Source organism: Catenibacterium sp. RTP21428st1_D7_RTP21428_210409, from assembly GCF_040227455.1.
GTDB lineage: Bacteria > Bacillota_I > Bacilli_A > Erysipelotrichales > Coprobacillaceae > Catenibacterium > Catenibacterium mitsuoka_A.
This window is the reverse complement of record NZ_JBEHVX010000010.1, coordinates 1-44,981: the sequence shown is the minus strand read 5'-3', so window position 1 is coordinate 44,981 and position 44,981 is coordinate 1. Positions and strand designations below refer to the sequence as shown.

General features: G+C 34.8%; 37 protein-coding genes, 1 pseudogene and 1 other annotated feature. Of the genes and pseudogenes, 2 read left to right on the top strand and 36 right to left on the bottom strand.

Translation table 11 applies throughout. The features are described from left to right. Positions 1–418: 418 nt before the first annotated feature. Both guaA and ABUA27_RS02945 read right to left on the bottom strand, forming a co-directional pair. Complete coding sequence (gene guaA / locus ABUA27_RS02950; protein ID WP_287968499.1) at positions 419–1,963, bottom strand: glutamine-hydrolyzing GMP synthase; 1,545 nt, start codon at positions 1,961–1,963, stop codon at positions 419–421. Between the two features lie 24 nt (positions 1,964–1,987). Next, the gene (locus ABUA27_RS02945) at positions 1,988–3,256 is read right to left on the bottom strand and encodes an adenylosuccinate synthase (RefSeq protein ID WP_287846570.1); all 1,269 of its coding nucleotides are present in this window, start codon (positions 3,254–3,256) and stop codon (positions 1,988–1,990) included. 136 nt (positions 3,257–3,392) lie between these two features. Here ABUA27_RS02945 and ABUA27_RS02940 point away from each other — a divergent pair, with 136 nt between their 5' ends. Next, entirely contained in the window at positions 3,393–3,956 is a 564-nt protein-coding gene (locus ABUA27_RS02940; protein WP_129980719.1) for an alpha/beta hydrolase, read from the top strand. Here ABUA27_RS02940 and ABUA27_RS02935 read toward each other — a convergent pair. The 33 genes and pseudogenes from ABUA27_RS02935 to ABUA27_RS02775 all read right to left on the bottom strand — a co-directional run bounded on the left by ABUA27_RS02935 (position 3,945) and on the right by ABUA27_RS02775 (position 42,251). Next, positions 3,945–4,994 carry a molybdopterin-binding protein gene (locus tag ABUA27_RS02935; protein ID WP_129980718.1) on the bottom strand — a complete coding sequence of 350 codons (1,050 nt, stop codon included), beginning with the start codon at positions 4,992–4,994 and terminating at the stop codon, positions 3,945–3,947. The genes ABUA27_RS02940 and ABUA27_RS02935 overlap by 12 nt on opposite strands. Then, positions 4,991–5,470 (bottom strand): GNAT family N-acetyltransferase, encoded by a 480-nt coding sequence (locus ABUA27_RS02930; RefSeq protein ID WP_129980717.1) that lies wholly within the window; start codon positions 5,468–5,470, stop codon positions 4,991–4,993. The genes ABUA27_RS02935 and ABUA27_RS02930 overlap by 4 nt, the downstream gene beginning before the upstream one ends. Before the next feature lie 78 nt (positions 5,471–5,548). Further along, on the bottom strand, positions 5,549–7,384 hold the full coding sequence (locus ABUA27_RS02925; protein WP_349820201.1) for an ABC transporter ATP-binding protein: 1,836 nt from the start codon (positions 7,382–7,384) through the stop codon (positions 5,549–5,551). After that, positions 7,377–10,082, bottom strand: a complete 2,706-nt coding sequence (locus tag ABUA27_RS02920; protein WP_349820200.1) for an ATP-binding cassette domain-containing protein — start codon at positions 10,080–10,082, stop codon at positions 7,377–7,379. Before ABUA27_RS02920 ends, ABUA27_RS02925 begins: the two co-directional genes overlap by 8 nt. Then, positions 10,075–10,527, bottom strand: coding sequence for a MarR family winged helix-turn-helix transcriptional regulator (locus ABUA27_RS02915; RefSeq protein ID WP_288834275.1), 453 nt, complete (start codon positions 10,525–10,527; stop codon positions 10,075–10,077). Before ABUA27_RS02915 ends, ABUA27_RS02920 begins: the two co-directional genes overlap by 8 nt. A gap of 86 nt (positions 10,528–10,613) precedes the next feature. Continuing rightward, positions 10,614–11,852: a glutamate-5-semialdehyde dehydrogenase gene (locus tag ABUA27_RS02910; protein WP_349820199.1), complete on the bottom strand. Its 1,239-nt coding sequence runs from the start codon at positions 11,850–11,852 to the stop codon at positions 10,614–10,616. Then, a complete protein-coding gene (gene proB / locus ABUA27_RS02905; protein WP_288834278.1) occupies positions 11,852–12,976 on the bottom strand; it encodes a glutamate 5-kinase in 1,125 nt (374 codons plus the stop codon). Before proB ends, ABUA27_RS02910 begins: the two co-directional genes overlap by 1 nt. A gap of 119 nt (positions 12,977–13,095) precedes the next feature. Then, complete coding sequence (thrS, locus tag ABUA27_RS02900) at positions 13,096–14,853, bottom strand: threonine--tRNA ligase (RefSeq protein ID WP_287845327.1); 1,758 nt, start codon at positions 14,851–14,853, stop codon at positions 13,096–13,098. Between the two features lie 307 nt (positions 14,854–15,160). Further along, complete coding sequence (gene pyk / locus ABUA27_RS02895; RefSeq protein WP_129980710.1) at positions 15,161–16,591, bottom strand: pyruvate kinase; 1,431 nt, start codon at positions 16,589–16,591, stop codon at positions 15,161–15,163. 68 nt (positions 16,592–16,659) lie between these two features. Continuing rightward, a complete protein-coding gene (gene pfkA, locus ABUA27_RS02890; protein WP_006504907.1) occupies positions 16,660–17,619 on the bottom strand; it encodes a 6-phosphofructokinase in 960 nt (319 codons plus the stop codon). Positions 17,620–17,714: 95 nt separating this feature from the next. Continuing rightward, a complete protein-coding gene (locus tag ABUA27_RS02885) occupies positions 17,715–18,611 on the bottom strand; it encodes a hypothetical protein (RefSeq protein ID WP_129980709.1) in 897 nt (298 codons plus the stop codon). Further along, a complete protein-coding gene (locus ABUA27_RS02880; RefSeq protein WP_287845331.1) occupies positions 18,608–19,846 on the bottom strand; it encodes a DnaD domain protein in 1,239 nt (412 codons plus the stop codon). Before ABUA27_RS02880 ends, ABUA27_RS02885 begins: the two co-directional genes overlap by 4 nt. Before the next feature lies 1 nt (position 19,847). After that, entirely contained in the window at positions 19,848–20,420 is a 573-nt protein-coding gene (gene coaE / locus ABUA27_RS02875) for a dephospho-CoA kinase (RefSeq protein ID WP_129980707.1), read from the bottom strand. Further along, positions 20,408–21,361: a Gfo/Idh/MocA family protein gene (locus ABUA27_RS02870; RefSeq protein WP_287845333.1), complete on the bottom strand. Its 954-nt coding sequence runs from the start codon at positions 21,359–21,361 to the stop codon at positions 20,408–20,410. Before ABUA27_RS02870 ends, coaE begins: the two co-directional genes overlap by 13 nt. Positions 21,362–21,363: 2 nt before the next feature. Beyond that, on the bottom strand, positions 21,364–22,176 hold the full coding sequence (mutM, locus tag ABUA27_RS02865; RefSeq protein WP_287845335.1) for a DNA-formamidopyrimidine glycosylase: 813 nt from the start codon (positions 22,174–22,176) through the stop codon (positions 21,364–21,366). After that, entirely contained in the window at positions 22,176–24,779 is a 2,604-nt protein-coding gene (gene polA / locus ABUA27_RS02860) for a DNA polymerase I (protein WP_288834285.1), read from the bottom strand. Before polA ends, mutM begins: the two co-directional genes overlap by 1 nt. Position 24,780: 1 nt before the next feature. Beyond that, positions 24,781–27,846, bottom strand: coding sequence for a DNA polymerase III subunit alpha (gene dnaE / locus ABUA27_RS02855; protein WP_129980703.1), 3,066 nt, complete (start codon positions 27,844–27,846; stop codon positions 24,781–24,783). Positions 27,847–27,924: 78 nt separating this feature from the next. After that, positions 27,925–28,644, bottom strand: coding sequence for a lysophospholipid acyltransferase family protein (locus ABUA27_RS02850; protein ID WP_129980702.1), 720 nt, complete (start codon positions 28,642–28,644; stop codon positions 27,925–27,927). Then, the gene (locus ABUA27_RS02845; RefSeq protein WP_129980701.1) at positions 28,641–29,105 is read right to left on the bottom strand and encodes a dihydrofolate reductase; all 465 of its coding nucleotides are present in this window, start codon (positions 29,103–29,105) and stop codon (positions 28,641–28,643) included. The genes ABUA27_RS02850 and ABUA27_RS02845 overlap by 4 nt, the downstream gene beginning before the upstream one ends. Next, complete coding sequence (locus tag ABUA27_RS02840; protein WP_129980700.1) at positions 29,102–29,980, bottom strand: thymidylate synthase; 879 nt, start codon at positions 29,978–29,980, stop codon at positions 29,102–29,104. Before ABUA27_RS02840 ends, ABUA27_RS02845 begins: the two co-directional genes overlap by 4 nt. A 101-nt stretch (positions 29,981–30,081) precedes the next feature. Then, entirely contained in the window at positions 30,082–30,771 is a 690-nt protein-coding gene (locus ABUA27_RS02835) for a hydrolase (RefSeq protein ID WP_192923982.1), read from the bottom strand. Positions 30,772–30,854: 83 nt separating this feature from the next. Further along, on the bottom strand, positions 30,855–32,174 hold the full coding sequence (locus ABUA27_RS02830; RefSeq protein ID WP_129980699.1) for an NCS2 family permease: 1,320 nt from the start codon (positions 32,172–32,174) through the stop codon (positions 30,855–30,857). 71 nt (positions 32,175–32,245) lie between these two features. Continuing rightward, positions 32,246–32,755, bottom strand: a complete 510-nt coding sequence (locus tag ABUA27_RS02825) for a shikimate kinase (RefSeq protein WP_287845344.1) — start codon at positions 32,753–32,755, stop codon at positions 32,246–32,248. After that, positions 32,752–33,867 carry a chorismate mutase gene (locus ABUA27_RS02820; protein WP_349820198.1) on the bottom strand — a complete coding sequence of 372 codons (1,116 nt, stop codon included), beginning with the start codon at positions 33,865–33,867 and terminating at the stop codon, positions 32,752–32,754. Before ABUA27_RS02820 ends, ABUA27_RS02825 begins: the two co-directional genes overlap by 4 nt. Beyond that, entirely contained in the window at positions 33,864–34,940 is a 1,077-nt protein-coding gene (gene aroC, locus ABUA27_RS02815; protein ID WP_349820197.1) for a chorismate synthase, read from the bottom strand. The genes ABUA27_RS02820 and aroC overlap by 4 nt, the downstream gene beginning before the upstream one ends. Then, positions 34,930–36,201 carry a 3-phosphoshikimate 1-carboxyvinyltransferase gene (gene aroA / locus ABUA27_RS02810; protein ID WP_287845348.1) on the bottom strand — a complete coding sequence of 424 codons (1,272 nt, stop codon included), beginning with the start codon at positions 36,199–36,201 and terminating at the stop codon, positions 34,930–34,932. The genes aroC and aroA overlap by 11 nt, the downstream gene beginning before the upstream one ends. After that, positions 36,201–37,259 carry a 3-dehydroquinate synthase gene (gene aroB / locus ABUA27_RS02805; protein WP_287845350.1) on the bottom strand — a complete coding sequence of 353 codons (1,059 nt, stop codon included), beginning with the start codon at positions 37,257–37,259 and terminating at the stop codon, positions 36,201–36,203. Before aroB ends, aroA begins: the two co-directional genes overlap by 1 nt. Before the next feature lies 1 nt (position 37,260). Further along, positions 37,261–38,277 (bottom strand): 3-deoxy-7-phosphoheptulonate synthase, encoded by a 1,017-nt coding sequence (gene aroF, locus ABUA27_RS02800; RefSeq protein ID WP_187011929.1) that lies wholly within the window; start codon positions 38,275–38,277, stop codon positions 37,261–37,263. Positions 38,278–38,327: 50 nt separating this feature from the next. Then, positions 38,328–38,562: a binding site (T-box leader), on the bottom strand. 111 nt (positions 38,563–38,673) lie between these two features. Continuing rightward, positions 38,674–39,153 carry a hypothetical protein gene (locus ABUA27_RS02795; RefSeq protein WP_349820196.1) on the bottom strand — a complete coding sequence of 160 codons (480 nt, stop codon included), beginning with the start codon at positions 39,151–39,153 and terminating at the stop codon, positions 38,674–38,676. Beyond that, positions 39,140–39,988: a Cna B-type domain-containing protein gene (locus ABUA27_RS02790; RefSeq protein WP_349820195.1), complete on the bottom strand. Its 849-nt coding sequence runs from the start codon at positions 39,986–39,988 to the stop codon at positions 39,140–39,142. Before ABUA27_RS02790 ends, ABUA27_RS02795 begins: the two co-directional genes overlap by 14 nt. 748 nt (positions 39,989–40,736) lie before the next feature. Beyond that, entirely contained in the window at positions 40,737–40,847 is a 111-nt protein-coding gene (locus ABUA27_RS02785; protein ID WP_349820194.1) for a hypothetical protein, read from the bottom strand. A 6-nt stretch (positions 40,848–40,853) separates the two neighbouring features. Continuing rightward, a pseudogene (locus tag ABUA27_RS02780) lies at positions 40,854–42,089 on the bottom strand (alpha-amylase); the annotation flags it as partial. Between the two features lie 24 nt (positions 42,090–42,113). Next, a complete protein-coding gene (locus ABUA27_RS02775; protein ID WP_238634425.1) occupies positions 42,114–42,251 on the bottom strand; it encodes a hypothetical protein in 138 nt (45 codons plus the stop codon). 161 nt (positions 42,252–42,412) lie between these two features. Here ABUA27_RS02775 and ABUA27_RS02770 point away from each other — a divergent pair, with 161 nt between their 5' ends. Next, positions 42,413–43,201 (top strand): hypothetical protein, encoded by a 789-nt coding sequence (locus tag ABUA27_RS02770; protein WP_349820193.1) that lies wholly within the window; start codon positions 42,413–42,415, stop codon positions 43,199–43,201. A 284-nt stretch (positions 43,202–43,485) separates the two neighbouring features. Here the strand turns inward: ABUA27_RS02770 and ABUA27_RS02765 are convergent, their stop codons facing one another. Beyond that, positions 43,486–44,811 carry an aspartate kinase gene (locus tag ABUA27_RS02765; RefSeq protein ID WP_129981158.1) on the bottom strand — a complete coding sequence of 442 codons (1,326 nt, stop codon included), beginning with the start codon at positions 44,809–44,811 and terminating at the stop codon, positions 43,486–43,488. Between the last annotated feature and the right edge of the window lie 170 nt (positions 44,812–44,981).

Sequence of the window (44,981 nt, the reverse complement as noted above, 5' to 3'; positions counted from 1 at the left end):
AAAAGACAATATAAGAATGTAGGAAAACCTACATTCTTATATTGTCCTAAACCTACATTTTTATATTGACTTTTGCAATCAACTTACTCTTTAATGATTTAAGAGTAGATACAGATCTATTTCTATTATGCGATTTATACGACTATGTATTTTATCTTTCAAGAAACACAGAATTTAAGAGAAAAGTTGCTTGATTCTCAATATATTGATACTAATAAAAGTATATCCTGTAATGTTATAAAGAAGATGTAAAACCCTTTATTAAGGATTCTAGTGTTCTAGATATCTGGTCAAAGGACTTTTTTATCACAATTACTGATTGATTAAATGATGAATAGTTCTTATCTCTGGAATAGTAATATACTATTTCAATTTTTATATTTAAAAAAGAAGCGATATTCTCGCTTCTTCCAATGGTTTATTCAAACTCAATAGTTCCAGGTGGCTTAGAAGTAATATCATACATTACTCTATTCACACCACGTACTTCATTGATGATTCTATTCATAGTCTTATTTAATACTTCATAAGGGATTTCAGCTGCTTCTGCAGTCATGAAATCAACAGTATTAACAGCTCTTAAGGCAACAGCATAGTCATAAGTTCTTTCATCACCCATAACACCTACTGACTGCATATTAGTTAATGCTGCAAAATACTGACCGATAGAACGATCTAATCCAGCCTTCGCAATTTCTTCTCTATAAATCGCATCTGCATCCTGTACCATACGTACCTTTTCTGCAGTGACTTCACCAATAATTCTAATACCAAGACCTGGTCCTGGGAATGGCTGTCTGAATACTAAATATTCTGGAATACCAAGTTCAAGACCAACTTTTCTTACTTCATCCTTGAATAAGTCTCTTAATGGTTCAATGATTTCTTTGAAATCTACACAATCAGGTAATCCACCAACATTATGGTGAGACTTGATGACTGCAGATTCTCCTCCAAGACCGCTTTCTACAACGTCTGGATAAATAGTACCCTGTACTAAGAAATCAACGGCACCAATCTTCTTTGCTTCTTCTTCAAAGACTCTGATGAATTCTTCACCGATGATTTTTCTCTTGCTTTCAGGTTCAGTTACACCCTTAAGCTTAGAATAGTATCTTTCCTGTGCATTGACTCTGATGAAGTTTAAGTCATAGCTGCCATCTTTACCAAATACAGCTTCAACTTCATCACCTTCGTTTTTACGAAGTAAACCATGGTCTACAAATACACAAGTTAACTGATTTCCAATAGCCTTAGATAATAAAACTGCTGCAACAGAAGAGTCAACACCTCCAGATAAAGCACATAATACTTTACCATCGCCAACTTTTTCTCTGATTGCTTTAATAGATTCTTCTACGAAAGAATCCATCTTCCAGTCACCAGAACATCCACATACATCGATTACGAAGTTTCTTAACATCTTCTTACCTTCTGCTGTATGTAATACTTCTGGATGGAACTGAATACCATAAAGGTTCTTTTCTCTGTTTTCACATGCTGCAACTGGACATTCATCAGAATGTGCTACAGATTTGAAACCAGGAGCTAAAGCTGAAATATAGTCATTATGACTCATCCAGCATACTGTCTTTTCAGATACATTTGAGAATAATGGTGAAGTTGTATCAACAACGATTTCAGTCTTTCCATATTCTCTAGTAGGTGCAGCTTCTACATTACCACCTAATACATACTGCATTAGCTGAGCACCATAACATAAGCCAAGCACTGGAACACCACATTCGAAAAGTTCTTTTTCGCATGTTGCAGCTCCTTCTTCATAGCAGCTATTAGGACCACCAGTTAAGATGATTCCCTTAGGGTTGAGTTCTTTGATTTTCTGCATAGCAACCTTATAAGAATAGATTTCACAATATACGTTGCTTTCACGAACTCTACGCGCTACGAGCTGATTGTATTGGCCACCAAAATCAATAACCAGTACTAATTCTCTCTTCATAAGTTCTCCTTTACTATTTATTTATTAAAATACTTCCTTAAGCACAATTGTCTGAGTACGATCAGGTCCAACTGAGAACATAATCACTGGGCAGTGAATAAGTTCTTCAATCTTCTTGATATAGTTCTGAGCATTAACAGGAAGTTCTTCAAATGAAGTGACATTTGTGATATCTTCCTTCCAGCCTGGTAATTCTACATAAACTGGTTCTACTCTTGCTAATTCTTCAATTGTAGAAGGTAAACCATGGATTTCTTTACCATCTAACATGTAAGCAGTACAAATCTTAATAGTATCTAAACCACTTAATACATCTAACAACATTAATGAACATCCAGTTAATGAAGCCATTCTTCTTGACTGGTTAACGACAACTGCATCGAACCATCCAATTCTTCTAGGTCTCTTAGTTACTGTACCAAATTCATGACCTGCATTTCTGATATAATCACCTAATTCACCTTCAATTTCAGTAGGGAAAGCACCAGAACCAACACGAGTAGTATAAGACTTAATAACACCTACTACATCAGTTAAATAAAGAGGACCAATGCTTGCACCAGATGATACACCATTAGCACCTGGGTGAGAACTTGTTACATATGGATAAGTACCATAATCAATATCAAGCATAGTACCCTGGGCACCTTCAAATAAGATCTTCTTCTTTGCCTGGAATGCTTCATCTAATAAAATACCAGTATCACAAACCATAGGTTTGATTACTTTAGCATATTCCTTATATTCTTCAAAGATTTCTTCTGCAGTACACTGTAACCCAGGATACTGTTTCTTCTTGAATGCTAATGTTTCTTCAAGTCTCTTCTTAAATAATGGTTCATTAATGAATTCACCAACACGAATACCGATGCGGTCATATTTATCTACATAAGTAGGTCCAATACCTTTCTTAGTTGTACCGATACTTGCAGCACCACGCATTTCTTCTTCTAATTCGTCAATGTCAATATGATAAGGTAAAGTGACATGTGCACGATCTGAGATGTGCATCTTATCAGTCTTGATACCTGCATCATTTAAATACTTCATTTCTTCAAGTAAAGCTTTAGGATTGATAACCATTCCGTTACCTAATACAACTTCACCAGTTGTAAAGATTCCGCTAGGAATAAGTCTTAAGGCAAATTTCTGGCCATTAAATTTAATAGTATGACCTGCATTATTACCTCCAGAATATCTCACTACTACATCTGCCTGCTGTGCAAGATAATCTGTAACCTTTCCTTTTCCTTCGTCGCCCCACTGGCTTCCAACAACAACGACTCCTGCCATTTATGTTCATCCTTTCTTTCATTAAAATACAACTATATTATAGAGGATAAAGAACATTATGTAAAACATAAAACTATCGTTAAATCAATGAAATTATGTGAATAAGTGCTATAATCAAATCACACGAGGTGATTTGATGAAAAAACTAGCAGTTCTATTTCCTGGAATTGGTTATCATTGTGATAAACCACTCCTCTACTACTCTAAAAAATGTTTATCAGCCTATGGCTATGAGATCATTGAAGTGAACTATAAACACTTTCCTCATATGAAAGATAAAGATGAATTAATTAAGCAGGCTGAAGATATTGGTTATGCGCAGACTGAAGAAATTCTTAAAAATATTCCATTTTCCACTTATGATGAAATCTTATTTGTATCAAAAAGTATTGGTACTGCCATTAGTGCACGTTTTAATGAAGAACATCATGTGAATGCGTATTCTATTTATTTCACACCACTTGTTGCAACTTTCAAGTATAGCTTAAATGGTATTGCCTTCCATGGTACAAATGATTCATGGGCCAAAACGAATCTCATTCAATGTGCATGTGATGAAGCGCATATTCCACTTATTCTCTATCGTGATGCAAATCACTCATTAGAGTGCGGAGATGTGCTTGTTGATATTTCTAATCTTCATGACATCTTTCTTCATGTCATAGAAGCGATTCAAACAGTTTATCCACTACATGGGTAAACTGTTTTTTAAATAACGATAAAGATAAAGCTGTAGTTTGCTTGTCAAACGATTCATTGAGAGATGATAATCCTTCAACATCCCATCTGTAAATCCTTTATCGTTATTCACATGGATAGTGACCTGATCACCTAAAGAGACATGCTCCACCTTAGAATAAATAACTAAGTCAGCATCCTCTTTCACATAAGGCTTAAACCATGCAGGGACATCTATATCCCCTATGAATTGAATAGGGACCATGATGTCTTTGAGGGCTTTTTCTATAGAACCTCCTGGAATCAGATAACCTTTTAATAGTGTTTCTATTTCATTCCTCATTGGGGTCATATGTTGATAAGCTTCTTCTTTTGTTTTGGCTTTAGTCGCTATGCGTACTCTCACATAGCCTTCTCCTGCATACATTGCAAGAGTGACATCTGTCTGTTTATATTGGGTTTCTGTCAGTTTTTCATCAATCATACTTTCCCCAATACCCATCACTAGAAAGTCTTCTGTATAGATCTGTTCCTGGCGATATTGTTCGAGAAAAGGTTTTAAAGAATGTTCTACGACATAATTGAATTCCTTAGGTGGACCAGGAAGGTTGATGATCATTTTTTCATCTTTGCTCATTACACAGCCATTAGCTGTTCCTATATCATTCTCTAATATATAAGCATTTTCTGGGAAATAAGCCTGTTTAAAGTTGTTGTCAGAAACAACATCGAGGCCTGTCACAAAGCGACATTTTTCATCCACCTTACGAGCTTCTTCTTCGTTATAGACAAGTTCTAGTCCTAGATATTCTGCTGAGAGTTCCTTCGTTAAATCATCCTGCGTTGGACCAAGTCCTGCAGTAGTGATGACACAATCCGCCCCTCTTTTAAATGCAATATCGAGACATTCTAATAAACGTTGTGGATTATCACCTACAGTCGTCTGATGATAAATATCAAATCCTAATTCTTTACACATCTTAAAGAGTACCGGAGCTTCTGTGTTGATGATTTCACCAAGAAGAAGTTCAGTTCCTACATTAATCACTTCTACATTCATATCTCCATATACATATCATTCCATTTTGCTTCTCCATGCGTAGAAGAAGAGACACCTAGATGCTTATAGCCAAAACTTTCATAAAAGCCAATCAAGTGATCTTTACAAGTAAGGAAGATTCCTTTTTTATTTCGCTCCTTCGCAAGAGTGATATAACCATTCATAAGCGTATGCGCTAAGCCTTGATGCTGATAATCAGGATGTACATCTAAGCCAAAGACTGTCATATAATCACCACTAGGATCATGTAATGAAGCATCTTCATAGAATGCATCTGGTAAGCCTTTAATATTCGATGTATTCCCATTAATAAAGCCAATAACATCTTTGTCTTCTAATACAAGAAAGTTCTCTGAGAAGGCATTAAAGCGTTCTTTAAACTGCTCATAAGTCGCTGCTTCAGCTTCAGGAAAACAAAGAGACTCTATATGAGAGATAGCTTCTATATCACCTATAACTGCTTGTCTTAATCTCATGACATGTTCTCCTCCTTTCAAAATATTTTTTGTATCTTATACAAAAAAGACTTGATAGTCAAGTGACTATCAAGCTTTTTACTGTCCATTTTCAAATTGTGAACGATAAAGTGTTGCATAGAAACCATTTTCTTTAAGTAATCCTTCATGATTACCGATTTCTACAATATCACCATCACGCATAACAATGATTGTATCTGCATCTCTAATAGTAGAAAGACGATGCGCAATAACAAATGATGTTCTATTCTTCATTAACTCATCCATTCCCTGCTGAATTAATACTTCTGTTCTTGTATCAACTGAAGATGTAGCTTCATCAAGAATCAAAATCTTAGGATCCTTCAAGAAAGCACGGGCAATAGTCAATAACTGCTTCTGACCTGCACTGATATTAGAAGATTCTTCATTGATCATAGTGTTATAGCCATCAGATAATGTATGAATAAAGTGATCTACATGCGCATTCACGCATGCTTTTTTTACTTCTTCATCAGTGGCATCTAATCGACCATATTTCAAGTTATCCATGATAGTACCATTAAATAACCATGTATCCTGTAATACCATGCCAAATAATGAACGAAGATCACTACGTTTCATTTGCTTGATATCTTCACCATCAATCATGATAGAACCACCATTGAGTTCATAGAAACGCATCAACAATTTAATAATAGTTGTTTTACCTGCACCAGTCGGACCAACAATGGCTACCTTCTGACCTGCATGAACATGGAGTGAAAAGTCATTGATGATGATCTTATCTGGATTATAACCAAAGTGAACATCCGCAAAAGTGACAGCACCCTTCATATTCTGTACTTCTTCAGTTGTAAGAGTGGCTGAGTCTTCTGTAAGTTCTTCTTCCTCTAAGAATTCAAAGACACGTTCTGCCGCTGCACCCGTACTTTGTAACAAGTTAGCCGCCTGAGCAATCTGTGAGATTGGCTGGTTGAACTGTCTAACATACTGGATAAATGCCTGGATATCACCAATAGTAATTGTTTTAGAACCTGCTAGAATACCACCGATAATACAAACACCTACATAACCGATATTACCGATAAAGTTACTAATTGGCATCATAAGTGATCCAAAAAATTGTGATTTCCATGCAGATGTATAAAGTGATTCATTGTATTGTTCAAACTGTTCTACAGATTTTTCTTCACCATTAAACGCTTTGACTACCTGATGTCCACCATACATTTCTTCAATATGACCATTGACATCACCAAGTGAGTTCTGCTGCTGAGTGAAGTATTTCTGTGAATGCTTCATGACTAAACGCATCAAGGTCATTGATACAGGTAATACAATAACTGCAATTAAAGTCATCTGCCAGCTGATTGTAAGCATCATAATAAAGATACCTACAAGAGTAACTACATTAGAAATAAGTGTAGACAAAGACTGGTTAAGTGACTGAGCGATTGTATCAATATCATTAGTGACACGAGAAAGAATATCACCACTTGTATGCTTATCAAAATAAGAAAGTGGTAAACGGTTCATCTTTTCAGAAATATCTTTTCTAAGTGAGAAGGCTGCATCCTGTGATACACCAGAGATAATCCAGCTCATAATATAACTAAATAGAGAACTAGCTGCATATAATACGACAAGAATCAATAAGATCTTGACGATATAATTAAAATCAATACCACCAGTATTGGCTACTTTCGCCATGATACCTTCTGATAATTTATCTGTTGCTTTTGCAAGAACCTTAGGACCTATAATATTAAAAACAGTAGAACATACCGCGAATACCATAACCATACAAATTTTAAAATGATATGGTTTTAAGTATGCGAGTAACTTCTTTAATGTACCACCTAAATCCTTAGCTTTTTCATTATTACCACGGCCTCTGCCCATACCCATTGGAGCGCGACGATTTTTATTCATTGTCCAATTCCTCCTTTGATAACTGAGATAAGGCGATTTCCTGATAAACAGAACATGTTTTCATTAATTGTTCATGTGTGCCTTTTCCTACAATCTTACCTTCATCAAGTACGATGATCTGATCAGCATGCATGATAGATGCAATACGCTGTCCAACGATTAAGACAGTGTTATGAGTCTTGGCAGTCATTTCTCCTAGACGTTTTCTAAGTGTTGCATCAGTCTTGAAGTCAAGTGCTGAGAAGCTGTCATCAAAGATAAGAATTTCAGGATTTTTCGCAAGTGCTCTTGCAATTGCGAGACGCTGTTTCTGTCCACCTGATACGTTTGTACCACCCTGAGAAATAGGCTCTTTAACACCTAATGGTTTTGTTTCAATGAATTCTTTTGCCTGCGCAACATCAATCACTTCAGCCAATTCTTCATCAGATAAATCAGGGGCACCATATTTAATATTTGATTCAATTGTACCTGAGAATAATAATCCCTTCTGAGGTACTACACCAATACGGTCTCTTAAATCATGCATAGAAACATGTCTTACATCCACACCATCTACCATCACTTCACCTTCAGTGACATCGTAAAAACGAGGAATAAGGTTAATAAGCGTTGATTTACCTGAACCTGTTGAACCAATAAAGGCTGTTGTTTCACCAGGACGGGCTGTAAAGTCAATATCAGTTAAGACTGGTTCATCAGCACCAGGATACTTAAATGATACATGTTTGAATTCTATTAAACCTTTCTTCTCTTCATCAAAAGAAGTGATCTGTTCTGGGTTTTCAATTGTAGGTTCAGTATTTAATACTTCAGCTACACGGTTTGCGGCTACACTTGCACGAGGTAACATAACTGCAATCATTGCGACCATTAAGAAACTCATAACGATAATCATGGCATACTGTAAGAAGGCCATCATTTCACCAATCGCAATATTACCTAAATCAACTTGCTTTGCGCCAAAGTAGATAATAAGTAAAGTCATACCCTGCATAATAAACATCATGATAGGCATTAATGAAACCATCACTCTATTAACAAATAAATTTGTCCCCGTTAAATCCTTGTTTGCCTGATCAAAACGTTTTTCAGATTCTTCTTCATTTCCAAATGCACGAATAACAAGAATACCTGATAAGTTTTCTCTCATAGCTAAGTTTAATTTATCAATTAATTGTTGGATAATCTTGAATTTAGGCATTGCGATAGAGAAAGTCACACCAAGTACTCCAAATATAATAATGACAACTAGGAAGATCATCCATGTCATGGATGGTGAGTTCTTGACAGCTTTCATAATACCACCAATACCATTAATCGGCGCAAGCATACACATTCTTACGATTATCACAAGAACCATCTGGATCTGAACGATATCGTTTGTACTACGAGTAATTAAAGAGGCTGTAGAGAACTTATTGAATTCAGTATTAGAGAAGCTTTCAACCTTCTTAAATACAGCTAAACGTAAGTCTCTTGCCACTGATGCACCAAGTTTTGATGCTAAGAATGCAACACAGATAGAAGCCACAGCACCAAGTAAGGCAATAGCTAACATCTGAATACCTTTATGAGCAATATACTGGTTTTGTACTTTATTGACATCAGCGCCAAGCTTCTTATATTCCGCTTTAACACCTTCACCAGCTGCAATCTTCATTGTAGATTCACCCATAGTCTTCATCTGCTTATCGACGCTTTCAAACATCTTATTACGTTCATCTTCACCCATTGAACCAATGAAATAATAAATATCTCCATTGTTTAAATGTGTTTCCATGGCATTAATCTGTGCTTTTGCGTCATCTAGTTTCTTCTTAGATTCATCTAATTGAGGTTTTGCAGAAGTGACTTTTTCTTTAGCCTGATCAAGCTGTTTCTTGATTGTTGAAGACTGGCTTTTCATTTGCGCCATCTGAGCTTCTGAGGCATTGAGTTTTTCATAACCAGCAACTGCCTGAGAAATACCGGCTAATTGAGCCTGAAGCTTTGTTTTTGCGTCACCCTCAGGTAATGCATTATATTGTGCAGTTAAAGTGTTCTGCATTTCTTTGGCTTTTTCATATGAACCAAATTGAGTGTTTAGTGCATTTAATGCACTATCATATTGCTTAATAGCAGTCTGCATCTGTTCATACTGCTTCACACCCTGATTGTATTTAGCCATGCCAGCATTATACTGTTCTAAACCTTTATTATAGCCATCTAAGCCTTTTTGATACCCTTCCTTAGCAGAATTAATAGCTGAATCAATCTTTGTTTCAAATGACTCATACTGCTTTGTACCAGGTTTCATTTTATTCATAGAATAAACAATCAACATTGGCTTAGTTAATACTTTATTGAGTTTTTCTTCATCTACATCTTTCTTCAAGATATATAAAGTCTGATTTTTTGCTTTCTTGAATGTCTTATAATAAGACTTGTCCACATCTTTTGCGAGAGTCTTCTTATACGCATTTTCTAATACTTTTTGATTTTTTGAAGATACAAATAATAATAAATGATTATAAGTTTCTTCACTTAATACAGGAGATACAGCTGAATCAAACCCTCCTGCCTGAATACCGCTAGATACGATATCAGACATATAATCAGGAAGTGTTAATTCAGTATAGGCCTGTCCAAATATACAAACGATGGCTAATACAAATAATAGCCAATATTTTTTAAAATATTTCTTTAGCTTAAGCATCGTCTTCCTCCTTTAATTCATCTTCCATATTCTTAATAATCATATCAATCATATGTAATACGGCATCATGATCTTCTTTTGTAAGTCCTCTGCTGCATACTTCTTCCATATGCCTCATCTTATCCTTACAGATTTCTAAATATTCTTCGCCCAATTTACTTAAACGCACTGTAGAATGACGTTTATCTTGAGGATTCTGTTCACGAATAATATAGCCTGCTTCTTCTAGACGCTTGATTCTTACTGAAAGTGTTGCATCAGAAATATGAAGACATTGTGCCACTTCTTTTTGAGAATGACCATGTTCTTTAATCACAAATAGTAAGCGTGATTGATCGCCTGTTAAAGGCATATCCTTAAAGTTGCGCATCATATACTTTCCTACTACTTTTTTAAGTACTGCGACCTTATCCATCATCACCTTGACATTCTCTTGCATATCCATAGTACACCTCCTTACTATTAGTTAGTATGCTAAATATTATAGTTAGGGTGCTAACCATTGTCAATAAAAAAAGAGTAGTATTTTTACTACTCTCTAATCTGGCCATTTCCTTCAATTTTATATTGGTAAGAACACATTTCTTTTAAACCAAGTGGACCTCTGGCATGAAGTTTCTGTGTACTGATACCAAGTTCTGCGCCAAAACCGAATTCTCCACCATCTGAGAATCTTGTAGAGGCATTATGATACACACAGGCACTATCTAAGCTGTTCATGAATAATACAGCTGTTTCATCATTTTCAGTAATAATGGATTCTGAATGTTTTGTAGAATATGTATAAATATGATTGATTGATTCTTCTACTGAGTCAACAACTCTAATATTCACAATATAATCATCATATTCTGTTGCATAACTGTCATCTGTGACATGTTCACAGTGAATGATCTGACATGTTGCATCATCCCCTTTGATTTCTACTTTTTCAAAGGCTTTTTTAAGTTCTGGTAAGAACTTGTCTGCAACATCCTTATGTACAAGTATTGTTTCTATCGCATTACATACTGAAGGTCTTTGAATCTTCGCATTGACTGCAATAGTTAATGCTTTATTAAGGTCTGCATCCTTATCAACATAAAGATGGCAGATACCAGCGCCTGTTTCAATAACAGGTACTGTTGAATTCTTAACAACAAACTGAATGAGTCCTGCACCGCCTCTAGGTACAATAACATCCACATATTCATTGGCATGGATGAGCTCTCCTACAATGGCATGATCTAGTTCTGTGATCAGTTCAATCGCACCTTCTGGTAAGATATCTTTAGTGGCAGACTTCATGATTTCTATTAATTTCTTATTTGTATGAATGGCTTCTTTACCACCTCTTAAAACACAGGCATTGCCTGATTTTAAGCAAAGAGAAGCAATATCTACAGTCACATTAGGACGGGCTTCATAGATAATTCCAAAGACACCAATAGGCACTCTCACTTTAGAAATTTCTAGACCATTTGGTCTTGTCCAGGATTCCATCACTTCACCAACAGGATCAGGTAATGTGGCCACTTTCTTGACTCCATCACTTACTCCTACAATACGTTCATGAGTAAATAAGAGTCTATCCTGCATAGCCTTAGTCATATTGACTTCCTTGGCATGTGCCATATCTTTTTTGTTGGCTTCTAATATTTCTTCACTATGTGCAATTAATGCGTCGGCAATTTTATCTAATGCCTGATTCTTTGTGCAAGTAGGCATATTCTTTAAAAGACGTGCTGCTTTTTTTGCACTCTTTAATTGTGTTTCTAATAATGTATTCATTATCTTTCCTCCAATACAACCATGTTATTCGCATGTACTACTTCATCATAGTCATGACGATGTAATATGTCATCTATTTCAGAAGACTGGTGTCCCTTGATCAGTCTGATTTCATCACTGGCATAATTGACAACACCCTTCGCAATTGTATTTAACTCTTCATCCTTGATATCAACAACCTGTCCTTCTAAGAATCTACCTTCTACATCTTTAATACCTGTAGGTAAAAGACTGACATGCTTGTCAACAATCGCTTTTCTACATCCTGCATCAACTATAATTGTTCCTCTTGGTTTAGTACGATAGGCAATCCAATGTCTTCTAGCATTCATATTTGTGCCTGAAGCCCCATTGAACCAAGTTCCTTCATTATCTAGGGCATTTAATATACTGTTTTCTTTCTGTCCATTCACAATACACATATGACTGCCTAATGCATTGACCATTTGAGCCGCTTTTAGTTTAGTCGCCATACCACCTGTACCTAGACCACTGACTGCATCTCCTGCATAGCTCAAAATTGTATCATCAATCTTATCTACATAGTGGATAAGCACAGCATCAGGATCAGTATGAGGATTGCCTGTATAAAGACCATCAATATCACTCACGAGAATTAATAGTTGTGCTTCTACTAGAGGAACGATAAGTGAAGCCAATGTATCATTGTCTCCTACCTTGATTTCATCTACTGCCAAAGCATCATTTTCATTAATAATAGGAACCACACCATAATTGAGTAGTGCATTGATTGTATGGTTTAAGTTCATTAAACGATGACGATCATCAAAGTCATCATGGTTTAATAAGATCTGAGAACATTTCATATTAAAGACCTGGAATATTTCTTCATAGATTTCCATGAGTCTTGCCTGCCCAATCGCAGCTAAAGCCTGTTTTTCCGGTAGTGTTTTCGGTTTACTGTCTAGTCCTAATGCGCCCATACCCGCTGCAATAGCTCCTGAAGAGACAAGAACAACAATATAGCCTTCTCTTTTTAGTTTGGCAATCTGCCATGTTAACATCAATATTTTTTCTTTATTGATTTTTCCATCTTTGTCACAAAGTGAGCTTGAGCCTACCTTAATGACAATTTTCTTTACTTCTTCTATTCTACGTTTCATCGAAAACACTCCTTTATTGTTTAATCTATTATAGGGGGTAAAACACTTTAAAAGCAAACAAAACATACTGATTTTTGTCTTTTCACAAAAAAAGACTCCCATTAAGGGAGTCAAATGTATTAGTGGCTTAAAGTTTTGTTTTCTACTTCTGTATTTAATAATTCTACGAATTCTTCAAAAGTCACTGTAGTCTGTTTCTTTTCACCATGTTTACGATAAGTCACAGTACCATTATCTCTTTCGTTATCACCAAGTACTAACTGATAAGGAATCTTCTTTAACTGTGCTTCTCTGATACGATAACCAAGTTTTTCATCTCTATTATCGTTATTTACTCTGAAGTGTGCTTTTCTTAACTTAGCCACAACTTCTTTTGCGTATTCATCATGGTATTCAAGTTTAACTGGAATAACTTGAACCTGAGTAGGTGCTAACCATAGAGGAAGGTTACCTTTTGTTTCTTCTAATAAGAAGGCAACGAAACGGTCTAATGAACCTAAGATTGCTCTATGAATAACAACTGGTCTTACCTTATCACCATTTTCATCAACATAAGTTAATTCGAATCTCTCTGGTAACTGGTAGTCTAACTGGATTGTAGATAAAGTAACATCATGTCCTAATGCACTCTTTACCTGTACGTCAAGTTTAGGACCATAGAATGCTGCTTCGCCTTCTGCTTCATAGAATTCTACATCCATTTCTTTTAATACTTCACGTAATTCATTTTCACTTTTTTCCCATAATTCATCATTACCGAAATACTTTTCTTTGTTGTTCTTATCTCTTAATGATAAACGGAATGAGTAATCTTTGAAACCAAAGTCCTTATATACATCTAAGATTAAATGTGCTACATTCTTGAATTCCTGAGCAATCTGATCTGGACGACAGAAGATATGTGAATCGTTCTGTGTGAAGGCTCTTGCACGTTCAATACCAGTTAAAGCACCACTTGCTTCAAAACGGAAATCGTTCGCAATTTCCGCAATTCTAACTGGAAGATCACGATATGAATGTAATGTGGATTTATACATAACCATATGGTGTGGACAGTTCATAGGTCTTAATACATATGCTTCATCATCTAATTCCATCGCTGGGAACATATCATCTTTATAATGAGCCCAATGTCCTGACTTCTTATATAACTTAACGTTACCAAGAGAAGGTGTCATAACATGTTCATAACCTAATTCTAATTCTTTGTTCATGATGTAATCAGATAATAAACGTCTTACAGTGAAACCATTTGGTAACCACATTGGTAAACCTTTACCTACGATATCCGCAAACATGAAGATACCTAATTCTTTACCAAGTTTTCTATGATCTCTTTCCTTTGCTTCTTCTAATAACTGAAGATGTGCTTCTAATTCTTCTTTAGTTGGGAAACATACACCATAGATTCTCTGAAGAACCTTGTTGTTCTTATCACCTTTCCAATAAGCACCTGAATGTTTAATTAACTTGAAGTTCTTACATAATTTAACTGTTTCTACATGTGGACCACGACATAAGTCAGTGAAATCACCCTGTGAATAAGTAGTGATTGTACCATCTTCTAAACCATTGATTAAGTCTAGCTTATATTCATCATCCTTGAATTCCTCTAAAACTTCTTCTTTAGAGACTTCATGTCTCACGATTCTCTTACCATCTTTACAGATTTTCTTCATTTCTTTTTCAATCTTAGGTAAGTCATCATCAGAAATAGTCTGATCACCTAAATCGATATCATAATAGAATCCTTCTTCTACTACTGGGCCTACCCAGAACTTAGCCTGTGGGTAAAGATGTTTAACTGCCTGTGCTAATACGTGTGCACATGAATGATTTAAAGTATTTAAATCTTTGTCATTTAAAAAATCGCTCATATTCTCCTCCTATAAATAAAAAGAGACCTCATCAAAGGACGAAGTCTCGTGTTACCACCTTTATTCGTTATGCAATGCATAACCTCTCATCTCTTAACGCGAGTTACGGAATCTCTTTCGAGTTCAGCATCACAGGGAGTACCTTTAAGTAAATATCTTGGAAGTTTCCACCTATTCTTCCTCTCTAGTAAGCTTTTATCTTAAAGACATGTCCTGTTTCGTAGCTTGTGACTTTATTGTACACCACTTCAGTTAATTGTCAATAAAGAAAAAAGGAATAGGTCACCCTATTCCTAATTATCAAAAATTATTTGATTGTAACGATTTCTAAGTAACTTGTTAAACCAGAAACACCTGGAGTACCACCAGTTACGATTACCTGTTCACCAGCTGAAATTCCGTTTTCCTTAGCGATAACCATTGCAAGATCCATTAAACCTTCTCTTGATTTCATAGATTTGCAAAGTACAGGCTTAACACCCCAGTTAAGAGCTAATTTCTTAACTGTATCATCAAATGGAGTTGGAGCAATGATTGGGCAATGTGGTCTATAACGTGACATACGTTTTGCAGTAGCACCTGTTTCAGTGAATGCGATGATAGCTGAAACGTTGAAGTTTGCAGCAATTTCAGCAACTGACATACAGATAGCTTCTGAAGAGTTAGAGTTATCAGCAGTTCTGATAGCTCTTCTTAAGATTGAAGCATAGTCTAAGTTTCCTTCGATCTTATGAGCAATCTTGTTCATAGTTAATACTGCTTCTTCAGGATATTTACCCTGAGCAGATTCACCAGATAACATAATAGCATCAGTACCATCATAGATAGCGTTAGCTACGTCAGATACTTCAGCTCTTGTTGGTCTTGGGTTTTCCTGCATAGATTCAAGCATCTGAGTTGCAGTAATAACGATCTTACCAGCAGCATTACATTTCTTGATGATTGACTTCTGGATTAGAGGTACATCTTCAGCAGGTACTTCTACACCTAAGTCACCACGAGCAACCATGATACCATCAGCTACTTCGATGATTTCATCGATGTTTTCAACACCTTCAACACATTCGATTTTTGGTAATACTTTGATATCTGGCTTACCGTTTTCAGCAATTAATTTCTTAATATCTAATACATCCTGTTTTCTTCTTACGAATGAAGCAGCGATGAAGTTTACATCCTGTTTGCAACCGAAGATTAAGTCGTTCTTATCTTTTTCTGATAAGAATTCGAACTGTAACTTAGTACCAGGAACGTTGATACCACGAGTGTTCTTAACTCTACCATCGTTAGCAGCTACACAATAGATATCCTGTCCTTCAACGTGGTCAACTAATAAAGCAACCTGACCATCGTTAACTAAGATATAAGCACCAGGCTTAACATCTTTGTATAATTCCTTATAAGAAATTGTGAAACGATCTGAAGAACCAACAATTTCTTCTGGAGTGATTACTGAAACCTGACCTTTCTTGAATTCAGTGAATCCACCTTCGAAAGCACCAGTACGGATTTCAGGACCTTTAGTATCAAGCATGATAGCTACATCAGTACCTAATTCCTTGTTTACTTCTCTTAAAGTATCCATCTTCATAGCATGTTCTTCATAGTCACCATGTGAGAAGTTACAACGCATTACGTTCATACCAGCTTTAATAAGCTTCTTTAACATTTCTTTATCCTGTGAAGCAGGACCAATAGTACAAACAATTTTTGTTTTTTTCATTTTTTCTTTAACCATTTTAGACTCCTTAATCAACCAAATAAATTTACACTCCGTTATATATATTTAACAAACACACTGAGAAATTAACGTAACTTCTTAGCGTCTTCGTAAATACCAGCATCAGCTACATGCTTATGACTTAATACTTCTGTGATAGGGAAAGCAGTAATCTGGCCATGTACTTCACCTACGCAAAGTCCACCTTTACCTTCTTCAAGAAGTTCTACAGCCTTAACACCCATACGGCTTGCTAAGACACGGTCTCTTGCAGTTGGTCTACCACCACGCTGTAAATGACCTAAGACATTCGCACGAGTTTCGAAACCTGTTGCAGCTTCGACTTTCTTTGCAAGTTCATTGACATCAGTGATATGTTCAGTAATAACCACGATTGCATGGTCCTTATCAGATGCCTTTGACTGTTTTAATCTTTCGATAATCTTATCTTCATCATAACCAGTATCAGAAGTGATTACTAGTTCAGCACCAGCTGCGATACCTGCATTAATTGCAAGGTCACCACATCTTCTACCCATAACTTCAAGGATAGTACATCTCTGATGTGAAGAAGAAGTATCTCTTAATCTGTCTAATGCTTCAACAATTGTATTTAATGCAGTATCAAATCCAATTGTGAAATCAGTATCAGGAATATCATTGTCAATTGTTCCTGGAAGACCAATACAATTAACTCCCATTTCTGTAAGTTTTAAAGCACCATTGTATGAACCGTCACCACCGATGACTACTAATGCTTCCATACCTACTTTTTTCATCTGTTCGATTGCTTCTTTTCTGATTTCAGGATCTTTGAATTCAGGGAAACGAGCAGATTTTAAAATAGTACCACCATTATTGATGATATTACGAGTACTATGACGATCGAATTTCATGAACTTACCTTCATGAAGACCTTTATAGCCAAGTCTAACGCCATAAACTTCGATACCCTTGTTAAGACAAGTTCTAGCTACTGCACGAATTGCAGCGTTCATTCCAGGAGCATCTCCCCCAGAAGTTAAAACACCAATACACTTAACCATTTTTTTCTCCTCTCAACTTATGCATTCTATTTAAGAACCATTCTAGCATAATTGTTCGTTCCTTACCATCACCAATTCTATTCCAATCAATTTTTTTAGTCAATAATTATTTCACAACATAGCGCTTTCATTTTAGAAACAATATTCTTTGCACGAAGCTGTTCACGTTTATCATTATATTTATTCATGTAAATCGTTTCCAGGTCTTCAAAACCATATGCAGAAGTCATGAAAGTAGGTAATTCATTTAAGATACGATAGTCTAAAATCATCGCTAGAACTTCGTCTCTAGACCAGTTAGTCACATTTTCTTCACCTACACTATCTAAGAGTAAATAAGGAATGTTTTTTACTAGATCCACTAAAGAAGTATCTTCATTTGAATTAAAGCTTGCTTTGACGTCTGCCATAAGTGTAGGTACATGACATAAGCCTACTTCATAGCTACGTCTAGCCAGTGCATTCATCATACCTGCCATAATTCTTGTTCGATTTGATCCGCCACATACTAAGAAACCTTTTGTTTGTGGTTTATTGATATATTCAATCAGCTTTTTAGTCAAAATCATCATACTTGCATCATTTTTATTCATTGCTTCAGCTGCCATATCTTTCAAGCTAATAAGTGCAAGTCTAGTAGACATGTTATTGTAATGAAAGCGAGAAAGAAGCTGATCATTTTCATGCTTTTCAAGACCATATTGACAGCTTTTGACATCACGATGGACGTAAGTTTCATAGCTCAAAGTGATCTGCTGGCCTTTATTCATCTTAGGACATTCATTGATACCATGGCAATGTAAACAAGGTTCATGATCATCTACATAAGCAAGTAAATCTACCCAGGCATCTTCTAGAGTCTTTTTAGTTAAATGATTCTTTTCTACAAATTCTCTAATATCCTGTCTTTTGACTAATTCCTGCAAACTTTGGTTTCTTGTATTTTCTAATTCTTTATCAAAAGAAAGAATCTGTCCTGCTTTTATCATCATAGATCACCTCCTAGACCTTCCATTAATCGTCTTAATTCTTCTTGATCCTGCGCACTGACTTCTACAGGTTTATTTTCTTTTTTCTTTGTAGTCTTTTTGATTGTTTTTTGAGTTTTTGTATTATGAACCTCCTGATAGGCATCACGAGCTGTCTTTAATCCTTTTCTCACCCATGAAGCCCCTATTGTTTCACAATAGTTCTTCTCTAAACGTCCATCACATCTACCTAAGACATATTCTATCAACATATTAGTGACTGCAGGAGTAAGTCCCATAGCCATCAATGATTCCGCAATATTGAGATCATGAAGGGCTGGCTCTTTTCCTCCCTGCTTATTCTTTAATAGCTGATAAGGTGAGATTGTCTCTAGATATCTAAAGTGCTTGTTTAAGTTATCATCATCAGTTTGTGGTGAAGCATGCTGGATGGGCTGAGTGTGATAGACCTCTTTGAGTGAACTTGCTGAATCAGCACTATAGTAACGTTTAGCCTGTTCTACTAAAGCTTTACGATTAAACTTACCTTCCACAATCGCATCCTTAACCATTAAGGCGAGAGATAATTGATCAATCGCATAAAGAGTCGCAATCTGCTTAATTGTATCTTCATTACGATTCACTATTTTCATAGGAACCTGATAATCCTTCAATGTTTCATAGAAGAGAGTAAGATCGTAATTAATAATTGGACGTTCACTTTCTTCTTCTTGATATCCCGATTCATGTTTCAATGGTTTGTTTTGTGATAAATCAATTGTAAAGACATCTTCAAAGCATGATGTGACTTCTTCATATTCAGTGAGCTTTTCTAGTCCTGAACGGAAGTAATTCTTTGTTTTAGTATATTCTTCTACACCGATTGTCTTCTGTAATAAACCTGCAAGTATCTGATTTCTAAAGAAGGCATTGACAGAAAGTGGTGTCATTAAGTGAAAGACATAGACACCCTGTCCTTCTGATTCTTTATAGTAGGACTTAAGTAAACTTAAGCCTTCTAGAGTCTTTCTTGCCTGATCTAGTTCTTCTAAATCTAGATTTAAAGCCATAGTTAATCGACTGATTGCACAAGGCTGATGGAAATGACGCATACGCATAGATTCTACATTCAAATACATATAAAGACTATAAGCCTGTGTTTTAAGTAATGGGGCATACAAATAAGTGAGAATATCACAATCATTATTACTTAATGGTAATGAACGTTCACTTAAATAAACATCTGTCGCATACAACATCTCATTCCACCTCCTTTAAGACTTTGAGTATTTCTTTTTCTAAATCATAGTAGTTTGTATTGTTTCTAATGATATAGTCTGCACGTTGTTCTTTGTCTTCTAAAGACATCTGATTTCTAATACGGTCTAATGCCTGCGTACGTGTACAATGGTCACGGGATAAGACTCTTTGAATCTGTGTTTCTTTGTCACAGCTGACCACTATTGTAGAATCACATAAATCATCCCAGCCTGCCTCAAAGAGTAATGGTACATCAATAAAAACAATGTTGTTTTTAGATTGTTTGATTTTTTGTACAATGACGCTTCTAATATAGGGATGTAGGATGCCTTCTAGATAGTTCTTTTCATTCTGATTATTAAAGATAATATCTGCAAGTTTCTGTCTATTGATGATTCCATTATCAAGTACAGGAAAATGTTCTATAACCTGTTTAAAAGCCTCTGTAGCCGGTTCTAAAGCATGACGTGAGATATCATCTGCATCAATGACTTCATAACCATGAGTGATCAGATAATAACTGACAGTACTTTTACCACTCGCAATACCACCAGTGAGTCCTATGACCTGCATATTGTTTCTCCAATACGTTCCATAAGTTCAATACAATCAATACTATCCTGATGACTCATACGATCACTTTCTACCTTAATATAGGCAATAGCTTCATGACAGGCTTCTATTTCAGTATGGAAATCATCGATATCATAAGGGATTTCTCCTGTAAAAGATTCACCATTAAATGAAATAACTGCTTTTGTAGGACGATAGAATGGATCTAGTGTGATAGTCCCTTTAGTACCTGTAATAATCATATCTTTTCTTACCGGTCCATCAAGTGACGCTTCCATAAAAGCTTTGACACCATTTTCAAATTCTAGAGTAATCGAATCGTGAACATCTACACCATGTTCTACTTTCACATCATTAGAAATAGAAACAACTGAACTCTTCACAAAATCTAAGACAGTCGCAATATTATATATACCTATATCATATAATGCACCACCTTGTTTTGGATCATAAATATAAGAATGTTCATCATAAGGTACAATGGATTGGAAATGGTTTTCTATAGAAACAATATCTCCAATAATACCTTTTTCTATTTCTTTATGTACTTGATTGATTATTGGAATAAATCTAGATTTCATGGCCTCCATAAAAAAGACATGATTTTTTTCTGAATATTCACAGAGTGTTCTTATTTCTTTGCTTGTCAAGGTGGCTGGTTTTTCTACTAAAACAGCTTTATGATGTTTCATTGCTTCTAATGCATACTTGTAATGAGAGGCATGTGGCAATGCGATATAGACAATGTCTACATTCTCATCTTCTAGTAACTTCATATAATCATCATAGAGTTTTTCTGGATGATAGAGTTCTTTAAATTGTTGTCTTTTTTTTGGATTATGTGATGCCCCTGCATAAAAGCATGCTTCATCAAAATGAGAGAGACTCTCACAGAATCTCTGGGCAATTCTTCCTAATCCGATTACACCCCAATTCAACATATTTAATATCTCCTTTTCTGACAGTGAGGACAGTAATATGTTCCTCTTCCTGCAATTGTGATTTTTTTTATAGGTCCCTTGCATTTTGAACATGTTGTTTGTGCATGAACAGATAAAGTAACCTGAAATAAGCCATGGATGCCATTGGCATCAAATGAATGGATGGTTGTGCCACCCTGGGCAATGGCTTCCTTTAAAATAGTACTGGACACTTGTATCAATTCTTCAATACGTTTCTTTGAAAGTCTGTCTCCTCTTGTACGAGGATCCATACCCATTCTAAAACATATTTCATTCGCATAGATATTTCCTATACCAGTAAAAATACACTGATCTAGTAATAATTGTTTAATAGGCAGATGACTTTGATGGATACGTGGATAGATGTAATCAAAAGAAGCATCCATTGGTTCCTGACCTAAACGGTTAAGTGGTGGATATTCACGATAGTGTTCTTTGTCTACTAACTGCATACGACCAAACTTTCTTGTATCGTTATAACGAAGATCTGTGCCATCTGTCATATGAAAGATAATATGATCATGTTTATCATAGGGTTCATCTTTCATTTTTATATTGTATTTACCTTCCATTCTAAGATGAGAAATAAATGCATCATGATCTAAAATAAAGATCAAATATTTACCATGTCTGTCTATATCACAAATAGATTGATGAATGAGTGTAGTGACGAATGTCTCTACATCTCCATCAATAATACGTGGATAAAGTACTTCTATAGAGTCTATTGTTTTATGAAGTACGAAGTTCTTTAAGGTTCTTCGTACTGTTTCTACTTCTGGTAATTCAGGCATTATTTTAATTCACACCAGTTCTTGGCATAGTTGCCTTCTACAATAAGAGGGACATCCATCTTAATGCAGTTTTCCATCTTTTCTTTTACTAAAGACATGACTTCTTCTAATTCATCTTCAAATACATCAAAAATCAGTTCATCGTGCACCTGTAAGATCATCTGAGATTTGAGATGTTTTTCTTTAAGTGCTTTATCTACTTCAATCATCGCAAGCTTCAAAATATCTGCACCTGTTCCCTGGATTGGTGTATTCATTGCATATCTTTGCGCCTGCTGGCGTACCATGAAGTTCTTATCATTGATTGTAGGAATATATCTTTTTCTATTAAGTAGTGTAGAGACATAACCCTGTTTCTTACATGTTTCTACAACTTCATCCATATATGTTTTTACTTCTGGATATGTTTCAAAATATTTATTAATAAAGTCTCTTGCTTCTGAAATAGACATACCAATATCTTTAGACAGTCTAAATTCACTCATACCATAAATAATACCAAAGTTAACGGCTTTTGCCTGTGAACGCATTTGTGGAGAGACTTCTTCATCCTTTACGCCAAATACTAAAGCTGCAGTATGTCTATGGATATCTTTGCCTTGATTAAAGGCATCAATCAAATTAGTGACATGAGCCATATGTGCAAGTATTCTTAATTCAATCTGTGAATAGTCAAAAGATACAAGATAGCCATTATGTGATACAAAGGCTTTTCTAATGAGTTTTCCTTCTTCACTTCTAACTGGAATATTCTGTAAATTTGGATCAACAGAAGAGAGACGTCCTGTATGAGTAAGAGTCTGTTTATAGATTGTATGAATCTTGTTGTCTGGGAATACCTGTTCCTGTAATCCTTTTAAGTATGTAGAAGAGAGTTTGGTCAACATTCTATATTCTAATACTAATGGAACAACGGGATGGGCATCAATAATTTTTTCTAAGACATCCTGACTTGTAGAATAACCAGTCTTTGTCTTCTTACCACCCTTTAATCCTAAATCTTCAAATAAAACCTGACCTAATTGTTTAGGTGAAGAGATATTGAATGTAGTACCTGAGATACGATAGATATCATTGGCTAGTTTTTCAATTGTTTCATCAAAAGCTGTATCCATTTCCTTTAATACATCTAAGTCTATTTCAGTACCTGCAAATTCCATTTCTCCTAAGATACGTGTGACAGGAAGTTCAATGTCTTCATATAGTTCATACTGATTTTTATCTTTTAATTCTTTAGTGACAACATCTTTAAGTTCATAAATAGCTTTGGCTTTAGAGACAATATGACTCGCTAAGATGTCATCTTCTGGAATATGCTTCTTTGCACCTTTTCCAAATACTTCTTCATCATATTGCACACCTTCATAATCAAAATGTGTACAAACATATTTAAGTTCTTCTTTAACAGCTGGTTCTAATACATAAGAAGCAAGTGATAAGTCAAATGTATAACCATTGATTTCTATTCCATTCCATCTAGAACCAATGACAGCACTCTTGATATCATAGCCATACTTTTTCTTATTTTCATCCTTTAAGTAAGCTAAGAATAATTCATCCTTTAATGCATTTTCATAAGAGATGAAATAAGCCTGTTCATCATTATAAATACCATATCCTAGAATAATAGAACGATGATAGTTTGTATCATAGATAGAAGGATAAACAGCACTGTCCTTTGTGATTTCAGGCATATGATCTACTATTTCTAGTTTCAATTCCTTTTTAGGTGCTGCTTCAGTCGTCATAGATTTAATCAAAGAATTCATATCATATTTTTCATAGAATGACTTGAGTGTTTCATAGTCATAGCCCTGATATGTGGCTTTTTCTAAATCTACATCTATTGGTATATTTCTTAGTATTGTGGCTAATTTTTTACTCATCAAGGCATCTTCCATACCTGCTCTGATTTTTTCACCCATCTTACCTTTGATTTCATCCTGATGTTCCTGTAATCCTTCAATAGTGCCATATTGATGTAATAGTTTTAATGCAGTCTTTTCACCAACACCTTTAATACCCGGGATATTATCAGAACTATCACCCATGAGTCCTAAGAAATCTCTAAACTGATCTGGCTTTAAACCATATTTATCAAGTAAAGTCTGTTCATTATAAATATCAAGTTCAGTAACACCTTTAACGGTACGATAGATTGTAGTCTGAGATGAAATCAACTGATTGGCATCCTTATCTCCTGTATAAACAGAAACTTTTAAGTTATTCTTTTCACCAAAGTCTACAAGTGTACCGATGATATCATCCCCTTCATAGCCTTCTACTTCATACCAAGTGATGTTATGAGCAGTTAGGTATTCTCTTGCAAGCGCAAATTGAGGAACAAGTTCCTGTGGTGTTTCTTTTCGTGTAGCTTTATATGTATCTAATAATTCATTACGAAATGTTTTCTTACCATAGTCAAAAGCAACAATGACATATTTAGGATTGATACTGATGATTTTTTCCACCATACGTGCAAAGCCATAGACACCATTAGTGGGAATACCATTACGATTGACCATATAGTTACCCGTATAGCTAGTAGCATAGAATGCTTTAAATAGTAATGAGTTCCCATCTATTAATATTAATTCTTCCATTTTATAACTCCTTTACTTGATTAATAATAAGAGATAAGCGATCACGGTATTGAACACGCACATTCATTTCCATAGTCTTACCTCTTTCAAATATATTCTTATAACGTTCATATTGGTTAGAGAAACAGACAAATTCTACCTGCCCTGTTTCATCCTGACCTTCAATAAAAGCCATTTCTCTTCCTTTCTTATCTACAATGGCACGCACTGAACTAATAGAACATACAACTGGTATTGTACGATCCATATAGTTTTCTACATCTATGAGATTAACTAAAGGATGTTTAATCTTCTGTTTTGCATAGACAATAGGATGTGTAGATATATAAAGTCCGAGTACTTCTTTTTCTCTTTCTAAACGTTCAAATTTATTTTCTCTGACTTCTTCAAAGATTGGTTTTTCATCGACCCCTAATTGTATATATTCCATCATGAGTGAAATATTCTTACGTAAATAGGCACGATTTTTATTAAATTCATCAAAAGCCCCTGCATCTATTAAACTTTCTAACATCTTAGATGAAAGAGAAGGTATACGAGCTAAGAAATCATACATATCTTTAAAGAGACCTTTTTCTCTTTCTTTAAGTATCATCTTATAACCTGCAGAACCTACATTCTTAATAGAAACTAATGAATAACGAATACCACCTTCTTCTACCATAAAACGTGAATAAGAGTAATTGATAGAAGGTGGAAGAATCTTAACTCCATAGCGTTTAGATTCTTCAATTGTGCGCATCTTACTAGAAGCAGAACCTGATTCATTAGAAAGAATAGATGCAAAGAAATAGAGTGGATAATTAGCCTTTAAGTAAGCTAATTGATAAGCCACATACCCATAAGCAACAGAATGACTCTTATTAAATCCATAGTTCGCAAACTTTTCTATCATCTGATAAAGCCTTGTGGCAACATCCTCTTTAAAGCCTTTTTTAATAGCCCCTTGAATAAATTCTTCCTTCATACCTGCCATCATGCTTTCATCTTTGCTGGACACAGCTTTTCTTAATATATCTGCACGTCCTAAAGAGAATCCAGCGATAACCTGGGCAATCTGCATAATCTGTTCCTGATAGATCATAATACCATAGGTAGATTTTAAAATAGGTTCTAGTTCTTTAAGCAAGTAAGTAATATTGTTTTTATTCTTTCTACCCTCTAGATAAAGGGGAATATTTTCCATTGGGCCTGGTCTATATAAGGCAATGGCTGCAACGATATCATCAAAGCATTCAGGTTTCATCTTCTTAAGTAATGAGCGCATACCACTTGATTCTAATTGGAAGACACCTGTTGTATCTCCACGAGAAATAAGATGATAAGTACGTGCATCATTAAGAGGTATTGTGTTAATAGAGAATGTTTTCCCTAATTTTCTTTCAATATCTTTCATAATATAGTCAATCATAGTGAGGTTCTTTAAGCCTAGAAAGTCCATCTTAAGGAGTCCTGTTTTTTCAATATAGTCCTTAGAGTACTGACTCATGATCATATCACTAGGACCAATAACTAAAGGAACTACATCTCTTAATGGTTCATAGGATAAGACAACACCAGCTGCATGCATAGTAATATTACGTGGTAAATATTCTACTAAGCTCATAGGCGCAATAAGACGTGAAAGAACTGGATCTTTTTGAATCATATCCTGGAATGAAGCACTTGTAGAATAGACTTCAGTAATACTTTTACGATGTTTAGGGGCAGTAGGAACCATCTTCGCAATCATTTCTAGTCTTGGTAAGGGGATTCCCATCACTTTTCCTATATCTTTTATCGCAACACGAGGACCATAGGTAGAAAAAGCGACAATCTGAGCCACATGATCATGTCCATATTTATCGCATACATATTGAATGACTTCATCACGACGATCATCCTGGAAGTCTACATCAATATCTGGCATGGATACTCTTTCTGGATTTAAGAAACGTTCAAAGAGCAGATCATATTTTAATGGATCAATATTTGTGATACCTAAACAATAGGCAACAAGTGAACCTGCGGCAGATCCTCTTCCAGGGCCTACGAGTATACCATGTTTCTTTGCATATTGTACATAATCAAATACAATCAAAAAATAATCATCATAACCCATTGTATGAATAGTTTTTAATTCATAGAGTAAACGATCTTTATAGTCATCTGTGATAGGCTGATTTTTAAAGCGTTGTTTCAATCCTTTAATACATAAATGTCTTAAATATGCCCCACTATCACCTGTAGGTGTTTTGTAGTGAGGAAGACCATTTTCTGCCTTTTGGATAGACCCATAACAGTTATCAAGCATTTCTTCTGTATTTTTAATAATATCTGGATAACGCCCAAATATCTCTCTGATTTCTTTTTCTGATTTTAAGTAACGGTCAGTTGTAAGTGGTTCATGATCCTTATTCAAAACTTCTCCTTTTTTAGAAGCTTGTAATAAATCTAATGTGAAAGCATCATGAGAATGCAAGTAACGCACATCATTACCCCAGATACAGGGAATATCTAAGAATTGAGCATATTTAATAAGTGTTTGGTTACGAAGTGAATGTCCTTTAATCCCATCTTCTACAATCATAATACGATAAGAGGCACCAAAAAAACTCTTCATAGTCTTCATAAAGCTCATTACTGGTCGTTCTGTTTGTGCATGTGTTAATAAATCTTCTTTACTTGTTGCTTCTTGTTCAATGAGTCTATCTTCATATTCATGAGAAACAATATAAAGATGATCACGATAGTTGGATAAAGCTTTCAATGTGATAGCTTTATTCTCATTGAGATTAATATCACTCACAATACGTACTAAGTCTTTATAACCTACATCATCACGTGCATAAAGTAATAAATGTATTAAATCATCATTAAACATTATAGAGGCATTCACACCTAGTATTGGTTTAATTGAAGCTTTTGTACATGCTTCATAGAATTCATAGGCCCCATACATGTTATTATCATCTGTTAAGGCAAGAGCCTGGATATGTTTTGATTTTGCGTTGTCTATAAGAGATTGAATAAGTATTGTACTCTCCTGAAAGCTATAAGCACTTTTAATCTGTAAGTGTCCAAACATAGGATCCTCTCCTTCCTTGTTCACCCATTATACCAAATTATCCCTTCTATTTATAGTTTCATGAAAAAAAGAACATACCTAAGCACGTTCTTCGAGTTCATTCATTTTAGTCTGTATTCTTGTTTGTACAAGATTAGCTACTTCCACACTATTCATATCCTTATATTCTTCATAAGGGATTGGTGATAGATAATGAATACCACAATCAACTCTCTTAATAGAATTACTATCTAATACTTTAAAACAGTTATGCATAACACATGGAATAATTGGCACCTGTGCATCCATAGCTGGTTTAAATGAACCACCCTTGAATTCTAATAATTCATTTCCCTTTTTAGAACGTGTTCCTTCTGGGAAGATCACATAAGGGATACCTTCAGACATTTCCTTTTTAACCTGTCTCATAAGCTTCATAGAAGCTCTTAAGTTTGTACGATCAATGGCAGGATATTCCATGAATTCAGCCACATCTCTTAAGAAGATAACATCTAATAGTTCTTTTTTAAAGACAATCTTGAAAGGACGTTCAATACTGTCAAATAATGCAAGGATATCAAATAATCCCTGATGGTTTGGAGCTACAAAGAAACCATCTGTTTCAGGAAGATATTCTGTACCTGTAATAGTTAGATTAACACGTGCTCTTTTAGTTGCTTTCTTTAAAAGTCTTCTTGTCCAGTCAATACGATTTTCAAAAGGAATCGTATCCTTATGCTTCTTGATATGTTTTAACTGGAAGATCAGTACGGGTAATTCAAAGAAAAAACGAAGCACAATTAATATAAGTCTTTTCATTTTTGATAGATTTCTAGTGTAAATGTCTCAAATGGCTTTTCTTCTACGAGACGATAGTTATATTCAGAAAAGTCAGGGAAATATGTTTCTCCTGTATAATCACCAGGAATACGTGATAAAAGAATCTGATCACAATATGGAAGTGCCTGTTGATACACAGAAGCACCACCAGAAATAAAGAGATCTTCACCACGTTCTTTAAAAGCTTTAATAGTGCCTACTAAATCATCTACCACTTCTACTCTATCATCTTCAAAATTATGAGAAAGTACAATAGTATGACGTTTAGGTAATGGTTTACCTATTGCCTTGTAAGTTGTTTTCCCCATTAATAATGTATGATTGAGTGTTGTACTTCTAAAGTGTTTAAAGTCTTCACTATTGTGCCATGGCATCCCATTGTCTGTTCCCTTTTTCCCAATGAGATTATTTTGATCAGCTGCGACAATAATAGTAATCATACACTGACCTTGCCTTTCAATGGACCATGAGACTGATAACCTTCTAGCTTGATATCTTCAATCTTGAAATCAAATAGATTATCAATGTCTTTATTTAATACAAGATGAGGAAGAGGAAGTGGTTCTCTTTCAATCTGTGTCTTGACTACATCAAAGTGATCCTTATAAATATGTGCATCGCCAATAGTATGAATGAATTCTTTTGGTTCATAGCCACATACTTGTGCAAGCATACATGTAAGTAAGGCATATGATGCAATATTAAATGGAACACCTAAGAATGTATCAGCACTTCTCTGGTATAACTGACAGCTTAAATACTTCTTATCACTAGATACATAAAACTGCATAAGTGTATGACATGGTGGTAAAGCCATCTCATCTACCTGACTAGGATTCCATGCAGAAATAATATGTCTTCTAGAGAATGGGTTATTCTTTAAAGAATCAATAAGCTTCATTAACTGGTCAGTGCCTTCATTATTAAAGTTACGCCACTGTGCGCCATAAACTGGGCCTAAATTACCATGTTTCTTCGCAAATTCATCATCATTCTTGATCTTTTCTACAAACTCTTCTAATGTTTCACCATTGAAGTCTTCACTCTTCTTAAAGTCTTCATAAGGCCATTCATTCCATATTTTCACATTACGATCTACAAGATATTTGATATTTGTATCACCTTTGATAAACCATAATAGTTCTTCCGCAATAGGACGTAAATACATCTTCTTAGTAGTAAGAAGAGGAAATCCTTCACGTAAATCATAGCGTGTCTGATATCCAAATACAGAACGTGTACCAGTCCCTGTGCGGTCAGGACGGTCTTCTCCATGTTCTAGGATATAGCGACACATATCTAGATATTGTTTCAAATTCTATTCCTCCTTTTATGCATTTGACCACATGATAACACAAATAATCATAAATGGGATATACAAATACTTCTTCTTTGTATAAAAAAGAAGAAGTATTTCTACTTCTTCATCTGTTCACGATAGTTTTCCATCATACCTTTGAATATTTCAGCACTTGTAGGAGGGGTAAATGTCACTGCGTTTGCACCTGCTTCAATGACTTCTTTAATTGTGTCTTCAGTTGGTCCACCTGTCGCGATAATTGGGAAATCTTTATCAATAGCGCGTAGTGCCTTGACGATTTCTACTGTTTGTTTTCCACCAGATACGTTGATGATTCTCGCACCACTATGTAACATACGTTCTTCTAAGTCTTCATCTAGTGATACTACAGTTAAAACAATAGGAATATCTACTAGACGCGATAATTCTCTGATCATTTCTGTATGTACGGGAGCATTGAGTACAACAGCAGCTGCACCATGTAATTCTGCATCCAAAGCAATCTTGAATACTCTTGCACCATTAGTAGTACCTCCACCTACTCCTACAAAGACTGGTTGTCTAGCGACACCAATAATCGCATTGGTGATCTGAATAGTAGGTGTAAAAGGATAAACAGAAAGGATGGCATCAGCGTTATTATTCGCAATAAGTGCAACATCCGTACTAAATAGTAAGCTTTTTATACGTCTTCCATTCACATTAATACCACTGGCTTTGTACATCACTTCTGGTACTTCTACAGTATGTTTTAATGTGGACTGTATTCTTGGTGTTATTTTAGGGGTTTTCATTAAATCATTCATATTTTTCTCACTCCTTTGCGTATTATTGTACTCACGTTTTAAAAACATTATATGAACAAAAGAAAAAACCAGCGATGCTGGTTTTAGATTAAGAATGCGAAATATGCGATAAATAGCAAGAATAATACCCAGACCATCTTGTTGATGTCTTTAGCCTGACCTGTCGCAATCATACTGATAACATAAACGATGAATCCTAATGCGATACCATTACTAATTGAATATCCAAGAATCATAAAGATGATGGTCACAAAACCACTTGCCGCAAAGATCAAGTTATCCCACTTGATATCCTTTAACTGTGACGCCATTAAGATACCAACGATAACTAATGCTGGGGCAGTAACTGCATCAGTGATCATAGATAATACCGGATAGAAGAATACTGTTAATAAGAAACAGATACCTGTTGTACATGCAGTTAAGCCAGTACGTCCTCCTACTCCAACACCTGAAGTAGATTCTACGAAAGATGTCACTGTAGAAGTACCAATCATTGAACCAAATACAGTACCTACAGCATCTGCAAGTAATGCACGTTCAACATTCACTAATTCACCATTTTCATCAATCAAATCAGCTTTAGATGCAACAGCTACTAATGTACCGGCTGTATCAAAGAAGTCTACAAATAATAATGAGAAAATTGCAACGATACACTGTGGATGAGTGAACATTTCGTTGAACCCTCTCACAAAAGCACCTACTAAACTGAAATCAAAGTTCACTGATACAAGTTTAGAAGGTAACTGTGGCATACCTTTTAGTCCAAAGAACGAACCAAATACAACACCAACTACCGCAGTAATGATTAAGCCATAAAATACGGCTGCTGGCTTATTCTTTACTAATAATACTAATGTGATGATGATTCCAAATAAAGCAAGCAATACTGTTGGATTCTTAAAGTTTCCTAGTGATACAAATGTAGATTCACTTGCCACTACGATACCTGCATTCTTTAAACCTACAAAGGCTACAAAGAAACCAATACCCGCACCAATCGCAAGTTTTAACTGTACAGGAATCGCATTAATAATCATACGACGGATGTTTGTCACTGTAATGATGACAAAGATGATACCTGATACAAATACGCAGGCTAATGCGCCTTCTGGCGATAATCCCATCTGTCCTACAATTGTATAAGTGAATAATGCGTTAACCCCCATCCCTGGTGCAAGAGAGACTGGGTAGTTTGCCATTAATCCCATAAAGATGCTTGCGGCACCTGCAGAGATTGCAGTCGCAAGGAAGACACCTTGATGACTCATGTGTGCCTGTCCTAGAATAGCAGGGTTGACTGCAAGAATATAGGCCATTGCTAGAAAAGTTGTAATACCAGCTAGTATTTCAGTCTTAACATTTGTCCCATGTTCTTTTAAGTGAAATAATTTTTCCATTCTTTTCTCCTCTCGAAACAAAGCCCTATTATAGTATATATTTACAATTTATGCAAATATAAAAAATCCCCTTAGAATGGGGATTTATCGTATTTCTTCATGATATCTAGAATGGTATCTATGACTTTTTCAAGTGAAGCATCATTTATAATATGATAGTCGCATGAGGACATATATTTATCTCTACGTTCTTTATCTAAGGCATAGAGTTTGTCTGGGCCATCCTTTAATAGAGGTCTGCCACTTGGATCGACATCCTTCACAATAGCTTCAATTGGACGGTCAATATAGAAAACAACACCATTCTTCTTTAGATATGCAATGTTTTCAGGTCTTTTAATCACTCCACCACCAGTAGAGATGATTTTACCTTCAAGTTCTGATACTTCTTGACAACATATTGTTTCATTGTTTCTGAAGTAGTCTTCAGAAATTTGAAACATATCAGGAATGGACATATTAAAGCGATTCACAAGATAATCATCAAGGTCAATCATTTCATGACCTGTTTTTTGTGAAAGAATTTTTCCAAATGTTGTTTTACCACTGCCCATAATTCCAATTAAAATGATATTTTTCATGATTCCTTCCTTTCATAGTTACCAATCATTCTAAATGTATTTGTATATGTTTTGATTCCCTGTAAAGCACGCTGGACATGATCCTGATTCAAGTTGCCATCTACATCTAAATAGAAATAGTATTCCCATGGAGATAATGGAAGTGGTCTTGATTCAATGCGAGCCATGTTGATGTTATGTTCCTTTACAACTCTCATGACTTCATAAAGAGCACCGACTTCATGATTGACTGTGAAGACCATGCTGATACGATTAGCAGATGGTCTGATTTCATATTGTCTTGCGATAATGATAAAGCGTGTATGATTGCTTTGATCATTTTGTATTGCCTTGGCAATAATATCAAGATTATAGAGTTTAGCTGCTTCACTAGAGGCAATGGCACCGATATGTTTATCCTGTGCTTCACTGATATACTTAGCAGCCGCAGCTGTATTGAGATAGTCATGACCTTCAATGTGATGTGCATTTAAGAATTCAGATGTTTGTTTTAAGCCCTGCACATGACTATAGACATCTTTGATATCTTCTAGAGTGGCTCCTTTGATACCAAGTAGATTCTGATCTATTGTGATAGACTGCTCACCTACAATATAAAAGCCATATTGAGTAAGTAAGTCATAGTTATCATTAATAGCACCTGTAGAAGAGTTTTCTAAAGGGAGTACACCATAGTCTATTTCACCTTTTTCCAATGCCTGATAGACATCTTCAAAGTGAGGGTAGTTGATGCCTTCAATGTCTCCAAACCAGCAATTCAAAGCCTGATTAGAAAAAGATCCTGGAACACCTTGGTAACCTACTTTAAAGTTTTCTTTAATTTTAGTCGCTTCATATTTCTTTAAAGGAATAAAAGTAGACTGATAACTTTTAGAAAGATTCATTGTATCCTGGACAAATGTTTTTGCGTAAGATTCTAGAGATTTATCTTCTAAACGATCTACATTCTTCTGGATAACTTCTTTTTCTCTATCCTTCTGGAAGATCTGCATATCATGCGCTAATTTATATGTAATAACATCCTTAGAAACATGCATACGTTTTTCAAATAAGGCAATAATTTCCTTATCGATTGCATCTATTTCTTCTCGACATGTTTTTAAATCTTTCATAGTGCCTCCAGCATATCTAATACACCTAGTGCTGCCATAGCTTCTACAACGACAATCGCACGAGGAATGATACATGGATCATGTCTTCCTACGATTTCTAATTCTGTATTTTCATGTGTTTTCACATTGATTGTATTCTGTTTTAAGGAAATAGATGGGGTTGGTTTAATACCTACCATAAAGAGTAATGGCATACCGTTAGTTATACCACCTGTAATACCACCATTATGGTTTGTAGAAGTTTTCACTTCTTCTCCTTCATAATAGTAGGCATCATTCGCTTCTGATCCTTTAAGTAAAGTAATATCATCTAGATCACCAAATGAAACTGACTTAACTGCAGGAATACTAAAGAGTAATGGTGATAAATGGGCTTCAATACTATCAAAGAAAGGATTTCCAACTCCTGCTGGTAGTCCAGTGACAGCACATTCAATCTTTCCACCCACACTATTGCCTTCCTTTCTCGCTTCTTCGATTGTTTCCTGCATTAAAGCATATACATCATCATGAATAACAGGATAGTCTTTTTGACTTAGTTCTTCTAAGTAAGATGGAGTAATATCTAATGGATAATGCGTATCCTTCACATCTTTAATAGAAAGAATATGTGCACCGACATGAATACCTTTTTCTTTTAAGATCTGTTTTGCGATAGCACCTGCAAAAACGATTGGTGCTGTAAGTCTGCCAGAGAAGTGTCCCCCTCCTCTCACATCATTAAAGCCTCTATATTTAATATAAGCAGGATAATCTGAATGTCCTGGACGCATATTATCCTTCAAATAAGAATAGTCTTTAGAATGCTGGGATGTATTTTTAATAATTCCACATAATGGTGCACCTGTTGTATAACCATCTAATACACCACTGAGTATTTCTACTTCGTCTGCTTCTTTTCTTTGTGTACTCATTAGGTTCTTACCTGGCGCACGTCTTTGCATATCCTTATTAATGGCATCCATATCTAGCTTAATACCAGCAGGAAGATGACCTATTGTGATACCAATAGCCTTCCCATGGCTTTCACCAAATAAAGATAATTCGATATGATGTCCCCAATTAGCACTCATGATATTCACCACCTAGAGATGTGAAGTCTTCAAAGAAGCCTGGATAGCTCTTCTTAACACAATCCTTATCATCAATAGTAATTGGACCATTGGCACGTGTAGACAAAATAGCTTCAGCCATACACATACGATGATCATTAGAACCTGTTACTTCTGCACTATTATAAGAATCAGAACCAACAATAGTCATACTGTCTTCTTCTTCAACTGCATCAATACCAGCAGCTTTTAATAGTTCTACAGAAGCAGTGAGACGGTCACATTCTTTAATACGTAAACGTGATGCATTGATGATGTGTGATGTCCCTTCTGCAAGACCACAAGCCACTGATACAACAGGCATCAAATCTGGACATTGTGAAGCATCAATAGTGGCAGGTTTGATTTTGTCGCAGACTACTTTAATACCCGCACTTGTTTCTACAATTTCTCCACCCATCTGTTCCATAATATCTAAAATAGCTCTATCACCTTGTGATGAGTGCATATTAAGATTAGTAAGTGTAATATCACTTCCTAGTAAATCAGCAACTAGATAGAAAGCAGCTTGTGAGAAGTCCGCTTCTACATTGTAATCACATGGTTTATAGTTCTGATTACCACGGATCTGGAATGCCTGATAATCATGATTAATAATTTCAATACCAAACTTTTCTAACATATCAAGTGTTAAGTCAATATAGCCTTTAGATTCTAGTGGTGTAGTGATTTTAATTAAAGAATCACCCTTTAATAAAGGTAAAGTGAATAATAAACCACTGATAAATTGTGAAGAAACATTACCTGGTACTTCAAATATATCTGAATGAAGCTGACCATCTAGAATAACATCTAAACGTTCTGAGTCTTTTCTAAGGTATGCAATCTTTTGTTTATCAAAGATATCATAGTATACATCAAGTGGTCTTTGTCCAAGTTTTCCTTTACCTACAAAATGTACACGAGAAAAGTTAACGAGTGATAAAGGCATTAAGAAACGTAATGTAGAACCTGATTCATGGGCATCTATTTCTACTCTTCCTAGTCCTAAAGTAATAGAACCATCAATAATTAAAGTATCGCCTTCCTGTTTAATAATAGCACCTAAGGCTTTCATACCTTCTATTGTGGCTTCAATGTCTTCTGAGTAATCAATACCGCTAATACGGCTCATACCTGGTGCGAGGGCTGCACAGATAATAGCACGATGGGCTAATGATTTAGAAGGGGGAACCGCAATTGTTCCTTGAAGTGTTTTTGGTGTAATAGTGATTTTTGTCATTATATGTCCTCTACTTCCAGAATCATCTCTTTTTGATCCTTATGTACATAATACTCTCCTATTGTTTTAAGTAAAACAAAAGATAGTGTTGAATTGATGTTTTTCTTATCTAGATCAATAGCTTTAAGTAGTTCTTTTGTAGGGACATTGGCATGAGTAGGAAGGTTATAGTGACTTAAGGCTTCTTCTATACGTTTAGTAGTGCCTTGTTCACATAATCCTTTAAGTTCTGCGATACGGGTGATAGCTACCATACCGATTCCTACTGCTTCACCATGAGAATATTTTTCATAATGGAAATGTTGCTCGATTGAGTGTCCAATAGTATGACCAAAGTTTAAGCATAAGCGATCACCAAAATCATATAAGTCCTTTTCTACAACATCTCTTTTGATATCTACACATTTATAGATGATTTCATCAATGTCTTTATAAAGATCATCAAAGTCTCTATAACCAGCTAATTGATCAAATAGTTCTTTATCCTTGATACAACCGTATTTAATGACTTCTCCCATACCATCAGTAATAAAATGAGGATCTAATGTTTTAAGAGTAAGTGGATCAATAAGAACAAGCAATGGGTGTTTAAAAGCACCGACTAAGTTCTTTCCTTCAGGTAAATCTACAGCCACTTTACCACCTACTGAAGAGTCTACCTGTGATAATAATGAAGTAGGAATCTGTACAAACTTAATACCACGCATATAAGTACTTGCCACAAATCCAGCTAAATCACCAATAACACCTCCACCTAGCGCAATAAGTAAATCAGTTCTTGTAATCTTAGCTTCTAGTAATTGTGAATAGATAGAAGGTAAAATATCAAATCTCTTAGATGGTTCTCCATGAGGAATGACTACTGTAGAGACTTCATAAGTATCTTTTAACTGATTGACTATCTGTTCTCCATAAAGTGGAAAAACGTTATCGTCAGAGACAATAACGATTTTCGCACCTGTGAAGACCTGGGAAATTAGTTCTTTTGTTTTATTTAAGATACCTTGTTCAATATATATAGGATAACTGTCTTTTCCTAAGTTCACATTTAATTTCATTTTAGATTTCCTTTCCAACAACCTTACCGATTTCTCTTAATTCTTCAATAAGTTTTGTATATTTTTTAGGCTTTAATGACTGAGCCCCATCACATAATGCATGTTCAGGATCATTATGTACTTCAATAAGTAATCCATCACATCCTGCCGCAACACTTGCCTTAGCCATTGGTTCTACTAACCACCATTTACCACCAGCGTGTGATGGGTCAATGATTACAGGTAAATGAGTCATTTTTCTAAGTACTGGAATAGCCTGTAAGTCTAGAGTGTTTCTTGTATATGTTTCGAATGTTCTTACACCTCTTTCACATAGGATGACATTCTCATTACCACTTGCCATGATATATTCTGCACTCATGATCCATTCCTGATATGTTGCACTTAATCCTCTCTTTAATAGGATAGGTTTCTTAACTCTTGCACCTACTTCCTTAAGTAAAGTGAAGTTCTGCATGTTTCTTGCACCAATCTGAACTAAGTCTACCTTTTCATTGAATTCATCAATATCATCAGCACTCATAAGTTCTGATACGATTGGTAAGCCTGTTTCTTTCTTTGCAGCTACTAAGTAATCTAAACCAGTAGAACCTAATCCCTGGAATGCATATGGAGATGTTCTAGGCTTGAATGCACCACCTCTAAGCATATTAGCTCCAGCTGCTTTTACTTCCTTCGCAATCGCAATAACCTGTTCTTCTGATTCTACAGAACAAGGACCAGCAATAAGAGCCATATGGCCTCCACCTACTTTAACACCATCTACATCCACAATAGTATCTTCAGGATGGAATGCACGGTTAGCCAATTTATAAGGCTGTTCAACTCTCATTACTTTTTCTACAGAAGGTGAAACTTCAATATCTCTAGGATCTACTTTAGTCGTATCACCAATTACACCACAGATAGTCACATCATGACCTACAACTAAATGAGTTTCTAATCCTTTTTCTTCTACCTTAGCCTGGATTTTCTTCACATCTTCTTCACTTGTTTTTGGTTTGAATACAATAATCATAATCTTTTCTCCTCTTATCTTCTACCTGTATAAATAAAAGACTCTCATCCTATAAGGACGAGAGTGTATCTTCGTGTTACCACCTTATTTTATATATCTATCACTAGATATATCTCAACGAGTACTATCATACTCTGACAATATAACGGTTGTGACCGGAAACGCCTACTTCATTCAACGATCTACTCCAAGATGAATTCAATATCCCTCAAACATCCTTTTACACCAGCCAAGGATTCTCTATGCTTCTTTGAGATATCTACTATTTCTTTTCATTGTATTTATACTTAGTAGTTCTTAATTTGTGAACTCATCATACTGAATAATCACACTCATGTCAACTGCTTTTTCTATTTTTCTTATACTTTTACACAATATTTATGTATTATCTAAATATTATACTTTAATTAGATTAATACAATAGTAACTAGAACCATTCTTACAATACAGGGCAGGTATGCTTTTTGAAAGTTGATCTACTTTACCAATGACTTCTAATTGATATTTTATTGTTTCACCTGATACAGTATGAATAGTAAGTTTATCCCTATTCTTTAATAACTGCACCTGTTTCAATAATGATTCTGGAATGATTATATTCTTATTCTTATAATGTGGAAGGCTTTCTTCATGACCTATAACCCACTTGATATCATTGACTTGAAGTATCGCATATATATCATGTCCATCTATATCTAAATAAGCATCCTCAGATGAAATATATGAATCGGGGATTAATTGTTTTGTTTGAGTATATAGTGTTTGTATATCCTTTATTTCTTTATTCTGTCGATAGAATGAATAACCAAATAAAGCACAAGACACTAGGATGCAGAAACATCCTAGTGTCATTAATAATTGACTAACCTTTTTCATATCTAAATAGAGTTCCTACTATAAGTAAAAATAATCCTGATAAAGCCATTAATGTGACCCAGTGATTCATTCTTGTAGTATCCCCTGTTTTTACATGAGAACCAGTACTAGATGTACTTGTATTAGTAATAACATATTCTGTTTTTGCATCATTACTACTTACTGATACAATACCCTTATACCCTTTTACATTCTTTTCTTTAATACTGTAGTTCATTACTTGTTCAGTTTTCCATGAATAAGCATAGTTATGAGCTGCATCTAAAGTGATTGTTTTAAGAAATGTATTTCCATCATAGAGTTCTACTTCTATTGACTTAGGATGAGTTGAACCATTGTCTTTCCACTGTTTAATAATTTTATATTCATGAGAATGAACTTCTGAATATTTCACAAAATTAATAGATACATCATACTTAGTACCTTGTGGTAAAGAAATAAGATAAGGTAAATAAGTATATGTCTTACCATCTATTACTAAATTATCTGCCACAACCAAATAAAGACCTGTATTTAAGTTTGAATAAGTTAAAGTAGGAGAAGTTGTTGTCTTAGTCATACCTTCTTTATTTGCAGCATAACCTTTTAAAGTCATAGCTGCATTTTTTAATTCTTCGCTTGTTTCTAGCTTATTTAAATCAATAGAACTATTTTCTGCATCTTTAAATTCATCTGTATATTCATAACTGCCATCTTTAGAAACACTTGCAACACGATATAAATGAACATCTAGCCCTGATAAACATTCATTAAGTGTAAGTGAACAATTCTTGTTCACATCAACAGCAGTTACCTGGAATATATTAAATACAGTCACTGATAATAAAATTGTCATACATAAAAGTAATTTCTTTAATCTTTTTCCCATAATAAGTGCTATTTAGTCCTTTCTTTTTGTTTCTTTGATGTGAGATACCAGATAAATGCAATAATAATTGCGAGAGCAGGCCAGAATATATCTAGACTGACTACTCCTACGGGCAAGCCCGTGGGGTTCTTACTGTCAAGTTTAGCTTGTAATCGTACATCATTTTCAGACTTTGGAATGCAAGTATAAATCTATTTAAATAAGAACTTTTATTACCAAGCAGTCCAACGACCACATTAACGGTAAATTTCTATCTTTCGATAAGGAAGTGTAATCAATCTCCCTGATGGCTATTTTATACTATTTTAATTCCACTATTCAATACTTTGATTCTATTAGTCTCAATACTTTTAATTAAGGTTTCTTCCTTACTGTAACACTTTTCAAATTCTAAAATACATCTGTCTCTATCTATATTCTTAGTCCTGTAGTCATAGCAGTACAACAAAAATGATGAATATCAGTCTCGTTGTACTAGAGTTCCATCTGCTAAATGATACATCCTATCAGATAATTTCTTCTTTATGTAATCATCTGCTGTATGGTCATATTGTGATGCTCTATAATCATTAGGTCTCACAGAAATGGTCACGAGTGACAAACTTTAGTCATGTATTTTGTGTTAATTCGTAAAAAATCTGTTCTGTTGCATATACCATTGGAATAAAAAAGTTAAATTTTCCTAAACTAGCCTTACGTTCTGAAGCTTAATCTTTCACACCTCCATCTTCTTACAAAAACGCATAACTGTTGCCGTGGACACATTTGTATCATTCACAAGTTCACGAACACTTTTATATAACACTTTTTCTCTATTTATATTCAATAATTTCTATTTTTGTACAATATATAGGTTAAGAGATGCTTCATCACATATGAATTCACCATAGCCATCAATAATATCAATAGTATGTTTACCATCTGCCATATGTTTATACTTCTTACCTACAAACATACGTTTTGTGCCACCTTCACTATTAGTGAGTATGACTGCAAATCCTGTTTCATAAGTCCATCCAATCACATCAGGATCATCTATATAGTCATGTCTTATTCCTTCTACATATTGTTTTCTTAACTTCAACATATAATCTAATAGATCTTTCTTAGGATTGATATAATCATGAGGGATTCCATAATAGTCACCATAGAAGATGCATGGATAACCTTGTTCTCTTAGTAAGATACAGGCATAGGCCTGTGGTTTGAACCAATCTTCAATAAAAGAAGTTAAAGATTGTCCTGGCTGTGTATCATGGTTATCCACAAATGTGACAGCATACTTGTCATATCTTTGTACTAACGTATTATTGAAAATTTCTTGCATATCATAATAACCATTAGAATGGCTGGCATCATAGAAATGATAGTGTAATGGGACATCAAATAGACTCATACAGAAGTGAGTAGATTCTAGATAATGACATAAATGGTTAATATCACCCCAGTATTCTCCTACTGTAAAGAGTTCTTTTTTAGAGTGATTACGCATTGTAGTGATCCAATGTTCATAGAAAGATGAGTCTATATGTTTAATGGCATCACATCTAAAGCCATCTAGATGAGTAATGTCTTTATACCAAAGTCCCCATTGAATGGCTTCTTTAACTACTTCAGGATTATTGTAGTCTAAATCTGCACCCATTAAGTAATCATAGTTTTCATATTCATCATCAACATTCTCACTGAAGTGTTTTCCTTTGAAAAGATAAAGACCATGTTGATGTTTAGATGCATCATAATCTACACTCGTAAAATGTTTTGAATTATATATAAAGTCAGAATATTTATTTCTAGATGGAAATGAGAAATATGTAGAAGCACGAATGACTCTTTTTCTTTTAGATACTTTATGTCTATGATAAGCATCTACCTTATAGGTAATGACTTGTTCCATGGCATCGGCACCCATGAGATGATTCAATACAATATCTGCATAGACATCTATTCCAAATAGATGAAACATCTTAATACACCAGAGATATTCCTTCTTTGTGCCATATTTGGTACGTATTGTATTCTTGCTTTTGAATTCTCCTAAGTCATAATGATCATAGACACCATATCCTGTATCATTGACTCCATATGCACCTTAATAAGCAGGAGGAAGCCAGATAGCTGTAATACCTGCTTTTTTAAGCTTAAAGGCATTGATTCTTAATATTTTCCACAAATGTGGACTAGATGGAAGATACCATTCAAAGCCCTGCATCATGACACCCTTCTTCATATCATCACCCCTTTATACATTATAACCTATTGATTCGTGTTGTGCACAAAGGGAATAATCTAAATGTATACTAAATGTATTGACAATAAGAACCGCTTACATTCAATATACAATTGTATAAAGATATAAAAGAACTATAATAGTGCATAGGGAGTGGTGTTATGAAAAAGAAGTATGAAGCATTGGCTATTAGCTTCTTATTTGTGAATTTAATATATAGTCATGGTGTGATTCATTTACAGCCTTCTATTGGGGATGAGATAGTAGGCATGTTGTATAATTTGTTTCATTGGTTTGAATACAATACGATTATTGTACCTTTTGGGTTGAGTGCCTTCTGTTTTCTTATTGGCATGGCTGGTTCTTTTGTAATGGCTATATGTGGTATTCATTCACATAGTTCTATTTCTATATTTCAGGGAATATTAAGTTTAATACAAGGGTTACTTGGAGCTATTGTGATGACACTATTTATTCATGATCGCCATTTGATAGAAAAAGAATTAGTTGGTTCTTTAGGAACACTTACTACTATTACAATACTCGTTGTATTGTCTAATGCGATACTTAGTGTTCTAGTAGAGATGGATGTAAGAAATCATATACATCTATTTGATCATGCTTTATTAAAGCCTTTAATGAGTAATTTCCCACTTTCTACACTATTTCTAGGAATCACTTTAGTAGCATATGTAATCATGTATTTCTTACCTGTAAATAGTATTTGTCATATGTTTGGATTAAATCTTGTGTTATTGACAGGTGTACTTGGATGTTTTTCTATTGGTATGAGTGCATTATTAAGAAAGATCAATACGACTTATATGATATGTGGTAGTCTTATGGTTCTTATATGTTTATTTAGTTTTATGAGATTTCATATAATTGCCTGCTTATTAACTGTTATCAGTTTAATAATATGCATAAAGAATAAACTTGTGAAGGTATAGGGGAGTTGATCTCCTCTTTTATTTTCACAAAAAAACTTCAAGACAATCATGCCTTGAAGTCATCTTTAAAACTTTAATGCTAAGCGATATGAAATCTCATCTAACATTACATAAACAGGGATAGGATACCGTAAGTAGTGGCTGTATGATTTCAATTAACAATGCAGTATTTTTGTATTTTATATAAATATTTCCTCCCTCATTTATGAATTGTCTATTTATAAGCTTATAATTATATATATGTCACTCAATATGATAAAAAAAAGGAGAAGCAATTTGCTTCTCTATTCATCGTCTTCACTTGTAATGAATTCATCATAAATAGCTTTGATAGCTGGTTTGAAATAACAGTTTCTTACACCTACGATGATATTTAATTCTGATGAACCCTGGTCAATCATCTTAACGTTGATATTTTCTTTCGCAAGTGCTTTAAATACTCTTGCTGAAGTACCACGGCTGTCCTTCATACCACGACCTACAACCGCAATAAGGGCTAAATCAGATTCTAAGACAATATAGTCTGGCTGCACTGCACGATGTAATCCTGCAAGAATAGCCTGTTCTTTTTCAATAAAGTCATCACTATTCACAATGATAGTCATTGTATCAATACCAGAAGGCATATGTTCAAATGATAAGCCATGTTCTTCAAATACCTGTAGTACTTTACGTCCAAAGCCGATTTCACTATTCATCATGTCTTTTTCAATCATAACAGTCGCAAAACCTGTTTTACCTGCAATACCCGTAATAACATGATCTGGTTTATGACAAGTACTTTCTACAATTAAAGTACCTGGATCTTCTGGACTATTTGTATTCTTGATTAAGATAGGAATACCTTCATTTCTTACTGGGAAGATGGAATTCTGATGTAGAACACTCGCGCCCATATAAGATAATTCTCTTAGTTCTTTATAAGTGATTGTCGCAATTGGTTTAGGATCTTTCACAATACGAGGGTCTGCAATTAAGAAACCTGATACATCAGTCCAGTTTTCATATAAATCTGCGCAGGCACATTTTGCAACAATAGAACCAGTGACATCACTACCACCTCTAGAGAAGGCTTTAATACGTCCTGATTCATCATTTAACTGTCCATAGAATCCTGGAATAACTGCATAATCATGTTCAGATAAAGCTTTTGTGAGAGCTGCATCTGTTCTCTTTTCATCATATCTACCATGTTTATCAATATAGATTACATCGGCAGCATCAATAAAGTCAAAGCCTAAATAATTAGCTAATACTTTACCATTTAAATATTCACCACGTGAAATTGTATAATCAAAACTATTCTGTTTTTTGATTTCTTCTTTAATTTCTTTAAAGTCTTCTTCTAAAGAAACATCAAGACCTAATTCAGTAATAATTTCATTGTAACGTTCTTTGATTCTGTCATAGATTTCTTCAAAATCATCTTTGTTGTGATGCGAATAAGCTAGAATCAATAAGTCTGTTACTTTTGTATCTTCTTTATTTCTTTTCCCAGGGGCACTGGGAACTACATAATGACGATCAGTATCTTCTAGAACGATGTCATGTACTTTTTTAAACTGAGTTGCGCTGGCTAACGATGAGCCACCAAATTTAACCACTTTCATATCTTTATTCCACCTCACGCTTTTGTATAAAGATTACATGATATGGCTAAATTAATCAATATATTTTTTGTTTAATTCGAATATTTTTTCAAAACCTCAATTGTAAAATGAAACTGGAATTAAGGAATTGGGATAAAGGGGCATGCCCCTTTATCCCAATTCGCGTGGCT

Bases quoted from the DNA above. Each gene is read 5' to 3' on its own strand.
- aroB (WP_287845350.1), bottom strand. From the start codon at position 37,259: ATGAAATTAAATGTGAACTTAGGAAAAGACAGTTATCCTATATATATT.
- polA (WP_288834285.1), bottom strand. From the start codon at position 24,779: ATGGAAGAATTAATATTAATAGATGGGAACTCATTACTATTTAAAGCA.
- aroA (WP_287845348.1), bottom strand. From the start codon at position 36,201: ATGACAAAAATCACTATTACACCAAAAACACTTCAAGGAACAATTGCG.
- mutM (WP_287845335.1), bottom strand. From the start codon at position 22,176: ATGCCTGAATTACCAGAAGTAGAAACAGTACGAAGAACCTTAAAGAAC.
- ABUA27_RS02835 (WP_192923982.1), bottom strand. From the start codon at position 30,771: ATGAATGATTTAATGAAAACCCCTAAAATAACACCAAGAATACAGTCC.
- thrS (WP_287845327.1), bottom strand. From the start codon at position 14,853: ATGAGCGATTTTTTAAATGACAAAGATTTAAATACTTTAAATCATTCA.
- ABUA27_RS02795 (WP_349820196.1), bottom strand. From the start codon at position 39,153: ATGAAAAAGGTTAGTCAATTATTAATGACACTAGGATGTTTCTGCATC.
- ABUA27_RS02770 (WP_349820193.1), top strand. From the start codon at position 42,413: ATGAAAAAGAAGTATGAAGCATTGGCTATTAGCTTCTTATTTGTGAAT.
- dnaE (WP_129980703.1), bottom strand. From the start codon at position 27,846: ATGTTTGGACACTTACAGATTAAAAGTGCTTATAGCTTTCAGGAGAGT.
- guaA (WP_287968499.1), bottom strand. From the start codon at position 1,963: ATGAAGAGAGAATTAGTACTGGTTATTGATTTTGGTGGCCAATACAAT.
- ABUA27_RS02935 (WP_129980718.1), bottom strand. From the start codon at position 4,994: ATGAATGTAGAAGTGATTAATGTAGGAACTGAACTTCTTCTTGGTGAA.
- pfkA (WP_006504907.1), bottom strand. From the start codon at position 17,619: ATGGTTAAGTGTATTGGTGTTTTAACTTCTGGGGGAGATGCTCCTGGA.
- ABUA27_RS02845 (WP_129980701.1), bottom strand. From the start codon at position 29,105: ATGATTACTATTATTGTCGCAGCTGATCAAAATAATCTCATTGGGAAA.
- aroF (WP_187011929.1), bottom strand. From the start codon at position 38,277: ATGATTATTGTATTCAAACCAAAAACAAGTGAAGAAGATGTGAAGAAA.
- ABUA27_RS02850 (WP_129980702.1), bottom strand. From the start codon at position 28,644: ATGAAAAGACTTATATTAATTGTGCTTCGTTTTTTCTTTGAATTACCC.
- ABUA27_RS02775 (WP_238634425.1), bottom strand. From the start codon at position 42,251: ATGAAGAAGGGTGTCATGATGCAGGGCTTTGAATGGTATCTTCCATCT.
- ABUA27_RS02820 (WP_349820198.1), bottom strand. From the start codon at position 33,867: ATGAAAGATTTAAAAACATGTCGAGAAGAAATAGATGCAATCGATAAG.
- ABUA27_RS02825 (WP_287845344.1), bottom strand. From the start codon at position 32,755: ATGAAAAATATCATTTTAATTGGAATTATGGGCAGTGGTAAAACAACA.
- coaE (WP_129980707.1), bottom strand. From the start codon at position 20,420: ATGCAGGTCATAGGACTCACTGGTGGTATTGCGAGTGGTAAAAGTACT.
- pyk (WP_129980710.1), bottom strand. From the start codon at position 16,591: ATGGTTAAAGAAAAAATGAAAAAAACAAAAATTGTTTGTACTATTGGT.
- ABUA27_RS02915 (WP_288834275.1), bottom strand. From the start codon at position 10,527: ATGGATATGCAAGAGAATGTCAAGGTGATGATGGATAAGGTCGCAGTA.
- proB (WP_288834278.1), bottom strand. From the start codon at position 12,976: ATGAAACGTAGAATAGAAGAAGTAAAGAAAATTGTCATTAAGGTAGGC.
- ABUA27_RS02910 (WP_349820199.1), bottom strand. From the start codon at position 11,852: ATGAATACATTATTAGAAACACAATTAAAGAGTGCAAAAAAAGCAGCA.
- ABUA27_RS02880 (WP_287845331.1), bottom strand. From the start codon at position 19,846: ATGTTGTATGCGACAGATGTTTATTTAAGTGAACGTTCATTACCATTA.
- ABUA27_RS02945 (WP_287846570.1), bottom strand. From the start codon at position 3,256: ATGGCAGGAGTCGTTGTTGTTGGAAGCCAGTGGGGCGACGAAGGAAAA.
- ABUA27_RS02765 (WP_129981158.1), bottom strand. From the start codon at position 44,811: ATGAAAGTGGTTAAATTTGGTGGCTCATCGTTAGCCAGCGCAACTCAG.
- ABUA27_RS02925 (WP_349820201.1), bottom strand. From the start codon at position 7,384: ATGAATAAAAATCGTCGCGCTCCAATGGGTATGGGCAGAGGCCGTGGT.
- ABUA27_RS02885 (WP_129980709.1), bottom strand. From the start codon at position 18,611: ATGATGATAAAAGCAGGACAGATTCTTTCTTTTGATAAAGAATTAGAA.
- ABUA27_RS02940 (WP_129980719.1), top strand. From the start codon at position 3,393: ATGAAAAAACTAGCAGTTCTATTTCCTGGAATTGGTTATCATTGTGAT.
- ABUA27_RS02830 (WP_129980699.1), bottom strand. From the start codon at position 32,174: ATGGAAAAATTATTTCACTTAAAAGAACATGGGACAAATGTTAAGACT.
- ABUA27_RS02870 (WP_287845333.1), bottom strand. From the start codon at position 21,361: ATGTTGAATTGGGGTGTAATCGGATTAGGAAGAATTGCCCAGAGATTC.
- ABUA27_RS02920 (WP_349820200.1), bottom strand. From the start codon at position 10,082: ATGCTTAAGCTAAAGAAATATTTTAAAAAATATTGGCTATTATTTGTA.
- ABUA27_RS02790 (WP_349820195.1), bottom strand. From the start codon at position 39,988: ATGACAATTTTATTATCAGTGACTGTATTTAATATATTCCAGGTAACT.
- ABUA27_RS02930 (WP_129980717.1), bottom strand. From the start codon at position 5,470: ATGAGATTAAGACAAGCAGTTATAGGTGATATAGAAGCTATCTCTCAT.
- aroC (WP_349820197.1), bottom strand. From the start codon at position 34,940: ATGAGTGCTAATTGGGGACATCATATCGAATTATCTTTATTTGGTGAA.